The sequence below is a fragment of the Chryseobacterium sp. CBo1 genome (assembly GCF_001693475.1).
GTDB lineage: Bacteria > Bacteroidota > Bacteroidia > Flavobacteriales > Weeksellaceae > Chryseobacterium > Chryseobacterium formosense.
Window position 1 is genome coordinate 57672 of record NZ_MAUH01000034.1, and the last position, 57671, is coordinate 115342.

The window sequence follows — 57671 nt, forward strand, 5'->3', positions numbered from 1 at the left end:
CAACGGCAAAACTTATGAAATATAATCCTTCAGGATTGTGGAAATTGTAATTTCTACTAATCTTATGTTTTTTTAAAGATAAAACTTTTGAGAGAGTTTTTAAAAGAAAAGCCACACGATAGAATCGTGCGGCAGCGGGGGGCAACTTATGGTTGCCGTTAATTAAAATTATCTACCATTTTTCTGTAAAAATTCTTTAAAGTCCTTTAAAAAATTGACTAATTTTTCTGTAGACCAAATTATATCTGCTATTTTTTGTAATCGATTAAGCTCATTAAATAAATGAGTTTCTTCTTTATCTGCTACAATCAATAAATGACCTCCCTCTACAGAATATTGAAAATTATTTCCTACTGTAATTGAATCAATCTCATCAAGTATATTTTGTATTTCTTCGGATGTCCAAATATGGGAATTAATCTCAAACAAGGCTTTTTCATTATTTGGAATTGAATCATATTCAATTCCATAAATACCTTCTTGACCAAAAACTTGTGTCGAAAATTTGTATTTCATTTTTTTTATATTTAATTGTTAAATCTTTGGATAAGCCTCCGCTGCCGCACGAATCCTTTCGTGTGGTCAGTCATCTTAGAAATCAAACATTCTAAAAACCACAACGTCATCCAAAAGCCCTTTTTCATCAGAATAATCTAAAGCACTGCTATATCTGTAATCTTCTGCACGAAAAACCAAGCCTGCTTCAACAGGGTTTTGATGAACATAATTAATCTTTTGGTTGATTACATGGTTGCTCCACAACTCAATTGGTTTATTGTCATGTCTCCAAATTGATATTGGTTTACATTCGAATTTTTTGAGCCTTCTTTGAGAAAGAAATTCAAAAGAAATTCTTTTCTGCTTTCTCTATGATTGTCTTTAATAGCCTGAACAATTGCCTTACTTGTAAATCTTTTGAAATCACCGATCATAAGTTCTGGTTTCTGACCATCGATACTTCGAAAAACCAAGTGTACATGGCTTGACATGATACACCATGCATGAATTTCCATACCTTTATTCTTTTGGCAAAATCTTAAACTTTCTAAAAGAATTTCTTTGTACTCATTTCTGATAAATACATCCAGCCAACCGACAACGGCAAAACTTATGAAATATAACCCTTCAGGATTGTGGAATTTGTAATTTCTACTCATCTTTATGTTTTTATAAAGATAAAACTTTTGAGAGAGTTTGTAAAATAAAAAGCCACACGCAGTGATTTGTGCGACAGCGGAGGGCTAAAGATTTAATCATATTTTGGATCATAACTTTCTATATATGCTTCCACATAATCTGAAAATGAATTGGTCATTTTGCCATAAAACTCATCTCTCATATCCGGAAATTCTGTGTAGCCTTCCATATCCAGAGTATAAACTGGAGGATTATCTCCTTCATCCAAAAATATATAATGGATAAAAACCGACCCATCCATTTCGGCTATTACCCAAAAATCTTTGGTAATTAATTTTTCTAGTCCGTATTCTTTTAAATTTGATCTAGCATTTTCGTTAGCTTTTTCTAAAATTAAAAACTCTGCACTTAATCCATTTATGTCCAAAGGAGCAAAATACTTCCCTGTAAAAAACAAAAATTCTTTGTAAGATTTTGGAAGAGTAATTTTATTTTTTTTTTCTAAATCATTAATTTCATCTGGTAAAACTGGAAACGATTTTTTATTTGATTTTGTTATAAAATCTTCTACTTTCTGTATATACTGTAAAGACATATCTCTTATTTTAAATTATTTTGTTTTAAAAACTCGGAAAAATGCAAATCTTTTTGTACTGGTATTATCAACCCCTCTGCATTTTTAAACATAGGCCTAATTATTTCAAAGTTGGCTTTTGGATAAATTCTAGCTCTGGTAAGAATTTCTCGTTTGCAGACATTACATGGATCATACGTGGTGTAAATTTTAGAACGTATCTCCAAAACTTTGGGATCTACCCCCGCTGCCGCACGAATCCTTTCGTGTGGTCAGTCATCTTAGAAATCAAACATTCTAAAAACCACAACGTCATCCAAAAGTCCTTTTTCATCGGAATAATCTAAAGCACTGCTATATCTGTAATCTTCTGCACGAAAAACCAAGCCCGCTTCTACAGGGTTTTGATGGACATAATTAATCTTTTGGTTGATTACATGATTGCTCCACAACTCAATAGGTTTATTGTCATGTCTCCAAAATTGATATTGGTTTACATTCGAACTTTTTGAGCCTTCTTTGAGAAAGAAGTTTAAAAGAAATTCTTTTCTGCTTTCTCTAGGATTTTCTTTAATAGCCTGAACAATTGCCTTGCTTGTAAATCTTTTGAAATCACCGATCATAAGTTCTGGTTTCTGACCATCGATACTTCGAAAAACCAAGTGTACATGGCTTGACATGATACACCATGCATGAATTTCCATACCTTTATTCTTTTGGCAAAATCTTAAACTTTCTAAAAGAATTTCTTTGTACTCATTTCTGATAAATACATCCAGCCAACCGACGACGGTAAAACTTATGAAATATAATCCTTCAGGATTATGGAATTTGTAATTTCTACTCCTCATTGTTTTTATAAAGATAAAACTTTTGAGAGAGTTTGTAAAATAAAAGCCACACGATACAATCGTGCGGCAGCAAGAAAAATCTAATTTTTTAGCCCAAACCATAATATGCAATCCATTTTTCAGGATTAAAAATAGTTTTTACTTTTTTATTTGTAATTTCTACTTTTGCTATTGGTGAGTTCTCCACTTTAAATGTAATTTCTCCATTTGACTGCAATATCTGATACTGCTTTCCATTGAGGCTTCTTTCTACAGCTTCTTTAAATTTATTAATATTTTGTTCTTTCATAAAAGCAAATTCTATATAATTTGAAAAATAGCATCCTCTTTCTAAATCCAATATCATTTTACAGATAAAATGTTTTAAATCATTCCTATTAATACTATCCGCACTTAAAAATTTATCTGTATCTTCATCTAAGTATGGCGGATACTCGTCATCAATTAATCGTGAATTATTGACAAGTAGCTTCCTCGTCCAAAATTGTGTTTGTGCATACTTGTCTTTATAAGTGAATACAAGCAATTCAATTATTTTGTCTAAAGGTTGTGTTGCTAAGAATGTTTTAAATTTATCAATATGAGGAGTGAGTTCAATCATTTTTGGATCTCTACCATCTAAAACTGGCAGTTCATTATAATAAAAGAAATCTAATTTAAAATTTATGTCCATAATATTTTATTTTTATTGTTTAGTATAATGTATGTACTCTACATCATTTTTAATAGCATTGTACACTTGTTCAAACTCATCTTCTAACGAACCTCCATTTTTTGTAAAATCTTTCTGAATTTCTTCTATATCATCGATTAATTTATCTTTGTTAATCAATTTACCCTTATATTTCATACTAAATACATCTCCATTAGATGTAACCGCCCTAATTTCTGCAAGATTGTTTCTTAAAAGCGTCAGAATATCTGCTATACTTAAATCAAAACCTCTAGGATGATTGTGTGTTACAATAGAATTAATCATTTTTATTCTAAATCTTTCCGGAAAAAATATGGTATGCTTTAAATTAGAAGTCCAAAATTCGGATATTTTTCGGGAAGAATTAAAAATAAGTGCATTTTCCACCTCAGCTGTAGCATTTGCACTTTCAAATTGTTTAATTCTTACATCTGCAACATCTTCAAATATATTCCCCCGCTGCCGCACGAATCCTTTCGTGTGGTCAGTCATCTTAGAAATCAAACATTCTAAAAACCACAACGTCATCCAAAAGCCCTTTTTCATCAGAATAATCTAAAGCACTGCTATATCTGTAATCTTCTGCACGAAAAACCAAACCCGCTTCTACAGGGTTTTGATGGACATAATTAATCTTTTGGTTGATTACATGATTGCTCCACAACTCAATAGGTTTATTGTCATGTCTCCAAAATTGATATTGGTTTACATTCGAACTTTTTGAGCCTTCTTTGAGAAAGAAGTTTAAAAGAAATTCTTTTCTGCTTTCTCTAGGATTTTCTTTAATAGCCTTAACAATTGCCTTGCTTGTAAATCTTTTGAAATCACCGATCAAAAGTTCTGGTTTCTGACCATTGATACTTCGAAAAACCAAGTGTACATGACTCGACATAATGTACCATGCATGAATTTCTAAGCCTTTATTCTTTTGACAAAATTTTATACTTTCTAAAAGAATTTCTTTGTATTCATTTCTGATAAATACATCCAACTAACCTACGACGGCAAAACTTATGAAATATAAAGCTTTGGGATTATGGAATTTGTAATTTCTGCTCATCTTTATGTTTTTTATAAAGATAAAACTTTTGAGAGAGTTTTTAAAAGAAAAGCCACACGATAGAATCGTGCGGCAGCGGGGGCCTCAATATCTTTGACAACATCATCTAAGCTTTCCTCTGGTATATCATCAAAATAAGTAATATTTCCTTCCTTATTTTTAATAGAACAGACTTTCTTATTTACTATATTTTACTTTTAGAGCTAATTTTAAACAAAAAAATACGGCAACTTAATTAGTTGCCGTTAAGATTATAAATCATCAATAGAATTTATTTCTAAAAATTCTTCTAGTGTATTGTTGTGAAAAATTGGCTCTAATTCGTCGTGACGGAAAAGATAAATTTGCCCATTTTTACTACCACTTCCTACATACATACATACTATATGACCAACTGCTGTATTTGCAAAAGGCAAATATTCTTTTGGTATATGTTGTTCAGTTATTTGTAAACTATCAATAGTATCTTCTATTTTAACTTTTCCATACTTAATACTATTAATTTCATAATAACCATCTCCTATAACCCCGCCATTATATTTTAAATATAATTTTTTAAGGTTTTCAGGCATTGTGAAATTAAATTGACTTTCAATTTGTTGAATGTCTGTAAGTGTAATACTATTTTCTGCTTCTGTAATTTCTGTTTTCATATTATTAAGGTCTTGATAAATATTTAAAATTTAAGAACTCTTCCAACACTTTCACTCCTCCATAATGAGGAAGAGATGCAATATGTATTCCTGAATCAACCAACTGTACTGTACAAGTTCCAGTTATAGGATCGTAATCATCTAAATGATGCCAAGTATAGCCTTTGGGTTTCTTCTTCAAACCTGCTAATTTGTCCGCTAATTTAAAATCACTACCATCAATTCCCGTCAATTTTATTTTAACAATATTTTTTTGTTTTCCAGTTGTCTGATACAAAAATTCTGTTCCCCCCGCTGCCGCACGAATCCTTTCGTGTGGTCAGTCAGAATCCAAACATTCTAAAAACCACAACGTCATCCAAAAGCCCTTTTTCATCAGAATAATCTAAAGCACTGCTATATCTGTAATCTTCAGCACGAAAAACCAAACCCGCTTCTACAGGGTTTTGATGGACATAATTAATCTTTTGGTTGATTACATGATTGCTCCACAACTCAATAGGTTTATTGTCATGTCTCCAAAATTGATATTGGTTTACATTTGAACTTTTTGCGCCTTCTTTAAGAAAAAAATCTAATAAAAATTCTTTTCTGCTTTCGGTTGGATTTTCTTTGATGGCTTGTATAATTGCTTTGCTTGTAAATCTTTTGAAATCACCGATCAAAAGTTCCGGTTTCTTACCATCGATACTTCGAAAAACCAAGTGTACATGGCTTGACACGATACACCATGCGTGAATTTCCATACCTTTATTCTTTTGGCAAAATCTTAAACTCTCTAAAAGAATTTCTTTGTATTCATTTCGGATAAATACATCTAACCAACCTACAACGGCAAAACTTATGAAATATAACCCTTCAGGATTGTGGAATTTGTAATTTCTACTCATCTTTATGTTTTTATAAAGATAAAAATAATACATACTGAGAGAATGTGAACTTAAAAGAAAAAGCCACACGATAGAATCGTGCGGCAGCGGGGGATTGTACTCATCCACTTCCATCATCGGGCGGCTTTCGATATAATAACGGTTGTCACCCTTTTTCTTGTTGTGAATGGAAAGATTAAAAAGATTGGAAATCTCACGAATATCCCTCTGCAGAGTTCTGATTGAATAGCTTTTGATATCCGCATCCTGAAACTCAAAAGAGTTCAGAAGATAATCTTCCAGCTGGGAATAGGTAGCAGGAGCGCTCTCTAATTTTTTGATGATTAGTGCATATCTCGTAAGGTAAAAATCTTTTTTCATGCCTGAATTTTATAAAACAAATATATGAGCTTACTGCGACAAACGGTGTCGTGTTTTGCTTTTGTGGATAAATTTTATGCTAAAATATTCTTCAAGATGATGAGGAGGTTTTTGAGAACTATATTTGGTATATGTTTCTAAGCCTTTATTCTTCTGGCAAAATCTTAAACTTTCTAAAAGAAATTTCTGTGTATTCATTTCGGATAAATACATTTCACCAACCTACAACGGCAAAACTTATGAAATATAATCCTTCAGGATTGTGGAAATTGTAATTTTTACTATGTTATAAAGATAAAACTTTTGAGGTATTTTTTAAAAGAAAAACCACACGATACAATCGTGCGGCAGCGAGGGAAAAATCAAGTGTACATGGCTTGACATGATACACCATGCATGAATTTCCATACCTTTATTCTTTTGGCAAAATCTTAAACTTTCTAAAAGAATTTCTTTGTACTCATTTCTGATAAATACATCCAGCCAACCGACGACGGCAAAACTTATGAAATATAATCCTTCAGGATTATGAAATTTGTAATTTCTGCTCATCTTTATGTTTTTATAAAGATAAAACTTTTGAGAGAGTTTTTAAAAGAAAAAGCCAAACGAAAGGATTCATGCGGCAGCTAGGGGGGCAATTTCATCATCTCTTAGTAAAAACTCTAATCGGTCTAGTCCTGTAATATCACCAAACCTCCCTGCTCCACATTTTTCTGCGACTTCCTCTAATCCTTGCGAAAGTGAGTGTTCTGCTAATTGTAATTTCCCTTTTTTCCAAAAAACCGCAACGGTGAAGTTGCGGCTACTATTTTTACGAAAAAAATTATGAAATATTAGATTATTTAGAAGAAAATCTGTCCTCATCAGGATACCAATAGGTATCTGAAGCTCTTGACATAGTCCCATTTTCATAGGCTTTTATATTATTCTCTAAGCTCATTGCCGAAGCAAAAGTAACAACTCTTCCTGTCTTTTTTTCCACTAGAAAAGGAGTAGCAGGTGTTATTGCTTTGTAAATGTCTTTTGTCAAAAGAAATTCTTTTGACTGATAACGATAAATATTGCCGTATGGTTTTTCAATAGCCTCTTCCAATACAATATTTGGGGCAAAATTCTTGTCCACTATTTTTCTAGTAAATTGTTCTGCTATCTTTAGCATTTCTTGATTTGTTAGCATAATTTTAATTTTTAATTTTACCTGCTTTTGTATACTGAAATTGTCTATAATCTCTTTCAAAGTTTTTAGATTCTATGGAAGTTTTATCATATAAAAGAATTTCTCCCGTTTGTCCTTCTAATAAATAAATTTTTTTCTCTACCTTCACTGCTACAAGATAATGACCATCAACCAGACCACTCGAATGATATTTTCTAGCCCCATAGATAATGGCAATTTCATTATCTCTTAGTAAAAACTCTAATCGGTCTAGTCCTGTAATATCACCAAACCTCCCTGCTCCACATTTTTCTGCGACTTCCTCTAATCCTTGCGAAAGTGAGTGTTCTGCTAATTGTAATTTCCCTTTTTTCCAAAAAACCGCAACGGTGAAGTTGCGGCTACTATTTTTACGGAAAAAATTATGAGTTATCAGGACTATTTATAATCAAACCTGTCTTCATCAGGATACCAGTAAGAGTCTAAAGCTGTAGATAATGTACCATTTTCATAGGCTTTTATTTCCCTTTCTAATATCCCCGCAGTACCAAAGGAAACCACCCTTCCCATTTTTTTTCTACTAAAAAGGGGGCAGCACTAATATGATAACTTTTTTTTGGTCCATATACATAAATATTACCATAATTTTTTTCTATAGTTCTAAAAATCATTACCTCTACATCTGACCCTTCTTATAATTTTTTTAAATATTTTTCTGCTATTATTAGCATTTCTTTGTCTGTTAACATAAAATTATTTTCAGTTTTTGTGATTTTCATCCTAAAGTTATCAAAAACAACAAATACAGCAGTAAATTTACTTCTTTATTTAAAGCCTTTATATGATTACTCTCTAGAAAACCGATCTTCGTCTGGATACCAATAAAGATCCATAGTAGGTTTCATAGTCCCATTTTCGTAGGCTTGTATCTCATATTCTAATCTTCTCAGTGGTCCTAAATTAACCACTCTTCCTTTCTCTTTTTCCACTAAAAAGGGGGGGTTATTAGTCAATACTTTATTGAAATCTCTTGTTAAAAGAAATTCTTTAGCCTGAAAAAAATAAATATTACCATAAGGCTTTTTAATGGTTTCCTCATGTAATATTACGGCTTCCGTTTCTTTGTCTACTATTCTTTTCATAAAACGTTCTGCTATCTCTAGCATTTCTTGATCTGTTAACATACTATTCTATTTTTTAATTTTACCTGCTTTTGTATACTGAAATTGTCTATAACCTCTTTCAAAGTTTTTAGATTCCATGGAAGTTTTATCATATAAAAGAATTTCTCCCGTTTGTCCTTCTAATAAATAAACTTTCTTCTCTACTTTTACTGCTACAAGATAATGACCATCAACCAGTCCACTCGAATAGTATTTTGTAGCTCCGTAGATAATGGCAATTTCATCATCTCTTAGTAAAAATTCTAATCGGTCTAGTGCTGTAATATCACTAAATCTACCTGCTCCACATTTTTCTGCTACTTTTTCTAAGCCCTGTGAAAGGGAATCTTCTGCCAATTTTAACTCTCCTGTTCTTAGATATTCTGCGATAACCTTTGCCACATTACCACAATTATCTTTACCCACTTGTTCCACAATATTATTAACCACGTGATGGTTAAAATAAGATATAGCTTCTTTTATTTTATCAAAAGGCTTGGCAATTGTTTTATTGGCAAATTGTATTTCTCCTTCTTTAAAAGCTTTTACTTCTACCTCAACCGTTGTTTCTACAATTGACTTATTACCAAATGCACCTCCTTCATACCTAAGTTTTTTCAGAAGTTCCTCCTTCTCAGCATTTGTAAGCTTTCTAGTAACTCCGTTTTCTTCAATAACGGCTTCATCAAGCTGCTTCCTTAGCTTTGTAAGATTTTTATCTCCACCAAATTTAGACATTTCACCAATATCCTCAATCATCTTAAGAATTTTGTCCTTTTGTCCTTTAAGAAGAGTGTATTTTCCAAAGACTAATTTCCATTCTCCGGCGGTTTTCTTAACTCTTAATCCCATTTTATATGCCAAAAGAATCAGTTCATTTTTAACAGAAAAATTAGAAAGTAAAACGGATAATTCTTCCAATGCTTGTGATGTTTTTCCTGCTTTACCTATTTTGGGTAATGGTAAAAAGAGAGTGAGAATCATGCTTATTTCGTAACATTGTTGGTAAGAAAGCCTGTAAATAGAGCCTTTGCTGTTCTCAAAGTCATACGCCGTTATTATATCTCCTAATTCTTCGGGCGTCATCATAAGAAAATCTACAACAATTCCAAAAAACTTTTTGAAGGTAGCTCTGTCTGACAGAATCTCGTATAAACTCGGCAATAGCATTACAAATCCGTCAACAGTATCTACCAAGGCATTCCATAATCCACAAAATTCCGCATTAATACATAAAGTCCAGTCTATCTGCTTTTCTTTGATCTGATAATACTCCAAATCCTCTTGTGAATAGGTGTATTTTTCTACTGGAATTGTAGTATTTACACCAATTGCGTTTAATAATGCTCCATTAAGGATAGGGTCAAATCCCTTTACATCTGGTAAATAAGAACGTTCAGAAATTCTGTATTCTTTAATGTTTTTGGAGATATCTCGGAATTGGTCTACAAAAAACTTTAACGAAGTTCCCAACCCATCAAAAAGATAGCCAACTACTTTTTGATACATATATTCTGCAAAGATTTCTTTATCAATAGCATTGATTATTTTATCTCTTGATAGAGGGTAATGATTAAAGTTTTCTTTATCTCTATAAATTCCCAATATATTATCAGCTACATCTTGCTTAAAAACATTTAAAATAGGATTTATTATTTCTTTTCCTCCTTTATCTTTTATTACATAGCCCCCTGTAGAAATTAGATTCTCAGTATTAAGCTTTAGGCAATCAAAAATATCACTTCCAAGGTTACATGCAACGAATTCTACTTCTTTTGTATTAGGATTAGAAAATAAGTGAAAAACCATTAGATTAGAATCTTCTCCTTCTAGAAACCAATACGCATTATTTAAAGTGTTTTTTAAATCTTCATAAGTGTAGCCAATAAGAGCTTCAGGGAAATCATATGTTGTTTCTATTACTCTTGTTTGCTTGGTATTACACATCTTATCCATAATTATTGGTATTTAATGTTAATTTCGTTATAGCTTTCATTAAAACCTATTTCTTCTAAATCTATAGTTTCAAATAATCTCTTTACGATAAAATATTTCCCAATTTTTTCTAAGTAATTTCTAAAAGTTCCTTCTTTGGCTTTATAAAAAATACTGTTTTTTGCTAAGACTGATTTTAAAGCATATTCATTTGATTTTTCGTCAAAAGATTTCCTCGCTATTCCCTCCAACGGATTTTTATTCCCTTCAAAACCTTTACTTATTTCATTAAAAGAAAGTATTTTGTATCCGGATAAATCTCCGAATTCGTCATCAAAGTTTTCCATTTTCTTCGTTTTTTAGTTGTTAAACAATTTATTAATTTCATGATGGTTATAAGGCAGCACAATAAAGTGCTGCACAATAACCTCCGGGTTTTGCCCGATTCATGATTGAAAAATTTTAAAAGATTACACTAAAAATTTAGAAAGCGGAGCCTGATTTTCATATTCGTCAGGTGGAAGAGGCTGTAGATTTTTGTCTAAAATTTTCTCTTCTCCAAAGTTTCGGGTAGGTAATGCAACTTTAAGATATGTTTCGGCATCGGTTGAGAAGATGAATCTTCGCGCTTCTTCGATGTTGATAGATTCACTTCTAAAGTCGAAATCTTTAATTTTAGAAACGTTTACTTTGAAGGTAATTCCGTTTTCATCGGTTGGATAAGCTTCTGCGGCTTCTATTTTAGATAGCTCTTCTGCAAGAAAGGTATAGAATTTTGAAGCCGGATCATTTTCATTCCAAAATTTATCGATTTCAATAGAATTTCCTAGACACTCAAAAGTTCTTGGGAAATTAAGATTGTTGTACAGATCAATCATCTTTGTGAAAGAAGTGTCATCCATTCTATTGTAAGTAATCTCAATCCATTTATCTGCCGACTGACCAATTTGATTATTGTTCAATTCAAAATTGCTTCCGCACAATTCCCCTAGCTGATCGTCAAATTTCACTCCGGGTTCGCAGTTGCATGGCAATGCTTTTTCCACTCTCAAGCCAATAGAATCTGCCTGAAGAATTGTTAATGAAGTAGGAATTTTTTCTCTCCACGGTTCACCTTGTTTTTCACCGACTGCAGCACGCATTTCGTCTACAATAGATAAGAACAATGGATCGTCGATAACAGGAACTTCACCACCGTTCCAGATTTGTCCGGTTGCAAGGAAGTGTCTTACCGCTTCTTCAAATCCTGGTCTTACTGTGACAATTACTCTCGCCATACCAGACTGCATAAATGCTCTGAATGTAGGATCGTTATCATCAAACTGATATAAATCTGACCATCTGTTTCTGTCTCCCCAATAGTAAGGGTAGAAATAGTAGCTCATGATATCCCATTCGAATGCTTGTTCCATAAACTTCACAAAAGCTGCATATTGATCTAAAGAAGAATCAACTTTAATATCGGTATTGGTGAAGGTTTCTGCTGTTGCTCCATCATTGATGTAATATTTCTTCTTACCGAAAGTAAGTGCAGCATTGGTATTCTGATCGATCATATAAGAAATACAGTTTTTTCTTAAAATTGTATTCTCAATCTTTCTATAAAAGCCAGGATTCGAACCTTTGATTTGTACACCTAAAGCTTTTGCTTCTGCTAAAGCTTGATTGTATTTCTCTAATTCAACCTCATAGGCTTCAATGATTTTGTTGAAGGTTTTTTGAAACCAAATGTTTTTGGCTTCCGTTGTTAATTCAACATCAATAATAAAATTTGACGTCCCTGCAAATTCATTATATCCCGTGGATGATATAGGAACCGATTTTGAGTAAGGTTTAGAGAATGTTTGTCTACCGAATACCGCAGCTTGTCCCCATAAGCCCCAATTGTGATAATGCAGGTCTCCTAAAAGCAAATTCACATTTGAACCATCACCATCAGACGCTGCTGAGAAACTTGCTAATCCTCCTTTTGCAATGTAACCTTCAGGAATTTGGATTTCATCTTTCATAGTATAAAATTCAATTTCTGATATATTTCCGGAAGATTGACCATTTAGAGATTTTCCGATAGAAAATGACTGCAAAGGTTTTTCATCAATCTCTACGTTATATTCGCTTAACCAAAATTTTAGTCTTGTTTCATCTTCTAAAGAACTGAAATTCTCAAGTTTATGTATTGATGATTCTCTTGGATCAATAGGTTTTATCAATTGATTTTCTGCATTATTAGAAATCTTCATTCCTAAAGAATGCAATTTTGCTGGCTCAGGAATCATAAACTCAAACATCATACGCTTACCGTAATTGTAAATCTGGTTTTTCACAACTTTATCTACCCATCTATAAACTCCAACTACGTGATTGCTTCCTTTGGTATTATCAAAACCATGCTTGTTGTTTTCTTCGTATTCTTCTAAAACTTTGTCAATACGTTCTTCTTTTACCTTGGTTACAATTCTGTCTAAAGCTCTTGCGGTAATATCTTTGGCTTCTGTAACTGCCTGTCTGTTGCTTTCTTCTTTAGAATTGTGAGTGGCATAGCTTGCGTTAGCATAAGCTCCAAAACCTGCGTCGCCTATTTTCCAATTTGCAGTTACTCCAGCTTGTGCAGAAAAATCTTTAGATTCCTGTAAGATTTTAGAAATCTCGCTCTGCATTTCATATCTTTCGGTAGAAGTGGTATCTGTAAGCTTTTCTTTTTCAGATTCTGTAGATTTTGTTGTTTGAGATTCACTTCGCTTTAATCTTCTGGTAGAACGTTCTTTATATTCACGAGCCATGATGTTTTCGATGTGAGCAACATCTCCTTCTACATAGCAATACGTACTTTGTTCTACTTTAAGATAATCTGCAACCCCAATGTTTTTCATTCCGAATCCTGAAGGAATAAAAGCTCCGGATTCTACGGATGTTCCTGGTGTTTGAGGATTTTCAGGCGTTTCAGGTGTTTCTGGTTTTGGAGGATTTTCGACAGGAAAGCAACCATCCGCACCTCTGAAATTATAATGTTTGGTTAATCTGTCTAAATCATATGGATCAATAACTAATTTAACGTTGAAACGATAAGTAATTCCATCCCTTGATGTTAATTCTCCTTCTACAACAAATTCTTCAACCTGATAGGTTTTAGAAACCGGGATTCTAGGTTAATCAAACAATAGATAAGATCCTCCGCCCAACGAAGATAAACTTGTTGAGGAAAATTCTACATCTTTTATAAATGTCTTATATTTTGCTGACGCTACCTCAATATTGTTGCTTAAAGCTAACATTAAACTCCACTCTGTTGAGCTTCGGGCATAAGTTTTTATGCTGAAAGGAAGATATCCTGAAGTAGCAGAATTGTTATTCACCGGTATTACTACACCACCAACTGTAGTAGAAACCTGCTGGTTAAGAACCGTATTATTAAGAACAGTTTGCTGTAACGTCTGGTTGTTTGAACTGATGCTCTGATTTAGCTCGTCAAATGTCGTAATTCCTGATAATGCCTCTGTTATTGTTGATGCTCCAAGTAATCTACAGAGCGTGCTCTGATCCTCAGAATTCATTGTTCTTCCTAAATATATGGCATCAATTTCCGGAGTTCCAAAATTAAATTCAAAATCAGGAATTTCTGCTTCAGGAACCGTAATCTGCATAATCTCTTCTTTGATGCGATGGAGCTCCATATCAAGCTCGGCATTCGCATAAAATTTTTCGGGATCTGCTACGCTTAGCTGGGTGAGATAATTGATTCTGTTTTCTAAAATTTGCTTCTTCCGGTCGGCTGCAGAAGCTTCTTTTTGTACAGACCGAATAAGCGGTTTCGTTGCACTTTCATACTCATTATAAGCTGATTTATAAGCCTCGTCAAATTGTTTTTTGTATGTTTTTTCTAACTTCGTCAGAGAATCTGCAAGCTTCTGATTTTCTTTCAAAAACATTGTAGCTTCGGCAAACTTCATTGCCTTGTCATTATAAACTGTCTTCTGCGTTGTTGAAGTTCCTGTACTACCAGAGCCTTGAGAAACTTTAAATAATTCTTTAGGCAAAACAACTTTGGCCTTAATCATATCTGCGTATGATTCATCAGAACTGTCATAATTTTCAAGGATATGAGCCAAATGCAGATATTGCATAATCAGTTCTTTCGCATAGAAGTCTTTTTGAGTAACTACCTGATAAGTAAGATTGTCCCAAAGAACATAATCTGCGACTAAAGCACCGAAAGTTTTACAAAGTGCAATTTGTTTGTCGAAATCTTCTTTTGTAGCGGTAGACTTGTTTCTTGCAATCCATACAGCAAAATCATAAAAATTAGGATGAAGAGCTTTTAAGGAATCTTCCGAATGCACGGTAAAACCACTGATTGATGAAGGGTTTTTAAATATAGATTTTAAACTTGTCGCTGAAGTAACGAGAGGATCAATTTTACTTGCATTTCTCGCAACTTCGCTTCTAAAGACGAATCTTTTATCTTTGTTTTTTGGATCTGCTAATTCAGGGTTTCTCATTGCTGCAAACCTGAAAAGTGTTTGTGATGAATTGTTGTTATTTGTTGACATATTTTTATTTTTTTTAAGATTAGTTTTAATAAGTTTTAATTTCTATTGTTCCACAAAGACCTCCAATGTCAGTTAAGTCATTTTCTGAATTGGCAAGTTTTAAATGAAGCGTATTTCCTTCAGTCCATATACATGAAGATTTTTGTGTAAATTCATTCATTGTGGTTACAATCAGTGTTTTATTTTTAGTGAAAGATTCAGATAAGATTCCTTCATATTCACCTCTTCCTGTTTTTCTCCATTCAATATCTCCAACCGAATTTTCCAATACCTGAAACTGAGGCTCAAAGGTTGTTTCATTAAATTCCAATAGAGCTGAATATATTTTATATGGTCTAATGGCTTTTTTTAAATCACGAATAGGTGTTTTGCCAATTTGCCCGGTTGTCCCATTGTACACTGCCAATGAGTCATACTCAGGGTTGTCTGCAGCTTGTTTTTCAACATACAAAGGGTTAATTCTGAAATTTCCCCCGATTGATAACCAACGAGCAGCAAAATCTCCGGATATTAGTGGGATCACTTGATTATGATTAGATAGAGCTGTTTGAGAATGAATGATCAATTTATTATTTGATTCTCCCCCTAAAGGAGCAAATGCGCCTATTATCACATTGTTATTTCCATAAGTTCCGGTTGATGCTGTGGATGCACCCGCTGAATATCCCAAAAAAGTATTGCATATCCACTGTCCGTTTATTGTTCTGCCATGGTTGGCTCCTGCACTTGTTCCGATAAAGGTGTTCTTTGAACCCTCTTTAATGTAATAACCACTACCTACACCAACAAAAACATTTTCACTTGCTGATATACTTTCAAATCCAGAGGCATAGCCTAACATTACATTAAAACCACCCGTTGTCAATTTATTTCCTGCTTGAACTCCTGAGAATAAATTACTGGTTCCTGTAGTCAGGCTCTGACCTGTCCATCCTCCAACTGCGGTATTTTTATCTCCGGTAGTCAAAGACCACAAAGCAGAGTCTCCTACAGCCATATTCCATTTTCCTGTTGCAGCATCTGTAATGGGATTTTTATTAAGCAACCTTATATTGAAAGTTTTCATGTTGACTCCCAGATAATAAGTATTTGCTCCTACACCAAATCCCATTGAATTGGGAGTCGTATTTCCTCTCTCAACGACATCAACAAGTTTGTCATTTTCTGTTAAGAGTGGTAATTGGGACAACGGAACTTTGCCTCCTACCAAATCTGCCTTCCTTTTCAGAAGATCTTCGTTGCTTTCCGGAAATTCTCTGTTGTTATGCCAGTAATACTCCATGTAGTTCCAGAGATCACTAGGAGAAGGAATTTCTTCTACATTCAATTCAGAATCAAGTTCTTCATTTTCTTCCATATTTGTCATTTTATTAAGTTTTTAGATTAATTTCGAAGCCTCTTTTTATTAGATGGCTTCAGGTTCCAGCCTTATTTTTTAAGTTGGTTTCCGGCAAAAGATATCCACCTTTCTTTTTAATAGAGAAAGTCATTTTGTATTTTTTTAACTGTTAGTTTTTAGACGTATTTCTGGCTGTTCAGACTTTTTTTAGAAGTCGAATTCAGAATTTTGTCAGGAAAGATTTATGATTGTTTTGTGTTTTTATTGATACTTCAAAGGTACTCTTGATGAGCGACAGAACTTGACGTGTTTTAATTTTATTGTATATTTTAATTGTAAAAATCCTCTTCTAAAACATCACTTTCAAAATCTTCCCTGAAGAAGTTTTCAATGTCATCAAGATAATTTTCGTAGTCGATTTCGGTGTTTTCAATATCGCTCCAGTTAATGGTGTAGAGATCATCATTGATTATTATATCGGAATTGTGATTGGGTGTTTCCATGTTTTTGTGCTTTAAAAAATTAGTTGTTTTTTGAATATAATTCTTGCTGTTCAGCATAAAGAAATGTTGAATGATAAAGTGTTTAAAAGTTTAAGATTTTGTTTTTTTGTCTTTGTTTATACTACAAAAGTAGGAGAGCGGAGCGACAAAAGTCGACGTGTTTTTTCAGTGTTTAAAAAATCTTTTTAATTAAGTAAACAGCTTATAAATGATGAATATAATTGAATTAGCTTATATTTGTCATTTATAAGTTAAAAAGCTTATATTTTGTTTCTGATCAGCTTTTGTACAATTTGATTTAAAGTTTCTCTGTTGTCGTCAATATAGCTTAATCCTGCCTGAATCAGGTTTTCAATATTGGATCTTCTTACATTATCCATTGCAGGAGAAGCATTTTTCAGAGATGGATTAATTCTATAATAATTTTTCTGGTTTCGTGCCCCCAAAGTCTGAAACATCTGACAGAGCTGATAATCTACTGTTTCTGCATTGGCAGACATCAGAATATCAATAATCGGCGTTACCCAACCTATTTTTCCGGCTTTTTCCAGCTTTTTGAATGAATAACTTTTAGATTCTATTCCGGTCCCGATAGAAACAATGATCATGTCTTTTACCGTGGGATGATTGGCCTTTTGGTGGTTTTTCAGAACTTCAGCAAAAGGAATTTTTCTGGCTTCTGCATAAGCACACAATGCAGGATTATTAGCAAACATTCCACCGTCGATTAAGCTGAAAATCTGTCCGTACATCGATTTGATCTGAACCGGAGTGAAATAAGTCGGTGCCGCTGAAGTGGCTCTGCAGACATCTTTTACGTAAAAATTATCTGTGCTTAAAGCTGCTTTCCATGAGTTGAATAATTTTGCTCTTCGGTTTTCGATGTCATAGCTTGTTATTAAACAAGGTTTTATCAATTCTTTTAATTCTAAATTTCCAAAAAAATCATTCAGGTTTTTTTCTAAAGCTTCCTGAGAGATTTTTTCATTGAAAAGACCGTAAGGATTAATCAGTCTCTCCCAAAAGGAAACCTGAAAAATATCACCGCCTTTTTCGGAATACAATTCCAAACCTTTCTGAATGGAATATTTCGCTTTTCGGTGTTCGTCGGGACACAAAATAATCGCCGCAATCAATGCTCCCGTGCTGCTTCCTGCAACCAGATCAAAATAATCACCAAGCTTTGCGCCCGGTTTATCATGAATCTGCAGCTGCTCTTCTATGTAGCGTAAAATAATACAGGTTATGATGCCTCTTATTCCGCCTCCATCTAAAGAAAGTAGGGTTGTTTTTTTCATTTTTCTACTGTTATTTTGGTAGAGTAAAGATAGGAGCGGGAAGCGACAGAACTTGACGTGTTAAAAATAAAAAATGGCTAATTCTTGACTAATTATAATTATTTTGGAATCTAGATGTGTAATATCATTCCTTTCCAATAGATATATTGATTTACCATTTCTTTAAAATAAAAACCGCCCTATTACTTGAGCGGTTATATATTTACAAAAATTCTTAGTGTCTTCTCTTTATTCCATTTTCTGTTCTTCCTTTTTGATGTAACTCTAGTTGCCTTTCTACAAAAGTATTAATTTGATCAACTATTTCAGGAGTAATGAATGTAGGATATTGTCCCTTTAATTTTTTATTTTTAGTGTATAACTGCTCTATTTCCTCAATTTCTTTTATAGAAAATCCATCAAGTATATGATAAATGTAAGAGTCTTTTTTAAATGAATCAAAATCAAAGTTATCATAAACTTTTGTTAAAACATCATCGTTATTAATCGGATTGATGTTTATAAATCGAATAATATAAAAAGCTTTCAATAGATTTTTTATAGTCTGTAATTTTTATAAACTTTTCTACAGCTTCAATCTGTTCTTTATTGGGTTCTCTTCGTGGCGGAGGTACTCCCCATTGTGCTTTTGAATTTACAAAAAATACAAAAAATAGAATTGATAGGATTTTAATTTTCATAGAGTTTTTTTCAAAAGGGTAGATTTGTTGATTACAAATGTATGTATTTTTACAAGAAAATTATTTCTAATATGAAACGGTATCTATTATTATTCTTTATAAACGTACCTCAAAGGTTTATTAACCGAAATATGATCTTCTACTAATTTTTTAAAGCCTAAAGCTCCATAAATCATACTATCCACATAAAATTCTCTTCCTTTATGATAAAGATAATATGTAGTTCCTTTAAATTTAAAAGGTTGATTTCCATATTGTTCTGGAAGTCTTTGCCTTAGTTCTTCTTTAAAAGGATTAAAATCTGGATGTTTTAATAGTTTTTCTATTCTTTTATCAAAAGTTGGAAGTATTTGTTGAAGTTCCTGTACTGTAACTTCAAAATCTTGCTTCTCATAAATTCTTTGTTTTATATTTTCTTCAATAGTTGGATTTAACTTCAAAATAGCAAACCTTTCGAAAGTATCTTCTAAACTATTTGTAAAGTTCCTAACTTTATTTTCAATGTTAAATATTAAATAATGTGGTTTCATTTTAAATTATTTAGTCAAAATTGTTATTACTGAATTTTCTGATTCATATGTATCTTTAATTTTATCAAACCCCCGCTGCCGCACGAATCCCTTCGTGTGGTTATTCTTTAAAAGGCAAACATTCTAAAACTACAATACTGCAGCATTACTCTGATCATCTTTGTTTCTTAATAAAAATAAAACTTTTGAGAGGGCATGTAAAAGAAAAAGCCACACGATACAATCGTGCAGCAGCCGGGGATCAAAACGATACCCATATTTCCATTCAAAACGATACAATCCTTTATAAAAGTAAAACCGCCATTGCTGACGGTTTTACTTTTATAAAGGATTTCCTTTTCCTACAGAGGAAAAATCTCCCTCTAATAATGCTGGAAAATGTTTTTTTAATAAAATTGCTGCTGGATATATAAGACATTTTATAGTTCCTTTATGTCCTTCATTAATCTGTTTTTCACCATCATCTAGTATGTCAAATAAACTTTCATATCCTAATTTTTCTAATAGTGTACTGAAACTGTAAGATTGTTTTTTTGCGTTATTATAAATTGTAAAAGTTACTCCATCTTCTCTATAATGTGTTGCAAACCGGATAGTTACATTTTTTTTTCTAAAAAAAGAATTCCTGCATTCTGTTGTCTCCAGTTAAATCCATACTCTGTAGCAATATCTTTGAATTGCTCTTTTATAAAACCTACATATTGTGTTATTTCCATTGTTTTAAATTTTTTAATAATTAATCTACTATTTTATACTCTTCATATTTAGTTAAAGGCTTTAAACCTCTTGCTTCACTTGGTGGTATCATCCTTTTTGTTTTTGGATTAAATCTGTAATCATGTTTCCATTCAAAGCGATGAACTTCTTTACCAAAACCTGTTAAAACAAAAAGTCGCCATTTCTGACGACTTTAAAATTATTTAAGAAATGATTCATTTTGTTTAAGTATGAGAAATGAAATATAAATAAATTCCTTTATTGGATCATTAAATGAATTTGCTTTGGTATTTTCTTCATTTGACATAAATGAGAACGGATCAGATGCTCCATTAAGACTCGGAATACTTAAAACATCAATGTACTTTTTCAATCCTTTATTAGTTAGGACAATCCCTATTTTATTATCGACTCTATATTCTGTAAAAAATTCTATTACTGTATTACTATTTTTCAATTCTATAATATAATTGTTCTTTTCAACAATATTTAAATTAAACTTAGTTATTAAATCTAAGTAAGTTTCTTTTATAAAGACTTTATAGTTTGTTATTTCCATCGTATTAATATTTAATTATTTTATCGTATATTCATTAAACTGAGTTAGTGTAGGAAATTTTTTTCCCTTTAATTGTTCTGGAGATAGCATTCTCTTTGTCTTTACGTCAAGCCTATATCCATGTTTCCATTCAAATCTATGTATCTCTTTGCCAAAGCCAGATAATGTAGATTTTCTTGTACCATCAGCTAATTTCTCCCAATTTCTTAAATACTTTTCGTTCGACATAATCACCACTTCGACTTTTTGCCTTACCGCAGCATCTACCCATTTAGAATTTACATTGGTAAAAAATCCCCCCTTTGCAATAGCTTCTGTATATATTTCATCTGAAACATTTAAAAGATTAAACTTTTGTCCCTTCGGCGCATTAAAAGGGTAGCCACTTTTAAGCATTGCTTTATCAATAAGCTCGGGATAATCTAGCTCTTTTAAAATATTTTGCAAATCTGATCCAAAGCTTCCTACTAAAAATGTTCCTAAGTCTTCATTTCCTAGTAACTTCGCCCCACTGGTTGCATTATGTAAAAAACCATGAGCTACAACTTTGTTTACATAAACTGCAATAAAATTACGAAAACCCTGTCGTGTAGAAAAATGAGCAGACCGTAAAAATTCTCCAGCCAATCTATCTTTTCCTTTTAGTATTTCTACTCCTTTATAAGAAACAATATAATCTTCACCTTTTTTTATAATAGAAAAGCCTTTTTCTACAAGATTTTCTGCTGCTCCTCTTAAAAATACTTCTGTACTTTCAGAAAAAATCGTTTTCAAGACTTTTTTTATAAGTCCAGAACTGTTTTGCTTTGCAGCAATTATAACCTCTTCTATATTGCCTTGTCGAATCAATTTACTTTCATACTTATAAACTTCTTTTACGAGCTCATCTAGTTGCGTAATAAAACTACGATAATTGGAAGGTGCATTTTTAATGTTCTTTAAATTTTCCAAAAGAGCAGGACCATATATAAGAATACCTTCCATTACTACAACGCTCATTATTCCTGCGCCCACAAAAGCATAGATTAAATCCCAGTTTTCTACAAACCATCTTCCTTCCGGATATTGGGATAACCATTTTTGAAGCCATTCGCTCATCAATGCCAAATCTACACCTGCCAAACCTATATCTGCAACAGCCAATACAGAAAACTCAGCAGTTAATCCCATTGTCATAAACCCTGCGATTATAGCCAAAATATCCCCACCAATACGGATATGATGCATCACTTCCGCCCATTCTTTCTCATCAGCAATCGCTTTTATAAATAACGCAGTCACTAAATGTGAATTTCCTTCTTTATCCAAATAAGTTACCGGACTCATTGGATTATAAAAATATCCTGGATCTATATCCTCATCTACAACAATTGTTTCATCTGCTGTAATATCATTTATTGGCTCTCCATCTTGTCCTATTAGTGGACGTTCTCTGGTTTTTGCTACTTTTCTTTTTTGCTGTAAGAAAATAGCATCCTTATAATCGAAATCCCAATCAAAGCTGACAATTCCTTTAATGGTATTAAGAGTATCATTCAATTCCAAAATATTTGATTCTATATAATAATTACCGTAATTGGTGAGACTATTGGTGATTTTTGTTTTTGCTTCTTGATCTTGTTGTATAAACTTACTTAATATAGAAGCGAAGTGTATTCGGTTGGAAACAGGTTTGCCTAAGAAATCAGAGTACCCATCAAGATTATCATAAATCTCATTAACGAATTTGGGATTTTCATTGAAATAATCTACAACTTTATCATAATCCCGAAACATTGCCATCAAAGTAATCAACAAAGAACTTGTATCTTTTGTCCAGCTAAACCAGCCTGTATCATCTACATCTGTAAGAATTTTGAGATGATCTACAACTTTTTCAGTACTAAGATGTATGTGTACAACAAAACTTTTTGGCAAATCTGCATATACTTTGTATAGATCATCTGCTGTGTTTTGAGTGTCTTTTAGAAAGTCAGTAAATTCTTTGATAAAAAATTTAGATGCATCATAATCCGTTTCCACATCTCCATAACCTAAATAAAGTAATAGATTTCTGTATTCTTTAAAGCTATACGTTCTTAACATTATTGCGACTTGTCTAGATCCTGAGTAACGAAAAGAAAGAGTATAGGTTAAACGTTTTTTATCATCAAAAAACACTTCCATAAAAGGCTCGCTTCCGAGATTTTGAGAAACTTTAATAGTGCCATTTTTCAACGCAATTCTTGCTGAAATGTCAATATGGTTTTTATTATTATCCATGATATACATTTGTGGTGTATCATTGAAATATTCTGAAAATACATATTGCATTTCACTGCCATTTCTGTAGGAGAGCCTAATTCTGTCTAAAAGATCTGTAAGGTTGATATATTCGTCATCTTTATATTCCGTATTTTCTGGATTAGGTTTCTGTATTCCTTGTAAAAGATTTTTATTTCCTTCAAATCCTGCACTCACTTCTTTAAAAGAAAGCATTTTAAATTCGGATAAACTGTCACTCCATTCATCGTTAAATTGTTTCATAATTTTGTTTTTTGTTTCAAATACAAAACTATTTCCCCACCGCGCCAAAACTCGACGTATAAAATTTAAAATATCACATATCCATCCTTATCCCTTTTCAGCTTAGAAAGCGCTCTCCAACTCGTTTTTACCAACCCCTTTTTAGTCGGAAAATTCTTCTTCTCGAAATGAGGAAGATCTTTGAATGTTTTCCAGTTTCCACCCCAGTCCCAACCATGTTTTGCGAAAATTTTCACACATTCGTACCAGTCGGCGATTTTGTCGTTGTCCCAATCTTTTGCAGTGTCCCAACTTGCTGTTTTTCCGTCGATGATTAAACACATATCGACTGCCAAACCGTAATTGTGGATGCTTTGTCCTGCTTTGGCATTGGTCACTTTTTTTCCTGAAGTCACTCTTCCGATGGCATACAGTTTTTCCTGTTCCTCAAAACTTCGCAGTCCCTGGGTAATTCTGATTTTGGCTTTTCCTGTTAATGCTGCATCGCATTCTTTAATAATTTGTTTTACTTCCTCTCTTACAAAAGGATGCAATTTCTCAATTCTTTGTTGGGTTACTTTATCCATAATTTTTAATTTTTTTCTGAAACAAATGTAGAGGTATGTTGCGCCAAAACTTGACGTGTTCAAAAATAAAAATCACCATTTTTAAATTAAAAAATACATTTTTTCAAGATGCTGATTAATACATTAATGCGACAAATCTTGACGTATTTAAAGTTATCTAACTGGTTGATTTTTAAATTAATAATGTCAATGTTAAAGTTTTTGATTAAACATAATATTCTATTTTAAAGTTATAGATTTGTATTTTAAAATAGCAATTTTTACTCCATGTATGCTTTAGTCGACTGCAATAATTTCTTTGTTTCCTGTGAGCGAACGCTCAATCCGGAACTTGAAAATAAGCCTGTTGTTGTACTTTCCAACAACGACGGATGTGTTGTGTCGAGAAGCAAGGAAGCCAAAGATTTAGGAATTCCGATGGCGGCTCCGGCGTTTAAATATAAAGAGCTTTTTAAAAAGCATAATGTAAAATGTTTCTCTGCAAAATTCGAACTGTATAATTTTAAAAGCCAGGAGGTTATCGAAATTTCAAAATCTTATGTTGGAGAAAAGGATTATGAGGTTTACAGTATTGATGAACTTTTTCTGGATCTTACAAGTTTTAAATATGTTGATATTTTTAATTACTGTATTCAATTAAAAGAAGAAATTAAAAGTAAGGCCAAGATTCCCGTAAGTATTGGTATTGCTCCAACGAAAACATTGTGTAAGATTGCAAACAGAATTGTAAAAAAAGATCCTGAAAGATTCAACGGAGTTTTTGCTTTAGATACTCCCGAAAAAATAGAAAAGGCCTTAAAATGGTTAGAAATTGGTGATGTTTGGGGAATCGGGAGAAGGCTTGCCATAAAAATGCATGACAATGGTGTTCACAAAGCATGGGATCTACTTCAAAAACCGGAAATGTGGGTGCGGAAAGTCATGGGAATTCACGGGGTAAGAATGATCAACGAGCTGAAAGGAATTCGTCAGTTGGAATTAGATTCACCATCACCCAAAAAATCTATTGCGGTGACGAGAAGCTTTATGCAGATGCTTACCAAAAAAGAAGAGGTTCGTGAACGTGTGGAAACTTTCGGAATGTATTGTTCTGAAAGGCTAAGAAAACAAAATACCTGTTGTAAAATGGTTACAGTTTTTGTACAGACCAACCGTTTCCGGAAAGATTTACCAGAATACAGAAATGCTAGAACTCAGATCCTGCCCAATCCGACAAACTCCTCAATTCTTATTGGAAGGGTTGTAAACGATTTGTTTGAATCTATTTTTGAAGAAGGTTTTCATTATAAAAAAGCAGGAGTCATTGTCAATGATTTTGTACCTGAAGACCAGAGATTGATTAATTTATTTGAAGAAGATACTCAAAATCAACATTTGCCAGTGATGAGAGCAATGGATGCGATGAATAAAAAGTACGGTAAAGATAAAGTGCGCCTCGGAAGCATGAGTGGAAAAAATACTTGGGGACGTGCTCAATTATCTCCGGAATACGAAGCTTTCCTTAAAAATAATACGCTACCGGAAGCTAATTTCAGATTCCACTAAAAATTTAGTTTAAAATTAAAATTGTTTCAATCTTGTAAACCTCCAGCTTCCATCATCTAACTTCCCGCCCAATCACTTCTTTTTCTCATATTTCCAATTCCTGCCTTTTCCTTCGGAAATCCATTCTATTGCCTGTTCGATTCTTTTATTTCGGGTAGCTTCAGTTTTAGCATCAATAATCCAATTGATGTATTCTTTTCTGAAAGAAGGCGATGATTTTTGAAAAATTTCCAATGCTTTTTTGTTTTGATCTAAAACGTTATGAAAATAATAGGGAACTTCGATTTCAACTTTTGAAGGGGGAGCTTTTTTCATCGTCACTCCCATATCGGTAAGTTCCACGGCTTCGAGAATAATTTTTTTAAGCTGAGGTTTGGATGGCAAATCTTCCAGCCTGGTAATCTTTCCTAAGCTGAACATATTGGTTTTTTCGACATCAGTTTCAAGATTTTTTATCGTTGTCATTTCATCATGTAGCCAGAATCCCATGCTGCAATATTGTTTAAACGAAACGGTCGAACAAAGAATTTTTCCTTTGTACATAAACGTCGGGAACTTCCATTTGATCGCTTCTTCCGCATCAGGACAAACCTCATGAACAGTTTCCCGGAGATAATTTAAAATCGGTTTTGCAAAATCTGCAGACTTCTCAATATATTTATCCACTAAAGGATTGTATTTTTCCATGTTTTACTTTAAATGAAGTTTAAACATTATGATTTTTAGTTTGTAAGGCTTTTTTAAGATTCAGATCAATCTAAATTCAGACCTACTTAATAAATTTCTTTAGAAATCCTTAAATCATCTTAAATCTTAATTAAACTTAATGGTTCAAAAAATATTCTCAAACTCAACCTTAGCCTTTTTAAACAAACAACTTCACCGTTTCATTCACCAAAAACTTCACCTGATCCGGTCTTCCTCTGTCGTTTTTAGGATTGTTCATATGACTTCCGGTTCTCACAATAACCATTTTGTGCTCCGGTATCATGATGATGTATTGTCCTTGTAAACCTAAGAAATAATAATGTTTAATCGGATTATCATGATTGATCCAAAATCCCATCCCGTAAATTTCTCCGGATTTTTGGGTAGGCGTTCGCATTTTTTCTATAAAATCTAAATTTAAAATTTGCTCATCTCCCACTTTTCCGTCATCCAAAAACAATTGCCCGAGTTTTGCAAAATCCCTTGAGTTGGAGTGAATACAGCAATATGTTTTTTCCATTCCGCTTTCGTCGACGCTCCATTCTGCATTTTGCTCCATTCCCATCGGAATCCAGAATTTTTGAGATAAATAGCTCGATAAAGACTGATTAACTGCCTTTTTTATCGCAAATCCTAAAAGCTGGGTTGAGCCGCTTTGATATTCAAATCTTTCACCCGGTTTTTCTTTAAATCTTCTCGAAAATGTAGCCTTAATGAGACTTCTTCCATAATAAGCTTTTGCATTGGGAAGAAAAGGATTGTTATAATTTTCATCCCAATCAAGCCCCGATTCCATCTGAGCAAGATTCTTTAAGGTGAGATCTCTTCCGAAAGGTTTGTTTTTAAATTCTTCATAGTATTCAGAAAATTTATGATCAATATTTTCGATTTTTCCTTCCTCTAAAGCCTTTCCCAAGAGCATTACAGTTACTGCTTTTGCCATTGAAAAAGAATTGGTTTTAGAAAGTTTATTATAATCCTTCCAATATTGCTCGTGAAGTAATTTCCCGTCTTTCACGACAAGAAATGACGCAGTATTGGAATGAAGCAGGTCATCAGTAATATTTTTAGGTAAATCTTTTTTGTTGTAATCAGGATGCTCATCCCAAAGAACAGGTTTCGACGTGTGAATGATATTGCTGCGAAACAGTTTTCCATCATCGATATTGGCACTCATTCTTCCTCGTAAATAGGTTTTTGAAATACCGCTGAAGAGATAAGAATATCCTAAAAAATAAAAAATCACCGCTACAGCAACTAAAAATGTGGCGATGTAAACAAGAATGATCATAGGCAGTTGGTCTTAAACAAATTTAAAATAATTTTAAAAATAAAATAGATGTATTATCAAATGAATTATTTTTGTGATTATTGAATGATTATGATAAAAAAATACCTCTTTTTTTTACTGCTTTCTTTTTCGGTGATTTGTTCGGGTCAGGTGTACAAAACCATTGATACTGCAGATTATATTCAACGAAAAGATTTTATTAAAAATTACTCGGTCAACAATGAGCTTCTAATAAAAAATCTCAAAACACAATATTCAGGGAAAACGGGCATCGAGTTGTCTAAAATCTATAAAGAGGTCGGGAAAAACTTTGAAAAACAAGTTAAGAATAAAGACTTTGTTTTCAACTCTGTTTTCGATGCAAAAGTGAAAAATCTGTTGGAGCGTTTGAGAAAAAACAATCCTCAGATTCCACAAAATTTAAAAATCCTTATTGCAAAAGACAACACACCAAACGCTTACTGTTTTGCAGACGGAACTTTTGTGATCAATATGGGACTTTTCAACTGGCTGAATAACGATGACCAGCTAGCCGCCGTAATTTCGCATGAATTAGGGCATAAAATTACAGAACACACGATGAAAAGCTTCCTGAATCTTATCAATCAGGATCAGCTGGATAAATTGGTGGTTCAGGACATTAAATCAGCTAAAGAAAACCGTAATCAGAGAGCTTTTAATGTTTTAAAAAACAGGATTTACAGGAAAGGTGCAGAAAACCGGAAACAGGAAATGCAGGCGGATTCTTTGGGATATGCCGTTTTTAAAAACAGTGATTTTAAGAAAAATGAATTTATCAATACCTTAAAAAGACTGGAAGATTTTGACACGATTTCACCAAGAACATTAAAGATAGAGACATATAAAAAGTATTTCGGACTTCCGAATCAGGAATTCAAAGACAAATGGCTTAAAAAAGAAGATTTTTCCCTGTATAATTACAATAATTTTAACGATAAACTAAATAAAGATTCTTTGAAATCTCATCCGGAAATTGCCTTAAGAATTACCAATCTCAAAAAACTTTTCCCTGAATTGCAAGCTGAACTAAAAGATGAAAAAGCATCCGAATCGTACGCTGTTCTTGAGAAAATTGCAAGAATGGAAACCCTGCCCAATTTTTATCATTCGGAAGATTATGGAGTCGGAATTTACGCAAGCCTGCAGTTTTTACAGGATGGCGAAGAAGAAAAATATTATAAAAGTTGGCTCGGGAAATGTTTTGCTAAAATTTATGAGGCACGAAAAAATTATAATTTAAACCGTTATCTGGATAGAGTAGACCCCAAAAACCAGAGTGAAAGTTATCAGCAGTTCCTTAATTTTATGTGGAATTTAAGTCTGGATGAAATAAAAAATATTGCGGAATATTATCAGAAAGAATCCTGATTATTCAATCAGGATTCTTTTGTTTGATTTAATTTTTCTGGGTTTTGACGTGCATCAAAAACATTGACAATTATAATTTTCTGAGCTTTGGCATTTACATAGTAAATTACTTTGTAATTTCCTGAAACTAAATATCTAACTGTTGAGGTCTGTGTTGTAAAAGTATTTCAATTTGTCCCATTTCGGGATTTTTGCTCAGATTAATGGTCTTGTCAATAATTTCTCCGACTATTTTCCGTGCGGTTTTTATACTTGCTTTTGATTTGTAATAAGAAAAAATGTCTTTTAGTTTATCTTCGGCAAATTGCGTCCAAAAAACTTCTAAGTCCATTTTTCTGCTTTTTGCTTGAGATTTTTAGCAGATGTTAATCTGTTATTTACCTCATCATCCAAAGCTTTATCGATTTCCTGATTGAGTTTTTCAATTGACATAGGCTTTAGATTTTGTTCAAAAACTTCTGTTCTGTTTTTACGGAGAAAATTTTCAAGAGCACTGATAATATCTTCATTATCAATTCTCAGGAATTCCTGAACGAATGATATTTTGCGTGCTTCCAAATTCATAATGATTAAATTTTATAATCAAAATTAGTTAAAATTTAGTTTACAACAATTTTTAATTAATAATTCAGTCTTTCCAAACGAACCTTATTGAACTTTTCTTTTTCATTAATTTCTCTCAAAAGAATATATCCTTCTTTGGCAACATAAGGAATAACGGTGTAATTGTCTTTCTCAGAAATAGGAATAACTTCCTGCTTGAATTTTCCGTCAACAACGGTATTGATGAAGAGATTCCATTTTTTTTCTTTGGTTACCTGATCTTTCTGATAATCTCTGAAGAAAAATACAACATCTTTTCCGTCGTTCAGATATTGTGAAAATAGATAATCGCTGTTTACCCATTTTGATTTTGCTTTTTCAAAAACCTGAACATCTTTTACTTTAAAATCTTTATCAGTATTTATATAAACTAAATCTGTCGTTTTGGGAGCGCTGTATTGTCCTTCAGGCTTGAATTTTTCAGACAGAATTCCGACACTTCCGTCACTCATAAAATAGACGTCTTTTGTCTGGAGAAAATATCCGTTTTCTACACCTCCGTCTGCACTGAGCTTAGGAATATGAGCTGAAAGGTCGGGTTTGTAACTGATTGTTTTCAAATCTACATTATAACTTTTCTTATCAAGCATCAAACGGGCAAAACCTTTATCTCCTTTTTCGTAATTTCTGCCTAAATAAACAACTTTGTCATCGAACGTTTTATCATTATCGATTTTTCGACCGCTTGAATATAAAGCGTCAATATTGTAGATGGTTTCAGGGGAAAGTCCGGTTAATGGCTTATTAGAAACTTCTTTTCCGGTCTTCATGTCAATGACAAGAACCGAGAAAGTCTTGTCGTCGTCATTTACTTTTCTCAGAATTCCGTAAAGAAAATTTTCGTCTCTTTCAAGAATAGTAAGGTCTGAAAATACCTTTTTGCTTCCGTCAGTATTGTAGCTGTATCGCCACATTTGCTTCTTGTTTTCGTCAAATCTGATCAGGCTGTTTTTATTGACGTATTTTCCGTAATCATTCAGTTCTATTGCAAGATAACCGCCTTCTTTAATTTCTGCTACGGAAGAAAGATAGTTGTATCCTTTGTCTTTTTTCTCCGCACGGGTTTCTTTTCTTTCTTCTTTAAATGATTTTGGCTGTGTAATTTCTACGAAAGTTCCGTTTTCCTGGTAATCATAATAAACTTTCGGCTTTACCGTATTGGTTTTAGGATCAATAACCATAGAAACAGGTCGTGTTGCATCTTTAGCCAAAGCCTGCAAATAATTAAAATCGGAAGGCTGCAGAATAATCTGACCTTTAAAATCTACATATCCGTGATAATTAGCGACCAACATATTCGCCTCAAATTCTTTATTGGCAACCGGGTTAAGGTTTTTATCTAAAAGTACATATTCGAATTTCTGAGTTTTTTTATCGGTTTTGCCTAAAGAATACATCGAAACATAGCCATATAAATTGTCTTTGGTGTCAAAAAGTGCATTCATTCCGATGTTTTGTCCTGAAGCTAAAGAGGCTAAATCCTGAGTTTGAGAAAAAGCAAATGTCTGGATGAATCCAAACATTAAAAGAGAGATTTTCTTCATAGTTATTATTTGAATCCAAATGTAATGAATTAAAGGATAGTTTAAATATGCTGAAGAAAATATTTTTAGGTTGCATTTTTCTTGAGATTTATTCAATAGGGGCGGACTTTAGTCCGCTCTAATAAAAAATGTTTGCAGATTGGCTTTAGCCAAAACTTAAGAAATAATTAAACAACAAAAAAGCCCTGATTTCTCAAGGCTTTCGATCTATATTTTAGAAAGTAAATTTCTGAAACTTGTTTTCTCATCGATTATTCTTCTCAATTCCGAAACAGGAACTCTTTCCTGAACCATGGTGTCTCTGTCTCTGATCGTCACAGTGTGATCTGTCAAAGAATCGTGGTCGATGGTGATACAGTAAGGTGTACCTATCGCATCCTGTCTTCTGTAACGTTTTCCTATCGCATCTTTTTCTTCGTAGAATAAATTAAAATCGTATTTTAAATCATTGAAAATATTTTCTGCATATTCTGCCAAACCGTCTTTCTTCATTAACGGAAGAATCGCCGCTTTAATTGGTGCTAAAGCTGGTGGTAAAGATAAAACTGTTCTTTCTGAACCGTCTTCTAACGTCTCGTCTTTTAAACAATGAGAGAATATAGAAAGGAATAATCGGTCTAAACCTACAGAAGTTTCCACCACATAAGGAACATAGTTTTCATTTCTTTCAGGGTCGAAAAACTGAAGCTTTCTTCCTGAGAATTCTTCATGCGCTTTTAAATCGAAATCCGTTCTTGAGTGGATACCTTCCAGTTCCTTAAATCCAAACGGGAAATTAAATTCAATATCAGCTGCAGCATTTGCATAGTGCGCCAATTTCTCATGATCGTGGAATCTGTAATTTTCATCACCTAAACCTAATGCTTTATGCCAGTTCAGACGTTTTTGTTTCCACTGTTCATAGAATTCAAGTTCAGTTCCCGGAGCTACAAAAAATTGCATTTCCATTTGTTCGAATTCACGCATTCTGAAAATAAACTGTCTCGCAACGATTTCATTTCTAAATGCTTTACCGATTTGTGCGATACCGAAAGGAAGTCTGTGACGGGATGTTTTCTGAACATTTAAAAAGTTAACGAAAATACCCTGAGCAGTTTCCGGTCTCAAATAAAGATCCATCGCAGAATCTGCAGAAGCGCCCAATTTAGTTCCGAACATTAAGTTGAATTGTCTCACTTCCGTCCAGTTTTTAGAACCTGTATCAGGATCAGCGATTTCTAATTCTTCAATTAAAGCTTTTACATCGGCAAGGTCTTCTTTTTCAAGAGATTTTGCCAACCTTGAAAGAATTTGTTCTCTTTTTGCTCTGTATTCCAAAATTTTCGGATTCGTTGCAACAAACTGTTCTTTATCAAAAGCCTCACCAAATCTTTTCGCTGCTTTTTCGATTTCCTTGTTCTCTTTATCTTCAATTTTTGCACAATAGTCTTCCACCAAAACATCTGCTCTGAAACGTTTTTTAGAATCTTTATTGTCAATCAAAGGATCGTTGAATGCATCAACGTGGCCTGAAGCTTTCCAAGTTGTCGGGTGCATCAGAATTGCCGAATCAATACCCACAATATTTTCGTTAAGCTGTACCATCGCTTTCCACCAGTATTGTTTGACATTATTTTTCAGTTCTGCACCGTTTTGTCCGTAGTCATAAACTGCAGATAAACCATCGTAAATCTCACTCGAAGGGAAAATAAAACCATATTCTTTAGCGTGAGAAATCACTTTCTTGAAAACATCTTCTTGCTTTGCCATAAATTTTTCGTCTTGACTGCAAAAATAGTGAAAAAGCAGGAAGTAGGAAGCGGGATGCTGGAAGTTTTTGCGTTGCAGATTTTTAGTAGCCAGGAACCTGCTTTCCGCTATATCTTTTGCTCTTCGTTCCTCATCACAAAAGGATGCCGCTGCAATCAGGGCTATTGACAGAAGTGCGTTAAATAAAAATAAACCTCATAGGTTTCAAAAACCTATGAGGTTTAGCATAATTTAAATTTAGCCTCAATCTGCGCAAATCAAAAACCCGTTAGATTTAAACTCATAGAATTTATTGTACTTTTAAAATTAAAAATTATTATGAAAAAAAGATTCGAGTATAAAACAGTGATTATTGAACCTAAAGGATTTTGGGGAACCAGATATGAACCAGCTGAAATTGATAAAGTTTTAAACCAGCATGGAAATGAGGGCTGGGAATTGGTAACTGCAGAAAGCAGAGATTATGGAGGAACTTTTTATGGTATTATTTATACTTTTAAAAGAGAGTTGTAGAACTAATTATATTTAGTTTTGCAAAATGTTAGAAATTCTTTATCAGGACGAACATTTAATTGCCATCAACAAACCCAGCGGATTGTTGGTTCACAAATCTTTTTATTCCGGAGAAGCCGATACATATGCCATCCAGGAATTGAGAAAGCAGATCGGGCAGAAAGTTTATCCGGTACATCGATTAGATCGAAAAACTTCGGGTGTCTTGTTGTTCACTTTAGATAAAGATACACTGAGAATGATGAGCACTCAATTTGAGGAAAAACTGGTTGAAAAAAAATACATCGCCATTCTCCGGGGTTGGGCAAAAGAAGAAGAAACGATCGACTATGATTTGGTGAACGAAAATGAAGTCAAGCAGAATGCAATTACGTATTACCGTCGTTTGCAGACATCAGAAATAGATTTACCTTTTTTAAAACATCAGACCTCGAGATATTGTTTGGTAGAAGCTATCCCTGAAACGGGACGATTTCATCAGTTGAGAAAGCATTTTAAACATATTTTGCATCCAATTTTAGGCTGCCGAAAACATGGTTGCAACAAACAGAATAAATTATGGCTTCAAACATTTGGCGTCAACAAAATGACGCTTCATGCGCATCAATTGAGTTTTAATCATCCTGTTTCTAACGAGAAAATTACGGTAAATGCTGCGATAGATGATGATTTTAAAAGGGTGGGAAATATTTTGAATTTCGATTTGAGTGCTTATTCTTAATTTCCATCAGTATACAGTTTGTCATGCTGAAAGCATCTAAACATGGTATTAGATATGATATAAATAATTCGAGCTTAGATTCCTGCAGAATGACAAACTCTGGAAATACCTCTCTGATTTAACAGATCAAGCAAGATTTGTGTTCATTGGCGAAAACATTTGTGAAACTTGTGTTTTATAAAAACTATCACACATCAATAAACCATTAATTTTAAAATGAGTATTTTTGTAAAACTTTTTTTCAATGTACAAATCGCTCATTCGCCCGATTCTTTTTAAATTCGATCCTGAAGAAGTTCATCATTTTACTTTTTCAATGCTCAAAAATTTCGGATTTCTAACCAAATTATTTTTCCCAAAACATATTGAAGACAAACGTCTGGAAAGAGAAGTTTTCGGCTTAAAATTTAAAAATCCTGTAGGGTTGGCTGCCGGTTTTGATAAAAATGCGGTTTTATTTAATGAATTGGGAGATTTAGGCTTCGGATTTGTGGAAATCGGAACGGTAACGCCAAAAGCTCAGGCTGGAAATCCTAAGAAAAGATTGTTCCGTTTAATTGAAGATGGCGGAATCATCAATAGAATGGGTTTCAACAATGAAGGTTTGGAAGCCGCAATTGAAAAACTGAAAGGCAACAAAGGAAAAATCATCATCGGTGGAAACATCGGAAAAAATACCAATACAACTCCGGAAAATTATACACAGGATTACCTGGATTGTTTCGACGGGCTTCATCCTTATGTAGATTATTTTGTCTTAAATGTGAGTTGTCCAAATGTTGGAAGTCACGCCAAACTGGAAGATGTAGAATATCTTCGTGAATTAATTACAGAAGTTAAGAAAATCAACCAATCAAAGTCTGTACAAAAACCAATTTTATTAAAAATTGCTCCGGATTTGAATAACAATCAATTAGATGAAATTATTGAACTAATTGCTGAAACAAAAATTGATGGCATTGTAGTTTCAAACACATCGGTTAACAGAGAAGGATTAAAAACATCACCGGAAGTTTTAGAGCAAATCGGAAACGGTGGCTTAAGCGGAAAGCCCATTCGTGAGCGAAGTACAAAAATGATCAAATACCTTTCGGATAAAAGTAACCGAGCTTTCCCGATTATTGGAGTCGGCGGAATTCATTCTGCAAAAGATGCGATGGAAAAACTTGATGCCGGTGCAAGTTTGGTTCAGTTGTACACCGGATTTATTTATGAAGGTCCGCAATTAATAAACGATATTAATCAGGAAATTTTGACCAGAGCAAGTAGAATTTCGAGATAATTTTTTATTTAAAACATATTTGAAAGCAAAATCGATAAGGTTTTGCTTTTTTATTACTGAATCCATCCAATTTCAAGCCAATCAACGACTTTATTATTTTGTACAATTATATCAAAATAACTCCCTTTTTCAAAATCTTGCTTAGTGAGAAAAATTCTAGTTAGATAAATGTTTTCGCTAAGTTGAATTGAAGGAGAAACTTTTAAATTGTATTTTTGAGACGTTAATTTAAATTTTCCAGATCTTCTTTTGTTAGTCTTTAAAATTTTGCTAAAATTTATAGATTTAGGAATTTCTAAGTTGTTTTGAATTGAATTTTTTACATTAGCAAATTTGCCAATTTCTTCAAAATTTAAACTTCTGTAAAAGTCTACTTCTTGATTACTAAGACCTCTTCTGTTTTTTCCTTGTAATTGATAGTCCCACACTATATTTTCAATAATTGTTTCTTCAGCATTTTGTTCTTCGTATTTAGTTTTTTCAATTATTTTTCCATCATAAAAAACTTTCACCTTTTCAATTTTTGGAAGTAAATTTTCAGCAACAAAGTTTAAACTTATTTGTTCATTTTGGGCAAATATAAAATTTGAGCAAAGTAAAAATAGAAAGGCAATTTTTTTTCTCATGATTCTCAAAAGCATTTTTAATGATAATTCAAAATCCATAAATTACAAGAAAAAATGCGAAATTGTATAAATAATTAACCCAACCAATCCACCGACTAAAGTTCCATTCACACGAATAAATTGTAAATCTTTTCCAACTTCCAGTTCCAGTTTCTGGCTCAACTCTTTTCCCTGCCAATTTCCAACAGTCGAGCTTATTAATGTTGAAGCTTGATGTGTGTTTCTTAAAATGTATTTATAAGCAGTCACTCTCACCCAATGATCGATTTTATTTTGAAGATTTTCGTCGGTTTTTAAATTTTGAGAAAATTCATTCAGATTTTTTGAGAGATATGTTTTTAAAGTAGAATCATCATTTTGAAGTTCTTCCATCAGTGTTTTTTTAATGGAAGTCCAGATATCAGTTGAATATTCAGCTAATTTATCATTTTTTAAAAGGTCATTTTTAATGGTTTTAAACTCGTCATTCCATTTCGGATCTTCTTTTAAATCACGGGAAAATTCATAGATTTTTTTGGTAATTAAATCGCGGATTTCGTGATTCGGATTTTCTTCAACTTCTTTAAAAAAATCTGAAAGTCCGCTCGCAATTTTATCGGCAATCTTATTATCAACAAATGAAGGAATAAAAGAATAACTCCCTTTCTTTACTCTATCCTGAATCATTTCATCGTTTTCGATAATATAATCTTTGATCTGTTTTGAAAGATTGGTAATGATTTTCTGATGGTCGTTTTTGTCTAAAAGATAGTTGATTCCATTTCCGAGAATGGCATTGAGTTTAATGTTATCGGTCATTTCAGAGACCTTGTTGCTTATAAAATGACTTACTTCAGAATCATCGAGTTTATTTAGAATATCTAGAATGATATCAGATAAATTTTTAATTAAAACTTCCTGATTTTTCTCTTTTCCAAGCCATTCTCCCACAAACCCCGAAATTTTAAGCTTCTGAATATAAGGACGAATGGTTTGAGGTGAAAGAAAATTAGAAACCACAAAGTTTCCCAGGTTGTCACCCAGTTTTTGTTTACTGTTTTCAATAAGATTCGTGTGCGGAATCGGTAAGCCAAGCGGATGACGAAAAAGTGCAGTCACTGCAAACCAATCTGCTAAAGCCCCGACCATCGCAGCTTCGGAAAATGCTCGAACATAACCAATCCAATGTGACTCATGGTTTTTTTGAAGAATAGTAGTTACAATAAATATAATCGCCATCAAAACAAAAAGTCCTGTGGCAAAAGCTTTATATTTTCTGAGCTGTTTTCGTTTCGATTCGTCATTCATATTCTCAAATTTACTAAATTTGGTTGTAATTTTTTTTCCACAAAAATCAAAAAAGGATTAGACGATATTTAAAAGCTTAATGTTCCTGCTAAAAAGGATACTTATATTTTGTGAGCTTATCTTAGCATTAATTATAACGGAAAAACTTTTGTGACTTTTGTGGTTAAATTTTTCAATACTTAATCTGTTTTAAACAAAATTCTATGCAAAACGAAGCAAAAAATAATCCATATTACTCAAGAACTGACAGTACAAAACTAAATGTATCCAATGACGAGTGGTTCAAAATTCTTTCTCCAGACTTATATGCTATTGCAAGAGAAGCAGCGACCGAAAGACCTTATACTGGAAAATATAATGAGTTTGATGAATTGGGAGAATATTACTGTGCGGTTTGTGGTAATCATCTTTTCCGTTCTAACCAAAAATTTATGAGCAGCTGCGGTTGGCCAAGCTTTTTTGAAGCCGATAAAAATGGAGTAGCGTATCACCGTGATTCATCTCATGGTATGGAAAGAATTGAAGTTTTTTGCAAGCGTTGTGATTCTCATTTAGGTCATGTTTTTAATGACGGACCGGCTCCGACCGGCGCAAGATACTGTATGAATTCTGTAAGTCTGGAATTTGTTCCTGATTCAGAAAACTGAAATAGTGTGAGTTAAAGTTTCTTAAATTGAGTTAAACTTTTTCATATTTAACATGTTGATAATTATGATTTTATAAATTTGTAACCGCAATTTGAATTTAACATAATATTTATGAAAGGATTTTATAGCCTATTGGGCATTGTTTATATGGTCACAACTTCTTTCCATTTTTCTGGTGAAAAAACCGAATTGAAAAAAGATGTTACCATCTCAAATGAAACAAAAACCGTTGCTGTCAATACATCCAAAAAAGATACCAAAGAAATGAGTTCTTCTGAAGAACTTTACAATTCTATATTATTCGAAACAGATCATAAACTTAATTTTGATGTTTTTTCTAAAGCAATTTTAGGATTTAATAATCTTAAGAAAGCGAGGAAATTAGATGAAAGCGCACATTTACTAACGGTTTGTGATTTCTCAATGTCATCCAATACCAAAAGGCTTTGGGTAATCGATATGAACGAGAAAAAAGTTTTGTTCAACTCGCTGGTTGCTCATGGTAAAAATACAGGAGAAGAATTTGCAATGAATTTTTCTAATACAGAAAGTTCTTACCAAAGTAGCCTTGGTTTCTATGTTACGGATGTAACATACGAAGGTGGTAACGGATATTCACTGAAACTTTTAGGTATGGACAAAGGTTTTAATGATGCGGCTTTACAAAGAGCGGTTGTAATGCATGGCGCAGATTATGTAAGTGAAGAATTTGCCGCAGCTCACAAAAGAATCGGAAGAAGCTGGGGTTGTCCTGCTGTTCCGAGAGCTTTGGCAGAACCGATTATCAATACAATCAAAGGGAAGAATGTTCTTTTTATTTATTATCCCGATCAGAATTATCTTTCATCTTCGGAATGGTTGAAAGAAGCATAAAACGAAAAGCAGTCTAATATGACTGCTTTTTTTATTTGTACTGAATTTTTTGAGAATTTCCATCTGGATTGTCATTCTGACGAAGGAAGAATCTATATTTTTCTCCCGCAGATTATGCTGATTTACCAGATGTTTGCGTATAAAATAAATCTGCGTTATCAGTTAAATCTGCGAGAGATTTATTTTAAATTTAAGAGATTAAGAAAACTTCTTAAAAACCAAAGTCGCATTATGACCTCCAAATCCGAAAGCATTACTTAAGGCAAAATTGATATTCTTTTGCTTTGCTTCCCCAAAAACAATATTGATATCTTTAGGAATATTTTCATCTATTTTATGAAGATTAATCGTTGGCGGAATAATTCCGTTTTCAATCGCTTTAATTGAAAGAATCGCTTCTGCAGCTCCAGCAGCACCTAATAAATGCCCGGTCATGGACTTTGTAGCACTGATGTCGAGATTTTTATTTCCTTTAAATAATTTCGTGATTCCGTTCAATTCAACCAAATCTCCCAATGGAGTAGAGGTTGCATGAGGATTGATGTAGTCAATGTCTTCTACATTAATTTCGGCTTCTTTTAAAGCCAATTGCATCGCTTTTATTGCTCCGACTCCGTCTGGATGAGGTGCAGTCATGTGATACGCATCGGCTGTCATCGCTGCTCCTACCAATTCTGCATAGATTTTTGCACCTCTTGCCTTTGCATGTTCGTATTCTTCCAAAATTAAAGAACCTGCTCCTTCACCCATAACAAAACCGTCTCTGTCAGCATCGTAAGGTCGGCTTGCCGTTCCAAAATCATCATTTCTTGTAGACATAGCCTTCATACTCGAGAAACCTCCGATAGAAGCTTCTGTAATCGCGGCTTCCGAACCTCCGCTGATAATTACTTTCGCTTTTCCAAGACGAATATAATTGAAGGCATCCATCAAAGCAGTATTTCCTGTTGCACAGGCAGAAATCGTAGTGTAATTAATTCCCTGAAGCCCATATTTCATGGAAATCATTCCTGAAGCCATATTTGCAATGAATTTAGGAACGAAAAACGGATTGAACCGTGGAGTTCCGTCTCCTTTTGCAAAATCATTCACTTCATTTTCGAAAGTGATCATTCCGCCCTGTCCTGTTCCCCAGATTACACCAATATCAAACGGATCCATAGTTTCCAGCTCCAGCCCCGAATCTTTCAAAGCTTCTGCTGTAGAATACATGGCATATTGTGAAAAAAGATCACTTCTTTTGATTTCATTATGCGTTAAATGAAGTTTCGGATCAAAATTTTTAACCTCACAGGCAAAATGCACTTTAAATTTTTCTGTATCGAAATGAGTTATTTTATTGGCACCACTCACTCCATTGATGCTGTTTTGCCAAAATTCTTCGACTGTATTTCCCAAAGGCGTCACTGCGCCAAGACCTGTAATGACAACTCTTTTCATTTAATTGTTGATTTTGAATAAATTAGAGGTTCCTCTAGCAATTAAGCGTGTTTTGTCTGCGTTCCAGATTTCGCATTGCGCGTTTACAAATTGCTTCCCTCTTTTGATGATTTTAGTTTCGGCTACAATATTATCATTTTCTTTTGCAGTTGAAAAATAATCGATGCTATTATTTACGGTTACGATGAAAGTTTTTTCATTTAAAGAAAACATGGTGGCTCCAATGACGTCGTCGAAAATCGCGGCAGTAACTCCGCCGTGAAGATTTCCCATGGGATTCAGCCATTCCGGCCTTACGGTATATTGAAATTCCAACTGACCTTCTTCCACAGAAACAACGATCGGGTTGAGCCATTTCATAAAAGGCGACGGAGACTCCGTAAATTCTTTCCCTATGAATTGCTTTAGTTGTGCTATTCTATCCATATTTTTATTTTTCTAAAATCATCGTTACCCCTTGTCCACGAGCGGCACAAATGGAAATGAATCCTTTTCCGCTTCCTTTTTCGTGTAAAATTTTCGCTAATGTTCCGATGATTCTTCCGCCAGTTGCTGCGAAAGGATGTGCAACGGCAAGACTTCCGCCTTTTATATTTAATTTATTTCTGTCGACTTTTCCTAATGCTTTTTCCAATCCGAATTTTTTAGCCAAATCATCATTTTCCCAGATTTTTAAAGTTGCTAAAACCTGTGCAGCAAAAGCTTCATGGATTTCATAATAATCAAAATCTTCCAAATTCATTCCTGCCTTTTTCAACATTCTGTCGGCTGCAAAAACGGGAGCAAGTAATAAATTTTGTTGATTTTCAACATATTCAATCCCTGCGATTTCCGAAAAGGTAATATAGGCTAAAATCGGTAAATTATTCGCTTTTGCCCATTCTTCACTTGCCAATAAAACTGCAGATGCCCCATCGGTAAATGGTGTTGAATTTCCGGCTGTCAATGTTCCGTTTTGTTTATCAAAAGCGGGTTTTAATGTGGCTAATTTCTCTAAACTTGTGTCTCGGCGAAGATTATTGTCTTTATCTAAACCAAAAGCGGGTGTAATCATATCATCAAAAAAACCTTCGTCATAAGCTTTTGCCATATTTTGATGACTTTTAAAAGCCAGTTCATCCTGTTCTTCTCGTGAAATCTGATAATATTTTGCCGTAATTTCTGTGTGTCCGCCCATGACCAGACCAGTTTTTGGTTCTTGTCCTTTATAGGGAATCGGCATCCAATCTTTTAATTTTGGACTTAATAATTGTTTTATTTTTCCAAAAACAGATTTTTCTTTATTGGCTTTTAATAAAGCTTTTCTTAATCTTGATGAAGTTTCAAAAGGGATATTGCTCATTGCTTCAACGCCACAAGCAATCCCGCTTTCAATTTGACCTAAAGCAATTTTATTTCCGATGTAAACGGCTGCTTCAATTCCTGTATCGCAAGCTTGTTGAAGGTCACACGCAGGAGTTCCAGGATCGAGAGAAGTGTTCATAACAGTTTCCCTGATGAGGTTGCTCTCGGATATGTGTTTGATCGTTGCTCCTCCTGCAACTTCGCCTAAAAGCTTTCCTTTAAGATTATAGTTGTTGATTAATCCATTGAGCGCGGAAAGCAGTAAATCCTGGTTTCCTTTGTCTGCGTAAGCGGTGTTCATTCTGGCAAACGGAATTCTGTTGTATCCTACAATTGCCACTTTTTTTGTTTCCATAATTGTGAAGTTTATGATGGAAGAATATTTAATTCATTATCAATCATCTGAGTGATTTTGTTTAAAGCAAGGTTTAAAAATTTCTCGTCTTCGGTTGTTTTGGATAATAGAATTCCGCCTTCGAGAAGCATAATGAAAATGGATGCGTATTCTTGTGCATTTGCTTTTTCATTTAATTCTCCATTTTTCTGACCTTGAATAATAACTGCAGAAACCTTTCCTGCCCATTCTTCAAAAGATTTTTTCACCTGATGTTGAAGATTTGGAAATGTATCATCGGATTCTGTCGCCGCATTCAATAACGGGCAACCTCCGTTTGAAAAAACTGAACGCCAGTTTTTTTTGTAGAAATCAACAAAAGCATGAAGTTTGTCTACAGTTTTCGGAAATTCATCACTGAAAGAACGTGACATATTTTTGCTTAATAAGCTCGAATTGTATTTATAAACTTCAATGGCTAATTCATCTTTATTGGCAAAATTGCCATAAATACTTCCCTTCGTCAAACCTGTTGCCTGAGAAATATCAGATAATGTCGTCGCAAGATAGCCTTTGCTGTTGAACAAAGTCGCTGTTTTCTCGATAATAAATTGTTTTGTCTTTTCTGCTTTTGACATTTTATCAATTAATTATGATGCAAATATACAAAAATATACCGTTCGGTATATTTTATTTTGCGATTAAGAATTATGTATTTAATCTATTGAAAATTAATTATCAGGATTTTAATTAAAAAGTCTTATTTGATTAAAATAAATCGGGTTGAGTTTAAGTTTTGGCTAAAGCCAATTGGTTGGTTTTAAATGAAAAAACGGGCTAAAGCCCGTTCCTATTGATGATTGCTTCATCATTATTTTATCCATTAGTTTTGTCATTCTGTAGGAATTTAGGAAGAATTATTAGAAATATAATTGTAAAGATCTTTGCTTAGATTTCTACCGGAATGACAAACTTTGTACTTTAAATTCTTAGTTAGCCAAAGTAGCTTCCAAAGTAATTTCAAAGTTGAATGCCGCACTTACAGGACAACCCTCTTCAGCGATTTTAGCATATTTTTGGAATTCTTCTTCTGAAATTCCAGGAACTTTTGCGGTTAATGTCAATTCAGACTTTGTAATTTTTCCGATGTTCGGATCTAAAGTGATTACCGATTTTGTAGTCAGTTCTTCAGGAGTATAACCAGCCTGGGAAAGTTCTGCGCTCAATTTCATGGTGAAACATCCTGCGTGAGCCGCTGCCAATAATTCTTCAGGATTTGTTCCTACACCATCTGCAAAACGGCTGTTGAAAGAATATTGAGTTTGGTTTAAAGTTGTACTTTGAGTAGTGATGTGTCCGTTTCCTTCTTTGATGTTACCGTTCCAAACGGCTGTTGCGTTGCGTTTCATAATTTTTTGTATTTAATTGTTTAATGTTGTTTTGTTTTGATGTTACAAATGTATGGCAGATATTATTCCAAAGCATTAGATAAAAAGGATTAAATATTGTACTTTTTTCCCGAAGTGTAATTTTTCTTGAAATTGGTGGGAGTGCTTCCGATTTTATTGGTAAAAAGGCGGTTAAAATAAGCCGGATCTTCATAACCTAAATCATAAGCAATCTCTTTCACAGGTTTATCGGTATAAAATAAAAGTCTTTTGGCTTCCAGTAGAATTCTGTTGATGATAAACTGATTTGGGGATTCAAGATTTAAACTTTTGAATTTATGGGTTAATGTTTTCGGAGCCATATGAAGCAGGTCTGCATAATCGGCTACATTATGTTTTTGTCTGAAATGAATTTCCAGATGTCGGCTGAAATCGCGGAAAACGTCGAGTTCATTGCTTGGAATTTTTATCTCGTCATTATCGAGATTTTGTTTTTTCCATTTTCTTGTGGCGCGGATGATGATTTGTTTCACGTAAGTTCGGATCATTTCTTCAGCGGAAGAATCTTTCCATTCCAGCTCGTCTCTGATACTTTGAAATAGACTTTTAATGATGAAACTTTCTTCTTCTTCGTCAAGCTCTACAAAAGGAATTTCAAAAACATTATGAAAAAGCAGTCCGTCACAAGCCACTTCCTTATCATGAATTTGAATACAATAAAAATCGCGGTTATAATATAAAAGTGTTGCATTTTCTTTTCCTGTTTCAATTTTTAAATGCTGATTGGTCAGGAAAAATAAAGTAGGTTTGGTTGTGGTAAAGTGATTGAAGTCTACAGAAAGTTCATAGTTTGCCGGAACAAAGAATACTTTAATATCATATTTAAATTTGTTTCCGTTAATTGTTTCCAAATTTTTTTCTGAAAAATTTTCCAAACCCAGTTTCTTATAATTGTCTTCGAAAATAAGCGGCTGTGACATTCATTTACTTTAGGTTAAAGATACAAAAAAGCACGATTCCCAATTATTAAATTATTGGAAACCATGCTTTTTAATTTGAAAATTCGAGAATGAGATCATTTGAAAATCACTCAAACCCTCAAACTTAAAATGTTACATCCAATCCAACATACAGATTAGCTTTCATAATCGGTGCATACACCATTCCGCCATCAAAATAATTTCCGAAAGGATTTTTAAAATCTACAATCGCATTTTTCTGATAGTAAGAAGTTAGGTTTTCCCCACCAAGATACGCTCTGATTTTTTGATTAAAATTCCTTGAAATCTGTGCATTCAACACAGCGTAAGACTCAGAATAGGTTGGTAATTGAAATTCTGCCGGATTGGTTGAAGTATTCGGAAGTCTTTGTTTTCCAACTAAATTCAAAGTCGTATCAAAGCTCCAGAATCCTCCTTTATTATTTTTGTTGGTAGAGTAGGCCAGATTTACAAAACCCCTGTTCTTCGCCATAAAAGGAACTTCACGTCTTCCATCCAGATAATCGGCCTGAACATCGTAATATTTATACGCTAATCTTACTTCAAAATTTTTGAAAGGCGTAAAATCCCACTGCGTTTGGAAAGAATTAGCGAAAGATTTTCCATCCAGATTATAGAAAGTCAGTTGCTGAGGTGAGCGATCTAAATCCACCAAGACTTGATCCTGGAAATCTGTTCTGAAAAAGTCAGCAACAATCGTAGATTTTCTTCCGAAAAGTTTGAATTCCTGTTGTAAACTTGCTCCATAATTCCAGGCAACTTCGGGTTTTAAACCATAAATATTACCACCATTTTGCAAAACCTGAATCGAGCGGTTCGATGCAAAATATTGCTGACTTTCCGCAAAAACATTGGCTGTTCTGAAACCTCTTCCTGCTGAAAGTCTCAAAATAGTCTGTGGTGTAAAATCATATTTAAAGTTCAACCTTGGTGTAAACTGAGTTCCTGCCAAATTGTGGAAATCAACTCTTGCTCCGGTAACCAAAGTATATTTTAAACCTGTTAAAGTATATTCTGCAAAAGCTCCGGGAACGATTTCGTTTCTTTTAAAATTATTGGTTAAATAATCTTCTTCATAACCGTCATACATGAAACTTGCTCCGGCTTTGTACTTATGATTAGTATTTCCTAAAATACTCTCAAAAATCAAGTTGGAATAATAAGTATGCTGTTTTCCTGCATAATTTCTTAAGCCGAAAAAGCTGTCCTGCTGATGATAAACATATTGGTTCATCCAGCCTAAACTCTGGTAAGGTTTTCCTTTGAAAACATATCCTGTTTTATTCCATACCTGAAACCTTGAAATATCAATTCCGACACCGTAAAGTGACTGCTCTTTCTGGCTTAAATTTTTATCAAATCCGATTTGCCCCGAAGTTCTTTCGTCTTTTACAAAGTTAATTCCAAAGTGAGAACCAAACCCGGAATGCTCCAAGTCATTAAAATTTAACAAGTAAGCAGCATTGATCTGAGTTCCTTTTGGTCTGTCAAGAAAAGTATCATCATTCATGTCTGTATCTCCGAAGGTTCCGTTACCGTGAAGCAGAAATGTTTGCGTCCAATGGTCATTAATAGGCTCTACGTGGGTAATATTGGCTTCGGCTCTACCATTAAAATCTGCAAAAAGATTTAATGAAGTTTCAGATTTTTCTGCATGCTTGATTAATTCGGTATTGATTTGCCCGGTAATACTTTCGTATCCGTTTGTCACTGTACTTCCACCTTTTGTTAATTGAATGCTTTCAATCCATCTTCCGGGAATAAAGTTTAATCCATATGCTGAAGCCAGTCCTCGGATTTCAGGTAACAATTCTTTGGTTAAGCTTGTATATTTTTGATCCAAACCTAACATTTTCAGTTGTTTTGTTCCGGTTACCGCATTGCTGAAAGATACATCAACGGTTGCGTTCGTTTCAAAACTTTCAGATAAATTACAGCATGCCGCTTTTAATAGCTCTTTTTTATCAATATTAAAAATCAGCCCTGCATCTTTCTTACTGATTGAAGTAGCCGCTTTTGAACCTATAATATTTACCTGCTCAATGCTTTTTTCTCCGGAATTTTCATTTGCTGAATGATCTTCTTCACTGTCATGATTGTGCTTGCTATGATCTTCCTTTTTTGTTTCTTCTTCGTAATGCACTTTTGTATTTTTTTCACCGAACCCAATTTCTCTGTCATAAAGACAACAGCCGGGTAAATTCTTGTAAACCGAATCCGGTGCTTTGAATTTTTCATTGTCATGCCCGACATCTGCAATTTTCTTTAAAATCTTGTTGGCAGAAGTTTTTACAGGATCAAATTTTAAAGTAACTGTTTGTTTTTCTGCATTCCATTCTGCAAAATCTGCTCCGGACTCTTTTGCTGCTTTTTCAATTCTGGCTTTACAAGAACCGCAGTTTCCTTTTACGTAAAATTCATTCTCATTTTTTTGATGTTGGTCATGATTTTCAATTGTTGAGACCGTTTTAGAATCTCTTTCATAATGACAACATCCGGGAAGTTTCTCGTACGTTTCGTCTGATGCTTTGAACTTTTCATTGTCATGCCCCGCTTCCGCTACTTTTTTAAGAATAATATCTGCTGATTTATCATCGACAGTTTCTATAGTCAGAGTTTGGGAATCAATAGAATAGTTTGCTGATTTCGCGCCTGCATTTTTGGCCGCAGTTTCTATTCTGTCTTTACACATCTCGCAGTTTCCTTTTACCTGAAACTGATTTTTGGAAAGGGTTTGAGCAGATATAAATGTATTTAACAGGAATAATGTTCCAAGAATAATCTTGGTAATATATAATTTCATTTTGTTTAAAAATTTAGATTAATTGAATTTAAAGTAACAAGCTAATCATGTAAAAGTTTAACAACCAATGGTAGATTGTTCAACTTATACATTGCTGCATTTTGTTTAATTAACCTAGTTTTGGCGGTTGCCAGATTTCTTTTAAACCGTCTGAAATGTAAGGATCAGAGTACTGAACCTGTATTTTTAGAATATTTTCGAAAGAGGAAATTTGCCAAAAGTTGTCTTTTGCAAAATGATTTTCAACAAAAGTATGGCAGGTCATACAGAACGAGCAACAGTCGTCATTGCATGATTTGTGGTCTGTTTTGCTGTCTTTAGAATTGTGATCGCTATGATCTTTTTCACAGCATGAATTGATATTTGATTCTGTTTTGCAGCAATTTTCCTGTGAAGCCTGGGCATAGAAATTATCCTTAGGAATCAGAAAAATTCCCAGACAAAAGATAATGACTAAAATTTGTATTGGCTTCACGAGGCAAATTTACAAAAAATATTTAAAGTGGAGCTCCAACTTGTTTAGCACAATCATGCCAAGGTTCACCATGAGCAGGATTAAGCTTTGGCTTCGGACCAGTATTGGCCACTGCTGGTTGCGGAGTAGGAGTCGGTTGTGGCGCTTGTACCTGAACATTTTGAGGGGTAGGTTGTGCTGCAGGTTTGCTATTTAAAGGCTGTCCGACAGGAATATCGCATCTGTGACCCGGCTGTCCGTGTGGAGGATTCATTCCGGGAGCTGTTTTTTGAGGAGTTGCAGTGCTTGTTGTGGTTACTGTTCCGGGACTCATAGAATTTGGATCGATCTGGATCGGAGCATTTCCGTTTACCTGAATGTTTTGTGTGTTTGCAGGAGCAGGAGCTCCATTCAAAGGTTGCCCTACAGGAATATCACATCGGTGGCCAGGTTGTCCGTGAGGCGGATTCATTCCCGATGAGGTAACCATCGTAGATCCTGCCTGAACGTTTGATGTTATTCCTGCCTGATCAATTAATGAAGCTTTGGGAGTGTTGATCGCAACGTTAGGCTGAGTTCCAGCATCGTCTTTTAAATATGTTGGTTTTTCGTCTCTTTTACATGAAACAGCAACAAGTGAAGTTGCAAGAAGTCCTAAAAGTAAATTTTTCATATTAATTTTCTTCATAAAAAACAAAATTAGCAAAACATTTTGTATTGTTTTGCTAATTTTTGAATTTTGTTTGAATGTATAATATTCTTTTTAGTTTTTCACTAAAAGTCTGAAACCTTCACCGTGAACATTGATGATCTCTAATCCTTCATCATCTTTAAGAAGTTTTCTAAGTTTTGCAATGTAAACATCCATACTTCTTGCAGTAAAATAGTTTTCTTTTTTCCAGATTTTTCTCAATGCTAAATCTCTAGGCATAAAATCATTTCTGTGAAGACAAAGCAATTTTAAAAGTTCATTTTCTTTTGGCGAAAGTTTGTATTCATTATCACCTACTCTCAACTGTCTCAACATAGAATCGAAGAAAATATTGCTGATTTTGAATTGCTCCTGCTCCTCATTTTCTAAAGTAGAGCTTCTCTGAAGAATTGCCTTGATTTTGTATAAAAGTAATTCTGTATCAAACGGTTTTGTAATATAATCGTCTGCTCCCAACTGATAACCTTTCAGGATGTCTTCTCTCATATTTCTTGCCGTAAGGAAAATAATCGGTGTGTTTTTATCGATTTTTTTCACGTCTTCTGCCAATGAAAATCCGTCTTTTTTCGGCATCATGACATCGAAAATACAGATGTCGAATTCGTTTTCTGTAAATTCTTTCAAACCCTGTTCTCCGTCTACCGCAAGCGTAACTTCAAAGTTGTTTATGGTAAGATAATCTTTCAGTACTGCACCGAAACTCTGATCATCTTCTACTAATAATATTCTGTTGCTCATATGTTTTATATTTATTATTTGCTTAAAATTTTATGCCATCGGAAGCTTGATAATGAATTTGCTTCCCTGATCTTTTTGCGATTCTACAATAATCTGTCCTTTGTGAAGTTCTACAATTTTCTTAACGTAAGAAAGCCCCAAGCCTTGTCCTTTCACATTGTGAATATTCCCGGTTTCTTCCCGGAAGAATTTTTCAAAAATCTTGGTTTTGTTCTGGGTTTCCATTCCCATTCCTTTATCTGCAATCTCCAATACGTACCAGTTTCCTTCATTTTTGGTCTTAATGCTGATTTCCGGTGTTTCCGGAGAATATTTATTGGCATTATCCAGAAGGTTGACAAGCATATTTGAAATATGGAATTCATCAATCTTAAAAATATAATGGGTTGCATTGAACTCCTCCGTCAATATTCCGTTTCGCTGCTGAATGATAAGGTTGAAAGATTCTGTTGTCTTTTTAATTAATTCCCTCACATTGGTTTCTTTAAGGAAGAGTTCTACCTCATTTCGTTCAAGTTTAGACATATTAAGAACATTCTCAACCTGTTTTTTCATCCTCAAGTTTTCCTGTTTGATGAGGTTTGAATAATATTTAACCTTATCAGGATTGGTCGCAATTTTATCATTTGCCAAAGAATCTGTAGCTACCGAAATGGTTGCTAAAGGTGTTTTGAACTCATGTGACATATTGTTGATGAAATCAGTTTTCACTTCCGCCAGTTTTTTCTGCCTCATCATATAATTAATGGAAATGATGTAAATTCCCAAAATCGTCAACAATGAAAGAAATGTTCCTAAAAGCATCGGCCAGTTGTTCATCGCTAAAGAATATTCTTTTTTAGGAAAAACTAAAGCGAGCGTATATAAAGTACGGTCTTTTGTGTCTGTGAATAAAGGATAAGAATAAGAATTGGTGTCTTTTTTCTCCTTGAAAACCTTATTGACAATGTTCGTCAGCTTATTGTTTTTGTCTGTTATTCCATATCCGAATTCTGCAGTAATGCCTTTCATTCTGAGTTCTTTGGTAATCACAGAATCAAGAACTGTAGGATCAACTCGCTTAGTTAAGGGTAAGTTATTTCCATTTACCTTTAGGAATTCTTTAAAATTATAATCACCACTTTCAATATCCTGATTGATTTCTGTCGTTAAAAGTTCACGTTGAGAAGTATCTCTTTTAATTTTGTATGCTGCATCATCAGTGTACATTTTCGTTAAAAGAAGAGAATCGCCTCTTTTTGAAATGGGAAGCTGGGTTGTCTCAATAATATTTCGATAATAAACGATAGATTTCTGAGTTCCGGAATCCTGAGTCTGCTGAATTGTTGTAAGAGATGGCTTATCTTTATTTGCTTTTACATTATCTCTTAAATTTGCGTAATTTTCATTAAAAAGTTTATCTACTTCAATTTCAGCAATGTTTTTTGAAGTATTTTCCAAAGCGGAATAAACTTTGTTGGAAAATTCCTGTTCCAATGCAACGTAATAATTTTTAAGCCAATAAAACTGCAGTGTGACAAAGACAATAAGCGAAATTGTCATAAAGACCGAGATTATCGGGATGAATTTGTTGTTCATTGAATAAGAAAATTAAAATTGTGAGTGTTAAAATTAAACATTTTAAGATTTGGTAAACAAAAAACACGCCAAAATATTGTATATTTTTTCTTAAAAATAGTCTTTTTAACATTTTATTATAAACTGTGACCACTTTTCTTAATGAAACTACGATATTTATTAACTAAAAACCATTTGTTATGAACTCAAAAATTGTATTTAATCAGGATTTCGAATCGAAAAGCATCTATGTAATGAAAATTTATAATGCTGATGTATCCAAAGTGTGGAATTATTTTACAAAACCAGAACTTTTAGACCTGTGGTGGGCTCCAAAACCCTGGAAATGTGAGACTGAAAATCTGAATTTTGAAGAAGGCGGAGTCTGGCTTTATTCAATGAACGGACCGGAAGGTGAGAAAGTTTTTTCTCTTGTAAAATACGGAGAAATCAATGAGCACAGAAGTTTTGATGGGATTGATGCTTTCTGCGATGAAAACGGGAATATCGATAAAAATTTTCCGCAAACCCAATGGCTTATTGGTTTTACAGGAGTAGAAGAAGGAACGAAAGTTTCTGTCAATATGCATTTTCAGTCAGAAGAAGATATGAAAAAACAGTTGGAGATGGGTTTTGAAGAAGGTTTTAAAATGGGTTTGAACCAACTGGAAGAAATTTTTAGTAATTTGAAAATTTGAGAGTATGCTAATTTGAAAGTTAAATTGCAAAAAGTATAAAGAAAAATGGAAAGTAAATGTACTCTCCATTTTTTTATAATTGATGAATTTTCAAATTATCTAATTCTCAAATTAGCTCTTCATCCTGAAAATACTGAATGATTGCTTTTTTCATCAGAATTTGCTGTTCATTGGGTCTTAGCTCGGGAAGTTCTTCCAGCTGATCAAAATGGGGATATCCGTCATCATCATAATGCGAAAATTTATAATATCCAAAAGGTTCTAACAGTCTGCACACTGCAATGTGAATCAGGTTTACTTTATCATCCTTTGTGTATTTCTGTTTCCCGCTTCCTAATTCCTGAAGACCAATAAGAAACAAATAGGTTTCTATCGGTGCATTTTTTTCAGTGTCAAAATTTTCAATGAAAAATTGTTCTACTTTTTGCCAATATTCTGTTTCGTTAATCATTTCTTTTTTTGTTGGATGATGGATGTTGGGTGATGGACGAAATAAATTGAAATTTAAATCAAGCTTCCTGCACCTAGCATCCAACACATTATTTTTCAAGTTTAAGTAAAAACGCAAATTCCAAAGCATCTTCTTTTAAAGATTCAAATCTTCCGCTTGCGCCGCCGTGTCCGGAACTCATATCGGTTTTGAAAATTAAAATATTATTATCTGTTTTTAATTCTCTCAATTTTGCCGTCCATTTTGCCGGTTCCCAATATTGCACCTGAGAATCGTGAAATCCTGTTGTGATCAGAATATTAGGATATTCTTTTGCTTCAACATTGTCATACGGTGAGTACTCTTTCATGTAATGGTAATATTCTTCATCATTCGGATTTCCCCATTCGTCATATTCTCCGGTTGTCAAAGGAATTGTTTCGTCCAACATTGTAGAAACTACATCTACAAAAGGAACTTGTGCTACAATTCCGTTGAATAGAGTAGGTTCGTAATTCATTACAGCTCCAACCAATAATCCTCCTGCACTTCCACCCATTGCATATAAATGTTTTGAAGAGGTGAAATTTTCTTTAATCAAATGTTTTCCGGCATCTATAAAATCGTAGAATGTATTTTTCTTGAACAGCATTTTTCCTTCTTCATACCATTCTCTTCCCAAATATTCTCCGCCACGAATGTGAGCAATTGCATAAATAAATCCTCTGTCGAGAATCGACAATCTCACATTCGAAAAACTCGCATCAACAGTGTGTCCGTAACTTCCGTAGCCATACAAAAGAACCGGGGTTTCCGCAGATTTTTTGGTGTCTTTATGATAAACCAGAGAAATAGGAATTTTTGCTTCCCCATCTCTCGAATCTGCCCAGATTCTTTCAGAAATATAATTTTCAACAAAGAATTTCCCACCCAAAACTTCCTGTTGTTTCAGGAGAGTGGTGGTTTTTTCTTTCATATTATACTCGTAGGTCGAGCTAGGCTGTGTCAAAGAGGTATAACCATAACGCAGAACTTCTGTGTCAAATTCAAGATTTACACCGATATAAGCCGTGTAAGTAGGATCCGAAAAAGGTAAATAATAAGATTCCTGCGTTTTTTCGTCAATGATTTTTATCTGGAGCAAACCTTCTTCTCTTTCTTCAAGAACCAGATAGTTTCTGAAAATTTCGAAACCTTCCAGTAACACTTTTTCTCGGTGCGGAATTACATCTACCCAGTTTTCCATTCCGCAATTCTCAATTTTTGTTTTTACAATTTTGAAATTGGTAGCGTCGTCTGCATTGGTAATGATGTAAAATTCATCTTCATAATGTTCTACCGAATATTCCAGATCATCAATTCTTGGCTGAATCACTTTCCATTCTGCAAAAACATTATCTGCAGGGATAAAATGATGCTCGTCTGAAATGGTGCTAGAACTCGCCATGAAAATATATTCCATCGATTTCGTTTTGAAAACATTCACGTCAAATGTTTCGTCTTTCTCATGGAAAATTAGAATATCTTCTGAAGTTTCAGTTCCGAGTTTGTGTCTGTAAACCTTGTAAGCGCGGAGACTTTCGTCTTTTCTGATGTAGAAAATATGTTCGTTATCGTTTGCCCAAACTGCTTTTCCGGTTGTATTTTCAATTTTGTCTTGAAGAATTTCTCCTGTTTTTAAATTTTTAAAATTTAAATTATAAATTCTTCTTCCTACGTTATCAGAAGAGAAAGAAGCTAATTCGTTATTAGGGCTTACTGCAACATTCGCCACCTCAAAAAAATCTTCTCCTTCTGCAAGAATGTTTACATCAAGAACAATTTCTTCTTTACTTTCAAGAGTTTTATACTTTCTGCAGAAAATGGGATATTCTTTTGCTTCTTCGTAACGTACATAGTACCAGAATTCGTTGAAAAAATAAGGCAAAGACTCGTCATCTTTTTTATATCTGGCCTTCATCTCCTCGAAAAGTTCTTCCTGAAGCTGCTCTGTGTCTTTCATCACAAATTCGCTGTACGCATTTTCTTCTTCAAGATATTTTATTACTTCGGGATTTTCTCTTTCATTCATCCAGAAATAATTGTCTGTCCTTCTGTCGCCGTGAATTTCGAGTGTTTTTTCTATTTTTTTTGCCTTGGGAGCTTCCATCTAATGTTAATTCTTGTTCAAATTTAATTAAAAAAAAACCATCTTTTCTTATTAATGAAAAGACGGCTATTTTTATAGATATACTTAAAGTCTATTTATGAAGAGCTTTGATATATTTTTCCAATGCCATAGTCATTGAAGGGGTTTCTTTTGTTGGTGCCATTAAATCTACTTTTAAGCCTGCGTCTTCTGCTGCTGCGGAAGTTGTAGGGCCAAAAACTCCGATTTTAGTTTCTTCCTGTTTGAAGTCGGGGAAGTTTTGCTGTAACGATTTAATTCCTTGCGGACTGAAGAAAATCAACATATCATAATCTTTGATGTTGATGTCTGTCAGATCACTGCAAACCGTTCTGTACATGATTGCTCTCGTCCATTCGATATTTGCTGCATCCAGAGTTTTCGGGATATCCGGACTCAAAACATCTGAAGAAGGTAGCAAGTATTTTTCGGAAGGAAATTTCTTGAAAAGCGGCAAAAGATCTGCGAAGTTTTTTTCGCCGAAGCTGATCTTTCTTTTTCTATACACAATATGCTTCTGAAGATAGTTGGCAATTGCCTCAGACTGACAAATGTATCTCATTGTGTCTGGTACAGAAAACCTCAGTTCTTCAGCAAGTCTGAAGTAATGATCAATCGCATTTTTACTGGTAAAAATTATACCTGTATATTGTGTGAGATCTATCTTTTGTGTTCTAAGTTCTTTGTTGTCTACTCCTTCGACGTGGATAAAAGGGCGGAAGTCAATCTTTATTTTTTCCTTCTTCGCAATTTCCAAATATGGAGAAGACTCACTAGGTGCTGGTTGAGAAACCAATATTGACTTTATTCTCATCATGTACTTTTATTAAATAAATAATAACTTCCAAAGCATCATCAGCGGTGCAATTTGGAGGGTGCAAATATACAAAAATTTATAATACCATTTTTGTGGTAAGATGTTGTTTCTGTGAAACAAATAGAAAAATACCTTGAAAATGAAGACAAAACAGAAAAAACACAAATAATAAATAAATGCACTATTTCTGTCTATCGGAAAATAGTAGTGGGTTACACACAAAATAATGAGTAAAACTGAAAGGATGAAGTGAAATTTGGTAGAGGTAAAATAAAAAATACTCCATTTTTTTCCGTCACCTATCGATTGGAAAAATAAAAATCCTAAAGCTGTTCTTACAAAATAAAAAAGCGAAATAATAACTATAGTATAGCCGATTTTATTCAGTTGATATCCGAAAGGCTGAAATTCGGCAATATATTTCGGGATGATCGGAACATATTGGGAGACCAAAACACTTAAGCTTAAAATAGTAACCACAGAAGTAATGATCCAGCTCGGAAGATTATTACTTGCATCATAATATTTTTGAAGAAGAAAATCTTTTAGATTGGCCTCGCGCTCCACGATATTCATCATAAAGATGTATAAAAAAAGACATCCTATAAGGATAAAAACTACCCAATCATTATTTTCAGGTATTCTTACTTCGTTTTTGAAAGATTGTAATAATGGCAAAGGAAATTTTTTGCAAAATTATAGATTATTTTGTATAAAATAAAAAACTTAAATAAACTATCTTTGCAAACTGAAATGAAAAAACTCGTCATAATTCCGACCTATAACGAAAAGGAAAATATAGAAGCTATAATTTCCGCTGTTTTTGCATTGGAAGAAGAGTTTCACATTCTGGTGGTAGACGATTCTTCGCCAGACAAAACAGCCGACATCGTAAAAGAACTTCAGAAAAAGTTTTCTCACAATCTTCATATTTCCATAAGACACATTAAAGACGGTTTAGGAAAGGCATATATTCATGGTTTTAAATGGGCACTTCAAAACAATTATGATTACATTTTTGAGATGGATGCCGATTTTTCACATGATCCAAAAGATTTGCCCAAACTTTTCGAAGCCTGCAAAAATGCAGACATGGCAGTAGGTTCACGTTATTCTAAAGGGGTAAACGTGGTGAACTGGCCAATGGGAAGAGTTTTGCTCTCCTATTTTGCTTCAAAATATGTAAGATTTATTTTGGGACTTCCTATTCACGATACAACTGCAGGTTTTGTATGTTTTTCGAGAAGAGTTTTAGAAGAAATAGGTTTAGAGAATGTTAAATTAAAAGGATACGGTTTCCAGATTGAGATGAAATTCAGAACTTTCAGGAAAGGCTTCAAAATTGTAGAAGTTCCTATTATTTTTACCAACAGAATTTTAGGTGAAAGTAAAATGAACGGCGGAATTATTCATGAAGCAGTGTTTGGAGTTTTAAATTTAAAATGGAAATCAATGATCAACAGGTTATGAAAAAGCTGATTTGTTTTTTGATCTTTTTGTTTTTTGTTTCCTGCAGCGAATATGTAGACAAACCAAAAAATCTGATCGATAAGACCAAAATGTCGGAAATTATTGCCGATATGGCGATTAATGATCAGGTTATTAATTTATATCCGGGAACAAATTTAGAAAGCGGAACAAGATTTATTCTGAAAACTCACAACGTAAAAACCGACGATTTTATAGTAAGTTACCGATATTATATCGTGAAACAGAAAATGGAGGGGATTGTGAATGATGCTCAGAAAATTATTATAGAAAAAGACCCGAAGTCTGAAAAGAAAATAAAAGGTAATACCGAAATTAAAACGACAGAATTACCCAAACTTGAAAGACGATAATGAAGTAATGCTTCTCGATCCTAAAGGAAGCTAAAATGTAAAAGAATGAATTTTTTTAATATAGAAAAAACCTCAGAAGGAAAAGCCAGAGCGGGAGTTTTATCCACCGATCACGGAACGGTTCAGACACCGATATTTATGCCTGTAGGAACTGTTGCAAGTGTGAAAACCGTTCACCAGAGAGAAATAAAAGATGATATTAAAGCTCAGATCATTTTGGGAAATACCTATCATCTTTATCTTCGTCCGGGAATGGAAGTGATGGAAGCAGCAGGAGGCTTACATAAATTTATGAATTGGGATCTTCCGATTCTTACCGATTCAGGAGGTTTTCAAGTGTTTTCGCTGTCAGGTAGCAGAAAAATGTCTGAAGAAGGAGTGAAATTCAAATCTCACATCGACGGAAGCTATCATTTATTTACTCCGGAGAAGTCTATGGAGATTCAACGACAGATCGGAGCCGATATTTTTATGGCTTTTGATGAATGTGTTGCATATCCTTGCGATTACAATCAGGTGAAACTTTCAATGGAAATGACGCATCGCTGGTTAAAAAGATGCATCGACTGGAATGCAGAAAACCCTGAATTATATGGTCATAAGCAAAGATTTTTCCCAATCGTTCAAGGTTCTACTTATTCAGATTTAAGAAAAATTTCGGCTGAAGTTATTGCTGAAGCAGGAGCTGAAGGAAATGCAATAGGCGGGCTTTCTGTAGGTGAGCCTGAAGAAGAAATGTACAGAATTACCGATGAGGTCACCGATATTTTACCAAAAGATAAACCGAGATATTTGATGGGAGTGGGAACTCCGTGGAATATTTTAGAATCTATCGGTCTCGGAATCGATATGATGGATTGTGTAATGCCGACGAGAAATGCGAGAAATGCAATGCTTTTCACTTGGCAAGGCGTGATGAATATGAAAAATGAAAAATGGAAGAAAGATTTTTCTCCGTTGGACGAATTTGGGACAAGTTTTGTTGATCATGAATATTCAAAAGCGTATCTGCGTCATTTATTTGTATCTAAAGAATATTTGGCAAAACAAATTGCATCAATCCATAATCTTGCATTTTACTTAGATTTGGTAAAAGTGGCGAGAGAACATATCTTAGCGGGAGATTTCTATCAGTGGAAAGAATCTGTTGTACCTGTACTAAGACAAAGACTGTAAAAAATATTTAAGACAAAATGCTTAAAATAGTAGACGGATATATCGTAAAAAAATACCTTGGAACTTTTAGTTTCATGTTGATATTGCTGTCTATTGTGGTTTTGGTTATTGATGTTCAGCAGAAAATTCCGCGTATCGAGAGAGCTACGGCAATCGATCCGAAATTAGATCTGAATTATTTCTTAGTTCATTTTTACCCATTTTGGATTATCAATCTTGTGGTGACATTTTTGTCGATTCTTGTTTTCATAT

The 57671-nt window shown here is 33.7% G+C and carries 65 protein-coding genes (1 of these 65 only partly in view); 13 read left to right on the forward strand and 52 right to left on the reverse strand.

Annotated features, from left to right (window positions below; all coding sequences use genetic code 11):
• Window positions 1-168: 168 nt before the first annotated feature.
• From BA768_RS15150 to BA768_RS15270, 26 genes are all read right to left on the reverse strand, one after another.
• Window positions 169-516, reverse strand: a complete 348-nt coding sequence (locus tag BA768_RS15150) for a hypothetical protein (protein WP_065721434.1) — start codon at window positions 514-516, stop codon at window positions 169-171.
• A gap of 75 nt (window positions 517-591) precedes the next feature.
• On the reverse strand, window positions 592-762 hold the full coding sequence (locus tag BA768_RS21670; RefSeq protein WP_317039967.1) for a hypothetical protein: 171 nt from the start codon (window positions 760-762) through the stop codon (window positions 592-594).
• Window positions 744-1157 (reverse strand): transposase, encoded by a 414-nt coding sequence (locus tag BA768_RS15155; protein ID WP_317039968.1) that lies wholly within the window; start codon window positions 1155-1157, stop codon window positions 744-746. The genes BA768_RS21670 and BA768_RS15155 overlap by 19 nt, the downstream gene beginning before the upstream one ends.
• Before the next feature lie 92 nt (window positions 1158-1249).
• Entirely contained in the window at window positions 1250-1732 is a 483-nt protein-coding gene (locus BA768_RS15160; protein ID WP_065721435.1) for an SMI1/KNR4 family protein, read from the reverse strand.
• Window positions 1733-1992: 260 nt separating this feature from the next.
• The gene (locus BA768_RS15165) at window positions 1993-2562 is read right to left on the reverse strand and encodes an REP-associated tyrosine transposase (RefSeq protein WP_065721436.1); all 570 of its coding nucleotides are present in this window, start codon (window positions 2560-2562) and stop codon (window positions 1993-1995) included.
• 88 nt (window positions 2563-2650) lie between these two features.
• A complete protein-coding gene (locus BA768_RS15170) occupies window positions 2651-3235 on the reverse strand; it encodes a hypothetical protein (RefSeq protein WP_065721437.1) in 585 nt (194 codons plus the stop codon).
• Window positions 3236-3247: 12 nt separating this feature from the next.
• Window positions 3248-3802: a hypothetical protein gene (locus BA768_RS15175; protein WP_165601796.1), complete on the reverse strand. Its 555-nt coding sequence runs from the start codon at window positions 3800-3802 to the stop codon at window positions 3248-3250.
• Entirely contained in the window at window positions 3750-4247 is a 498-nt protein-coding gene (locus tag BA768_RS15180) for a transposase (RefSeq protein ID WP_317039969.1), read from the reverse strand. The genes BA768_RS15175 and BA768_RS15180 overlap by 53 nt, the downstream gene beginning before the upstream one ends.
• Before the next feature lie 320 nt (window positions 4248-4567).
• Window positions 4568-4969 carry an SMI1/KNR4 family protein gene (locus BA768_RS15185; RefSeq protein WP_065721439.1) on the reverse strand — a complete coding sequence of 134 codons (402 nt, stop codon included), beginning with the start codon at window positions 4967-4969 and terminating at the stop codon, window positions 4568-4570.
• A 4-nt stretch (window positions 4970-4973) separates the two neighbouring features.
• Complete coding sequence (locus tag BA768_RS15190; protein ID WP_065721440.1) at window positions 4974-5246, reverse strand: HNH endonuclease; 273 nt, start codon at window positions 5244-5246, stop codon at window positions 4974-4976.
• A gap of 46 nt (window positions 5247-5292) precedes the next feature.
• Window positions 5293-6219: an REP-associated tyrosine transposase gene (locus BA768_RS21675; protein ID WP_317039970.1), complete on the reverse strand. Its 927-nt coding sequence runs from the start codon at window positions 6217-6219 to the stop codon at window positions 5293-5295.
• A gap of 315 nt (window positions 6220-6534) precedes the next feature.
• A complete protein-coding gene (locus BA768_RS15205; RefSeq protein ID WP_317039971.1) occupies window positions 6535-6771 on the reverse strand; it encodes a transposase in 237 nt (78 codons plus the stop codon).
• Between the two features lie 66 nt (window positions 6772-6837).
• Window positions 6838-7086 (reverse strand): hypothetical protein, encoded by a 249-nt coding sequence (locus BA768_RS15210; RefSeq protein WP_065721441.1) that lies wholly within the window; start codon window positions 7084-7086, stop codon window positions 6838-6840.
• Window positions 7061-7459, reverse strand: coding sequence for a hypothetical protein (locus tag BA768_RS15215; protein ID WP_065721442.1), 399 nt, complete (start codon window positions 7457-7459; stop codon window positions 7061-7063). Before BA768_RS15215 ends, BA768_RS15210 begins: the two co-directional genes overlap by 26 nt.
• Before the next feature lie 357 nt (window positions 7460-7816).
• Window positions 7817-7948: a hypothetical protein gene (locus tag BA768_RS21605; protein WP_262484176.1), complete on the reverse strand. Its 132-nt coding sequence runs from the start codon at window positions 7946-7948 to the stop codon at window positions 7817-7819.
• A gap of 275 nt (window positions 7949-8223) precedes the next feature.
• Complete coding sequence (locus BA768_RS15220) at window positions 8224-8562, reverse strand: hypothetical protein (protein ID WP_065721443.1); 339 nt, start codon at window positions 8560-8562, stop codon at window positions 8224-8226.
• Between the two features lie 6 nt (window positions 8563-8568).
• On the reverse strand, window positions 8569-10497 hold the full coding sequence (locus BA768_RS15225) for a hypothetical protein (RefSeq protein WP_065721444.1): 1929 nt from the start codon (window positions 10495-10497) through the stop codon (window positions 8569-8571).
• Between the two features lie 2 nt (window positions 10498-10499).
• On the reverse strand, window positions 10500-10823 hold the full coding sequence (locus BA768_RS15230) for a hypothetical protein (RefSeq protein WP_065721445.1): 324 nt from the start codon (window positions 10821-10823) through the stop codon (window positions 10500-10502).
• Between the two features lie 123 nt (window positions 10824-10946).
• Window positions 10947-13346 (reverse strand): hypothetical protein, encoded by a 2400-nt coding sequence (locus BA768_RS21110; protein WP_065721446.1) that lies wholly within the window; start codon window positions 13344-13346, stop codon window positions 10947-10949.
• Window positions 13347-13622: 276 nt separating this feature from the next.
• Window positions 13623-15023: a hypothetical protein gene (locus BA768_RS15240; RefSeq protein ID WP_123947128.1), complete on the reverse strand. Its 1401-nt coding sequence runs from the start codon at window positions 15021-15023 to the stop codon at window positions 13623-13625.
• 25 nt (window positions 15024-15048) lie between these two features.
• On the reverse strand, window positions 15049-16389 hold the full coding sequence (locus BA768_RS15245) for a hypothetical protein (protein WP_065721448.1): 1341 nt from the start codon (window positions 16387-16389) through the stop codon (window positions 15049-15051).
• A gap of 302 nt (window positions 16390-16691) precedes the next feature.
• Window positions 16692-16865: a hypothetical protein gene (locus BA768_RS21325; RefSeq protein ID WP_165571784.1), complete on the reverse strand. Its 174-nt coding sequence runs from the start codon at window positions 16863-16865 to the stop codon at window positions 16692-16694.
• A gap of 260 nt (window positions 16866-17125) precedes the next feature.
• The gene (locus BA768_RS15255; protein ID WP_065721449.1) at window positions 17126-18163 is read right to left on the reverse strand and encodes a patatin-like phospholipase family protein; all 1038 of its coding nucleotides are present in this window, start codon (window positions 18161-18163) and stop codon (window positions 17126-17128) included.
• A gap of 214 nt (window positions 18164-18377) precedes the next feature.
• The gene (locus BA768_RS15260; protein ID WP_065721450.1) at window positions 18378-18692 is read right to left on the reverse strand and encodes a hypothetical protein; all 315 of its coding nucleotides are present in this window, start codon (window positions 18690-18692) and stop codon (window positions 18378-18380) included.
• Window positions 18646-18843: a hypothetical protein gene (locus tag BA768_RS21330; protein ID WP_065721451.1), complete on the reverse strand. Its 198-nt coding sequence runs from the start codon at window positions 18841-18843 to the stop codon at window positions 18646-18648. The genes BA768_RS15260 and BA768_RS21330 overlap by 47 nt, the downstream gene beginning before the upstream one ends.
• Before the next feature lie 89 nt (window positions 18844-18932).
• Window positions 18933-19373 (reverse strand): hypothetical protein, encoded by a 441-nt coding sequence (locus BA768_RS15270; RefSeq protein WP_065721452.1) that lies wholly within the window; start codon window positions 19371-19373, stop codon window positions 18933-18935.
• 185 nt (window positions 19374-19558) lie between these two features.
• Between BA768_RS15270 and BA768_RS15275 the strand changes: the two genes are divergently transcribed.
• Window positions 19559-19786, forward strand: coding sequence for a hypothetical protein (locus BA768_RS15275; protein ID WP_065721453.1), 228 nt, complete (start codon window positions 19559-19561; stop codon window positions 19784-19786).
• 503 nt (window positions 19787-20289) lie between these two features.
• Here BA768_RS15275 and BA768_RS15280 read toward each other — a convergent pair.
• The 3 genes from BA768_RS15280 to BA768_RS15290 all read right to left on the reverse strand — a co-directional run bounded on the left by BA768_RS15280 (window position 20290) and on the right by BA768_RS15290 (window position 23741).
• Window positions 20290-20649 carry a hypothetical protein gene (locus tag BA768_RS15280; protein ID WP_065721454.1) on the reverse strand — a complete coding sequence of 120 codons (360 nt, stop codon included), beginning with the start codon at window positions 20647-20649 and terminating at the stop codon, window positions 20290-20292.
• A 15-nt stretch (window positions 20650-20664) separates the two neighbouring features.
• Window positions 20665-23175 (reverse strand): hypothetical protein, encoded by a 2511-nt coding sequence (locus BA768_RS15285; protein WP_065721455.1) that lies wholly within the window; start codon window positions 23173-23175, stop codon window positions 20665-20667.
• A gap of 65 nt (window positions 23176-23240) precedes the next feature.
• Window positions 23241-23741, reverse strand: a complete 501-nt coding sequence (locus BA768_RS15290; RefSeq protein ID WP_065721456.1) for a M15 family metallopeptidase — start codon at window positions 23739-23741, stop codon at window positions 23241-23243.
• A 267-nt stretch (window positions 23742-24008) separates the two neighbouring features.
• On the opposite strand from BA768_RS15290, the gene BA768_RS15295 reads away from it, so the two are divergent.
• Window positions 24009-25286 carry a Y-family DNA polymerase gene (locus BA768_RS15295; protein ID WP_065721457.1) on the forward strand — a complete coding sequence of 426 codons (1278 nt, stop codon included), beginning with the start codon at window positions 24009-24011 and terminating at the stop codon, window positions 25284-25286.
• A gap of 72 nt (window positions 25287-25358) precedes the next feature.
• On the opposite strand, the gene BA768_RS15300 is transcribed toward BA768_RS15295, so the two are convergent.
• Window positions 25359-25973, reverse strand: coding sequence for a YdeI/OmpD-associated family protein (locus BA768_RS15300; RefSeq protein WP_065721458.1), 615 nt, complete (start codon window positions 25971-25973; stop codon window positions 25359-25361).
• 178 nt (window positions 25974-26151) lie between these two features.
• On the reverse strand, window positions 26152-27285 hold the full coding sequence (locus BA768_RS15305; RefSeq protein WP_065721459.1) for a serine hydrolase domain-containing protein: 1134 nt from the start codon (window positions 27283-27285) through the stop codon (window positions 26152-26154).
• Window positions 27286-27375: 90 nt separating this feature from the next.
• Between BA768_RS15305 and BA768_RS15310 the strand changes: the two genes are divergently transcribed.
• Complete coding sequence (locus BA768_RS15310; RefSeq protein WP_083206698.1) at window positions 27376-28674, forward strand: M48 family metalloprotease; 1299 nt, start codon at window positions 27376-27378, stop codon at window positions 28672-28674.
• 127 nt (window positions 28675-28801) lie between these two features.
• Here BA768_RS15310 and BA768_RS20950 read toward each other — a convergent pair whose 3' ends face one another.
• The 4 genes from BA768_RS20950 to BA768_RS15330 all read right to left on the reverse strand — a co-directional run bounded on the left by BA768_RS20950 (window position 28802) and on the right by BA768_RS15330 (window position 32570).
• Window positions 28802-29005 (reverse strand): type II toxin-antitoxin system RelE/ParE family toxin, encoded by a 204-nt coding sequence (locus tag BA768_RS20950; RefSeq protein ID WP_083206699.1) that lies wholly within the window; start codon window positions 29003-29005, stop codon window positions 28802-28804.
• Entirely contained in the window at window positions 28996-29238 is a 243-nt protein-coding gene (locus BA768_RS15320) for a hypothetical protein (RefSeq protein ID WP_065721461.1), read from the reverse strand. Before BA768_RS15320 ends, BA768_RS20950 begins: the two co-directional genes overlap by 10 nt.
• Window positions 29239-29294: 56 nt before the next feature.
• Window positions 29295-30821, reverse strand: a complete 1527-nt coding sequence (locus BA768_RS15325) for a hypothetical protein (protein WP_065721462.1) — start codon at window positions 30819-30821, stop codon at window positions 29295-29297.
• 207 nt (window positions 30822-31028) lie between these two features.
• Window positions 31029-32570, reverse strand: a complete 1542-nt coding sequence (locus BA768_RS15330; protein WP_065721463.1) for a glycine--tRNA ligase — start codon at window positions 32568-32570, stop codon at window positions 31029-31031.
• A 318-nt stretch (window positions 32571-32888) separates the two neighbouring features.
• On the opposite strand from BA768_RS15330, the gene BA768_RS15335 reads away from it, so the two are divergent.
• The 3 genes from BA768_RS15335 to BA768_RS15345 all read left to right on the forward strand — a co-directional run bounded on the left by BA768_RS15335 (window position 32889) and on the right by BA768_RS15345 (window position 35086).
• Window positions 32889-33083: a DUF4177 domain-containing protein gene (locus BA768_RS15335; protein ID WP_034677831.1), complete on the forward strand. Its 195-nt coding sequence runs from the start codon at window positions 32889-32891 to the stop codon at window positions 33081-33083.
• A gap of 25 nt (window positions 33084-33108) precedes the next feature.
• Window positions 33109-33804 (forward strand): pseudouridine synthase, encoded by a 696-nt coding sequence (locus BA768_RS15340; RefSeq protein ID WP_034677832.1) that lies wholly within the window; start codon window positions 33109-33111, stop codon window positions 33802-33804.
• Between the two features lie 244 nt (window positions 33805-34048).
• The gene (locus BA768_RS15345) at window positions 34049-35086 is read left to right on the forward strand and encodes a quinone-dependent dihydroorotate dehydrogenase (protein ID WP_065721464.1); all 1038 of its coding nucleotides are present in this window, start codon (window positions 34049-34051) and stop codon (window positions 35084-35086) included.
• A gap of 53 nt (window positions 35087-35139) precedes the next feature.
• On the opposite strand, the gene BA768_RS15350 is transcribed toward BA768_RS15345, so the two are convergent.
• Together BA768_RS15350 and BA768_RS15355 are read right to left on the reverse strand one after the other, a co-directional pair.
• Window positions 35140-35751 (reverse strand): hypothetical protein, encoded by a 612-nt coding sequence (locus tag BA768_RS15350; RefSeq protein WP_065721465.1) that lies wholly within the window; start codon window positions 35749-35751, stop codon window positions 35140-35142.
• Between the two features lie 3 nt (window positions 35752-35754).
• On the reverse strand, window positions 35755-36999 hold the full coding sequence (locus tag BA768_RS15355; RefSeq protein ID WP_065721466.1) for a DUF445 domain-containing protein: 1245 nt from the start codon (window positions 36997-36999) through the stop codon (window positions 35755-35757).
• Between the two features lie 203 nt (window positions 37000-37202).
• On the opposite strand from BA768_RS15355, the gene msrB reads away from it, so the two are divergent.
• Both msrB and BA768_RS15365 read left to right on the forward strand, forming a co-directional pair.
• Window positions 37203-37646, forward strand: a complete 444-nt coding sequence (gene msrB, locus BA768_RS15360; protein WP_083206700.1) for a peptide-methionine (R)-S-oxide reductase MsrB — start codon at window positions 37203-37205, stop codon at window positions 37644-37646.
• A gap of 111 nt (window positions 37647-37757) precedes the next feature.
• Entirely contained in the window at window positions 37758-38519 is a 762-nt protein-coding gene (locus BA768_RS15365; protein ID WP_065721468.1) for a murein L,D-transpeptidase catalytic domain family protein, read from the forward strand.
• Window positions 38520-38717: 198 nt separating this feature from the next.
• Here the strand turns inward: BA768_RS15365 and fabF are convergent, their stop codons facing one another.
• The 11 genes from fabF to BA768_RS15420 form a co-directional block, all read right to left on the reverse strand.
• Complete coding sequence (gene fabF / locus BA768_RS15370; RefSeq protein WP_065721469.1) at window positions 38718-39959, reverse strand: beta-ketoacyl-ACP synthase II; 1242 nt, start codon at window positions 39957-39959, stop codon at window positions 38718-38720.
• Window positions 39960-40385, reverse strand: a complete 426-nt coding sequence (locus tag BA768_RS15375) for a PaaI family thioesterase (protein ID WP_065721470.1) — start codon at window positions 40383-40385, stop codon at window positions 39960-39962.
• 4 nt (window positions 40386-40389) lie between these two features.
• Window positions 40390-41658 (reverse strand): acetyl-CoA C-acetyltransferase, encoded by a 1269-nt coding sequence (locus BA768_RS15380; RefSeq protein WP_065721471.1) that lies wholly within the window; start codon window positions 41656-41658, stop codon window positions 40390-40392.
• A gap of 11 nt (window positions 41659-41669) precedes the next feature.
• Window positions 41670-42275 carry a TetR/AcrR family transcriptional regulator gene (locus BA768_RS15385; protein ID WP_065721472.1) on the reverse strand — a complete coding sequence of 202 codons (606 nt, stop codon included), beginning with the start codon at window positions 42273-42275 and terminating at the stop codon, window positions 41670-41672.
• A 351-nt stretch (window positions 42276-42626) separates the two neighbouring features.
• On the reverse strand, window positions 42627-43046 hold the full coding sequence (locus BA768_RS15390; protein WP_034677843.1) for an OsmC family protein: 420 nt from the start codon (window positions 43044-43046) through the stop codon (window positions 42627-42629).
• Between the two features lie 89 nt (window positions 43047-43135).
• Complete coding sequence (locus BA768_RS15395) at window positions 43136-44005, reverse strand: helix-turn-helix domain-containing protein (protein WP_065721473.1); 870 nt, start codon at window positions 44003-44005, stop codon at window positions 43136-43138.
• 124 nt (window positions 44006-44129) lie between these two features.
• Entirely contained in the window at window positions 44130-46829 is a 2700-nt protein-coding gene (locus BA768_RS15400; RefSeq protein ID WP_185114199.1) for a TonB-dependent receptor domain-containing protein, read from the reverse strand.
• Between the two features lie 109 nt (window positions 46830-46938).
• Entirely contained in the window at window positions 46939-47304 is a 366-nt protein-coding gene (locus BA768_RS15405) for a hypothetical protein (protein ID WP_065721474.1), read from the reverse strand.
• 22 nt (window positions 47305-47326) lie between these two features.
• The gene (locus BA768_RS15410) at window positions 47327-47956 is read right to left on the reverse strand and encodes a hypothetical protein (RefSeq protein ID WP_065721545.1); all 630 of its coding nucleotides are present in this window, start codon (window positions 47954-47956) and stop codon (window positions 47327-47329) included.
• Window positions 47957-48046: 90 nt separating this feature from the next.
• Complete coding sequence (locus BA768_RS15415; protein ID WP_034677847.1) at window positions 48047-48733, reverse strand: response regulator transcription factor; 687 nt, start codon at window positions 48731-48733, stop codon at window positions 48047-48049.
• 30 nt (window positions 48734-48763) lie between these two features.
• A complete protein-coding gene (locus tag BA768_RS15420; protein WP_034677848.1) occupies window positions 48764-50311 on the reverse strand; it encodes a sensor histidine kinase in 1548 nt (515 codons plus the stop codon).
• Window positions 50312-50490: 179 nt separating this feature from the next.
• On the opposite strand from BA768_RS15420, the gene BA768_RS15425 reads away from it, so the two are divergent.
• The gene (locus BA768_RS15425) at window positions 50491-50988 is read left to right on the forward strand and encodes an SRPBCC domain-containing protein (RefSeq protein ID WP_065721475.1); all 498 of its coding nucleotides are present in this window, start codon (window positions 50491-50493) and stop codon (window positions 50986-50988) included.
• Between the two features lie 106 nt (window positions 50989-51094).
• Here the strand turns inward: BA768_RS15425 and BA768_RS15430 are convergent, their stop codons facing one another.
• From BA768_RS15430 to BA768_RS15445, 4 genes are all read right to left on the reverse strand, one after another.
• The gene (locus tag BA768_RS15430) at window positions 51095-51439 is read right to left on the reverse strand and encodes a hypothetical protein (RefSeq protein ID WP_065721546.1); all 345 of its coding nucleotides are present in this window, start codon (window positions 51437-51439) and stop codon (window positions 51095-51097) included.
• Window positions 51440-51527: 88 nt separating this feature from the next.
• Window positions 51528-53567 (reverse strand): S9 family peptidase, encoded by a 2040-nt coding sequence (locus tag BA768_RS15435; RefSeq protein ID WP_065721476.1) that lies wholly within the window; start codon window positions 53565-53567, stop codon window positions 51528-51530.
• Between the two features lie 91 nt (window positions 53568-53658).
• Window positions 53659-54399, reverse strand: a complete 741-nt coding sequence (locus BA768_RS15440) for a uroporphyrinogen-III synthase (RefSeq protein ID WP_034677853.1) — start codon at window positions 54397-54399, stop codon at window positions 53659-53661.
• 12 nt (window positions 54400-54411) lie between these two features.
• The gene (locus tag BA768_RS15445; RefSeq protein ID WP_065721477.1) at window positions 54412-55080 is read right to left on the reverse strand and encodes a DUF4271 domain-containing protein; all 669 of its coding nucleotides are present in this window, start codon (window positions 55078-55080) and stop codon (window positions 54412-54414) included.
• A gap of 75 nt (window positions 55081-55155) precedes the next feature.
• Here BA768_RS15445 and BA768_RS15450 point away from each other — a divergent pair, with 75 nt between their 5' ends.
• The 4 genes in view from BA768_RS15450 to BA768_RS15465 are tightly spaced (at most 45 nt apart) and all read left to right on the forward strand, a layout consistent with a single transcriptional unit that may run on beyond the window.
• Complete coding sequence (locus tag BA768_RS15450) at window positions 55156-55872, forward strand: polyprenol monophosphomannose synthase (protein WP_065721478.1); 717 nt, start codon at window positions 55156-55158, stop codon at window positions 55870-55872.
• Window positions 55869-56243, forward strand: coding sequence for a DUF4296 domain-containing protein (locus tag BA768_RS15455; protein ID WP_083206705.1), 375 nt, complete (start codon window positions 55869-55871; stop codon window positions 56241-56243). Before BA768_RS15450 ends, BA768_RS15455 begins: the two co-directional genes overlap by 4 nt.
• 45 nt (window positions 56244-56288) lie before the next feature.
• Complete coding sequence (tgt, locus tag BA768_RS15460) at window positions 56289-57419, forward strand: tRNA guanosine(34) transglycosylase Tgt (RefSeq protein ID WP_065721480.1); 1131 nt, start codon at window positions 56289-56291, stop codon at window positions 57417-57419.
• Between the two features lie 17 nt (window positions 57420-57436).
• Window positions 57437-57671, forward strand: the 5' end (the start) of a protein-coding gene (locus BA768_RS15465; RefSeq protein WP_034677858.1) for an LptF/LptG family permease. The gene runs 878 nt beyond the window's last position; only the first 235 of its 1113 coding nucleotides appear in the window; the start codon lies at window positions 57437-57439; its stop codon lies off the right edge, out of view.

Coding starts and splice junctions, on each gene's coding strand:
- BA768_RS15170 (WP_065721437.1), bottom strand. CDS start 3,235: ATGGACATAAATTTTAAATTAGATTTCTTTTATTATAATGAACTGCCA.
- BA768_RS15395 (WP_065721473.1), bottom strand. CDS start 44,005: ATGTCACAGCCGCTTATTTTCGAAGACAATTATAAGAAACTGGGTTTG.
- BA768_RS15415 (WP_034677847.1), bottom strand. CDS start 48,733: ATGAGCAACAGAATATTATTAGTAGAAGATGATCAGAGTTTCGGTGCA.
- BA768_RS15330 (WP_065721463.1), bottom strand. CDS start 32,570: ATGGCAAAGCAAGAAGATGTTTTCAAGAAAGTGATTTCTCACGCTAAA.
- BA768_RS15240 (WP_123947128.1), bottom strand. CDS start 15,023: ATGTCAACAAATAACAACAATTCATCACAAACACTTTTCAGGTTTGCA.
- BA768_RS15335 (WP_034677831.1), top strand. CDS start 32,889: ATGAAAAAAAGATTCGAGTATAAAACAGTGATTATTGAACCTAAAGGA.
- BA768_RS15425 (WP_065721475.1), top strand. CDS start 50,491: ATGAACTCAAAAATTGTATTTAATCAGGATTTCGAATCGAAAAGCATC.
- BA768_RS15255 (WP_065721449.1), bottom strand. CDS start 18,163: ATGAAAAAAACAACCCTACTTTCTTTAGATGGAGGCGGAATAAGAGGC.
- BA768_RS15305 (WP_065721459.1), bottom strand. CDS start 27,285: ATGATCATTCTTGTTTACATCGCCACATTTTTAGTTGCTGTAGCGGTG.
- BA768_RS15350 (WP_065721465.1), bottom strand. CDS start 35,751: ATGGATTTTGAATTATCATTAAAAATGCTTTTGAGAATCATGAGAAAA.
- BA768_RS15385 (WP_065721472.1), bottom strand. CDS start 42,275: ATGTCAAAAGCAGAAAAGACAAAACAATTTATTATCGAGAAAACAGCG.
- BA768_RS15210 (WP_065721441.1), bottom strand. CDS start 7,086: ATGAGGACAGATTTTCTTCTAAATAATCTAATATTTCATAATTTTTTT.
- BA768_RS15270 (WP_065721452.1), bottom strand. CDS start 19,373: ATGAAACCACATTATTTAATATTTAACATTGAAAATAAAGTTAGGAAC.
- BA768_RS15285 (WP_065721455.1), bottom strand. CDS start 23,175: ATGAAACAATTTAACGATGAATGGAGTGACAGTTTATCCGAATTTAAA.
- tgt (WP_065721480.1), top strand. CDS start 56,289: ATGAATTTTTTTAATATAGAAAAAACCTCAGAAGGAAAAGCCAGAGCG.
- BA768_RS15410 (WP_065721545.1), bottom strand. CDS start 47,956: ATGAAAAATTTACTTTTAGGACTTCTTGCAACTTCACTTGTTGCTGTT.
- BA768_RS15280 (WP_065721454.1), bottom strand. CDS start 20,649: ATGGAAATAACAAACTATAAAGTCTTTATAAAAGAAACTTACTTAGAT.
- BA768_RS15225 (WP_065721444.1), bottom strand. CDS start 10,497: ATGGATAAGATGTGTAATACCAAGCAAACAAGAGTAATAGAAACAACA.
- BA768_RS15205 (WP_317039971.1), bottom strand. CDS start 6,771: ATGAGCAGAAATTACAAATTTCATAATCCTGAAGGATTATATTTCATA.
- BA768_RS15420 (WP_034677848.1), bottom strand. CDS start 50,311: ATGAACAACAAATTCATCCCGATAATCTCGGTCTTTATGACAATTTCG.
- BA768_RS15175 (WP_165601796.1), bottom strand. CDS start 3,802: ATGAAAAAGGGCTTTTGGATGACGTTGTGGTTTTTAGAATGTTTGATT.
- BA768_RS15290 (WP_065721456.1), bottom strand. CDS start 23,741: ATGGATAAAGTAACCCAACAAAGAATTGAGAAATTGCATCCTTTTGTA.
- BA768_RS20950 (WP_083206699.1), bottom strand. CDS start 29,005: ATGGACTTAGAAGTTTTTTGGACGCAATTTGCCGAAGATAAACTAAAA.
- BA768_RS15345 (WP_065721464.1), top strand. CDS start 34,049: ATGTACAAATCGCTCATTCGCCCGATTCTTTTTAAATTCGATCCTGAA.
- BA768_RS15185 (WP_065721439.1), bottom strand. CDS start 4,969: ATGAAAACAGAAATTACAGAAGCAGAAAATAGTATTACACTTACAGAC.
- BA768_RS21330 (WP_065721451.1), bottom strand. CDS start 18,843: ATGAAAATTAAAATCCTATCAATTCTATTTTTTGTATTTTTTGTAAAT.
- BA768_RS15450 (WP_065721478.1), top strand. CDS start 55,156: ATGAAAAAACTCGTCATAATTCCGACCTATAACGAAAAGGAAAATATA.
- BA768_RS15160 (WP_065721435.1), bottom strand. CDS start 1,732: ATGTCTTTACAGTATATACAGAAAGTAGAAGATTTTATAACAAAATCA.
- BA768_RS15325 (WP_065721462.1), bottom strand. CDS start 30,821: ATGAAGAAAATCTCTCTTTTAATGTTTGGATTCATCCAGACATTTGCT.
- BA768_RS15150 (WP_065721434.1), bottom strand. CDS start 516: ATGAAATACAAATTTTCGACACAAGTTTTTGGTCAAGAAGGTATTTAT.
- BA768_RS15165 (WP_065721436.1), bottom strand. CDS start 2,562: ATGAGGAGTAGAAATTACAAATTCCATAATCCTGAAGGATTATATTTC.
- BA768_RS21675 (WP_317039970.1), bottom strand. CDS start 6,219: ATGAAAAAAGATTTTTACCTTACGAGATATGCACTAATCATCAAAAAA.
- BA768_RS15380 (WP_065721471.1), bottom strand. CDS start 41,658: ATGGAAACAAAAAAAGTGGCAATTGTAGGATACAACAGAATTCCGTTT.
- BA768_RS15310 (WP_083206698.1), top strand. CDS start 27,376: ATGATAAAAAAATACCTCTTTTTTTTACTGCTTTCTTTTTCGGTGATT.
- BA768_RS21605 (WP_262484176.1), bottom strand. CDS start 7,948: ATGGGAAGGGTGGTTTCCTTTGGTACTGCGGGGATATTAGAAAGGGAA.
- BA768_RS15320 (WP_065721461.1), bottom strand. CDS start 29,238: ATGAATTTGGAAGCACGCAAAATATCATTCGTTCAGGAATTCCTGAGA.
- BA768_RS15295 (WP_065721457.1), top strand. CDS start 24,009: ATGTATGCTTTAGTCGACTGCAATAATTTCTTTGTTTCCTGTGAGCGA.
- BA768_RS15455 (WP_083206705.1), top strand. CDS start 55,869: ATGAAAAAGCTGATTTGTTTTTTGATCTTTTTGTTTTTTGTTTCCTGC.
- BA768_RS15300 (WP_065721458.1), bottom strand. CDS start 25,973: ATGGAAAAATACAATCCTTTAGTGGATAAATATATTGAGAAGTCTGCA.
- BA768_RS15155 (WP_317039968.1), bottom strand. CDS start 1,157: ATGAGTAGAAATTACAAATTCCACAATCCTGAAGGGTTATATTTCATA.
- BA768_RS15230 (WP_065721445.1), bottom strand. CDS start 10,823: ATGGAAAACTTTGATGACGAATTCGGAGATTTATCCGGATACAAAATA.
- BA768_RS15430 (WP_065721546.1), bottom strand. CDS start 51,439: ATGATTAACGAAACAGAATATTGGCAAAAAGTAGAACAATTTTTCATT.
- BA768_RS15365 (WP_065721468.1), top strand. CDS start 37,758: ATGAAAGGATTTTATAGCCTATTGGGCATTGTTTATATGGTCACAACT.
- BA768_RS15390 (WP_034677843.1), bottom strand. CDS start 43,046: ATGAAACGCAACGCAACAGCCGTTTGGAACGGTAACATCAAAGAAGGA.
- BA768_RS15440 (WP_034677853.1), bottom strand. CDS start 54,399: ATGAGAATAAAGTCAATATTGGTTTCTCAACCAGCACCTAGTGAGTCT.
- BA768_RS15340 (WP_034677832.1), top strand. CDS start 33,109: ATGTTAGAAATTCTTTATCAGGACGAACATTTAATTGCCATCAACAAA.
- BA768_RS21110 (WP_065721446.1), bottom strand. CDS start 13,346: ATGAAAAACATTGGGGTTGCAGATTATCTTAAAGTAGAACAAAGTACG.
- BA768_RS21325 (WP_165571784.1), bottom strand. CDS start 16,865: ATGGAAACACCCAATCACAATTCCGATATAATAATCAATGATGATCTC.
- BA768_RS15245 (WP_065721448.1), bottom strand. CDS start 16,389: ATGACAAATATGGAAGAAAATGAAGAACTTGATTCTGAATTGAATGTA.
- BA768_RS15400 (WP_185114199.1), bottom strand. CDS start 46,829: ATGAAATTATATATTACCAAGATTATTCTTGGAACATTATTCCTGTTA.
- BA768_RS15435 (WP_065721476.1), bottom strand. CDS start 53,567: ATGGAAGCTCCCAAGGCAAAAAAAATAGAAAAAACACTCGAAATTCAC.
- BA768_RS15375 (WP_065721470.1), bottom strand. CDS start 40,385: ATGGATAGAATAGCACAACTAAAGCAATTCATAGGGAAAGAATTTACG.
- msrB (WP_083206700.1), top strand. CDS start 37,203: ATGCAAAACGAAGCAAAAAATAATCCATATTACTCAAGAACTGACAGT.
- BA768_RS15355 (WP_065721466.1), bottom strand. CDS start 36,999: ATGAATGACGAATCGAAACGAAAACAGCTCAGAAAATATAAAGCTTTT.
- fabF (WP_065721469.1), bottom strand. CDS start 39,959: ATGAAAAGAGTTGTCATTACAGGTCTTGGCGCAGTGACGCCTTTGGGA.
- BA768_RS15220 (WP_065721443.1), bottom strand. CDS start 8,562: ATGTTAACAGATCAAGAAATGCTAGAGATAGCAGAACGTTTTATGAAA.